Annotated in this window: 13 protein-coding genes (1 of these 13 only partly in view); 3 read left to right on the forward strand and 10 right to left on the reverse strand. The window is 66.5% G+C overall.

Annotated features, from left to right (window positions below; translation table 11 throughout):
• The 6 genes from ACZ60G_RS16670 to ACZ60G_RS16695 all read right to left on the reverse strand — a co-directional run.
• Positions 1-2,654: the beginning of an amino acid adenylation domain-containing protein gene (locus ACZ60G_RS16670; protein WP_465810982.1), read on the reverse strand. 13,147 nt of this gene lie to the left of the window's left edge; the window shows 2,654 of its 15,801 coding nt (coding positions 1-2,654); the start codon lies at positions 2,652-2,654; its stop codon lies beyond the left edge, outside the window.
• Between the two features lie 122 nt (positions 2,655-2,776).
• The gene (locus ACZ60G_RS16675; protein ID WP_465810983.1) at positions 2,777-10,123 is read right to left on the reverse strand and encodes an amino acid adenylation domain-containing protein; all 7,347 of its coding nucleotides are present in this window, start codon (positions 10,121-10,123) and stop codon (positions 2,777-2,779) included.
• 1,388 nt (positions 10,124-11,511) lie between these two features.
• The gene (locus ACZ60G_RS16680; protein WP_465810984.1) at positions 11,512-25,914 is read right to left on the reverse strand and encodes a non-ribosomal peptide synthetase; all 14,403 of its coding nucleotides are present in this window, start codon (positions 25,912-25,914) and stop codon (positions 11,512-11,514) included.
• 126 nt (positions 25,915-26,040) lie between these two features.
• Positions 26,041-33,315 (reverse strand): amino acid adenylation domain-containing protein, encoded by a 7,275-nt coding sequence (locus ACZ60G_RS16685; RefSeq protein ID WP_465810985.1) that lies wholly within the window; start codon positions 33,313-33,315, stop codon positions 26,041-26,043.
• Between the two features lie 217 nt (positions 33,316-33,532).
• Positions 33,533-34,516 (reverse strand): DNA-binding response regulator, encoded by a 984-nt coding sequence (locus tag ACZ60G_RS16690; RefSeq protein WP_465810986.1) that lies wholly within the window; start codon positions 34,514-34,516, stop codon positions 33,533-33,535.
• Positions 34,517-34,583: 67 nt separating this feature from the next.
• On the reverse strand, positions 34,584-35,411 hold the full coding sequence (locus tag ACZ60G_RS16695) for a M23 family metallopeptidase (protein WP_465810987.1): 828 nt from the start codon (positions 35,409-35,411) through the stop codon (positions 34,584-34,586).
• A 250-nt stretch (positions 35,412-35,661) separates the two neighbouring features.
• On the opposite strand from ACZ60G_RS16695, the gene ACZ60G_RS16700 reads away from it, so the two are divergent.
• The 3 genes from ACZ60G_RS16700 (at position 35,662) to ACZ60G_RS16710 (ending at position 37,799) form a co-directional block, all read left to right on the forward strand.
• The gene (locus ACZ60G_RS16700; RefSeq protein ID WP_465810988.1) at positions 35,662-36,726 is read left to right on the forward strand and encodes a nitronate monooxygenase; all 1,065 of its coding nucleotides are present in this window, start codon (positions 35,662-35,664) and stop codon (positions 36,724-36,726) included.
• Between the two features lie 60 nt (positions 36,727-36,786).
• Positions 36,787-37,179 (forward strand): SCO5389 family protein, encoded by a 393-nt coding sequence (locus ACZ60G_RS16705; protein WP_465810989.1) that lies wholly within the window; start codon positions 36,787-36,789, stop codon positions 37,177-37,179.
• Between the two features lie 71 nt (positions 37,180-37,250).
• Complete coding sequence (locus tag ACZ60G_RS16710) at positions 37,251-37,799, forward strand: HD domain-containing protein (protein WP_465810990.1); 549 nt, start codon at positions 37,251-37,253, stop codon at positions 37,797-37,799.
• 16 nt (positions 37,800-37,815) lie between these two features.
• Here ACZ60G_RS16710 and ACZ60G_RS16715 read toward each other — a convergent pair whose 3' ends face one another.
• From ACZ60G_RS16715 to ACZ60G_RS16730, 4 genes are all read right to left on the reverse strand, one after another.
• A complete protein-coding gene (locus ACZ60G_RS16715) occupies positions 37,816-39,453 on the reverse strand; it encodes a long-chain fatty acid--CoA ligase (RefSeq protein ID WP_465810991.1) in 1,638 nt (545 codons plus the stop codon).
• Between the two features lie 222 nt (positions 39,454-39,675).
• The gene (locus tag ACZ60G_RS16720) at positions 39,676-40,794 is read right to left on the reverse strand and encodes a cation diffusion facilitator family transporter (protein ID WP_465810992.1); all 1,119 of its coding nucleotides are present in this window, start codon (positions 40,792-40,794) and stop codon (positions 39,676-39,678) included.
• Entirely contained in the window at positions 40,791-41,186 is a 396-nt protein-coding gene (locus tag ACZ60G_RS16725) for an ArsR/SmtB family transcription factor (protein WP_465810993.1), read from the reverse strand. The genes ACZ60G_RS16720 and ACZ60G_RS16725 overlap by 4 nt, the downstream gene beginning before the upstream one ends.
• 134 nt (positions 41,187-41,320) lie before the next feature.
• The coding region (locus ACZ60G_RS16730) for a C40 family peptidase (RefSeq protein ID WP_465810994.1) at positions 41,321-42,407 on the reverse strand (1,087 nt) is incomplete at its 5' end.

Consider the following 42,407-nt stretch of genomic DNA (forward strand, 5'->3'; position numbering starts at 1 on the left):
TCGAAGCCGACTTCGCCTACGCCCGCGGCGATTTCGCGGGCCGGATCGACCGAAGCCAACGGTGTCGGCTCGGTGATGCCGTCCAGTACCTCGCGCCAAGCCTTGCGCGCGGCACTGTGGTCCTGCGCACCGAGCCAGGCCAGATAGTCACGGTAGGAGCGGGCCTGCGGCAACTGGCTCGCATCACCGCCGAGCACATAGAGCGTCAGCAGATCCTGGGTCAGCAGCGGCATCGACCAGCCGTCGATGAGGATGTGATGACTGGTGACCAGCAGGTGATAGGCGCCTGACATCGTGGCGCTCGCGGGGCCCTCCGTGGTTACGCGGGCTGCCGCCTCCGGGCCCGTCGCTCCCGCCGGGGCCGTCGAACGGATCAGGGTGAACCGCAATAGCGGCGCGGTCCGCATATCGAAATGGTCGGCCAGCTCGGCGGCCATGATCCGCTGCAACTCCGCAGTGGCCTCCGCACAATCGGTGAGATCGACTGCACGCCAAGGTACTTCGACCTCATCCAGCACGACCTGCACCGGATTGCCCGCCGCATCCTCGGCGAACGCCACCCGCAGATTCACATGCCGACCCACCACGGCGACCGCCGCCGCACGTAGTCGCTCGGCATCGACATCGCCGCCGAGATCGACCATGAACTGGGTCATATACGCATCGACCGAAGACTCGGCCAATTGCGCGTGGAACAGCATGCCCGACTGCAGCGGGGTCAGCGGCCACACCTCGGCCAGCTTCGGGTATTCCCTTGCCAGCCGGTCACTATCGGCCTGCGACAGCTCGACCAGCGGCCCCTGCATGCCGGTCTCGACCAGCGCACCCTGGGTGGCGAGCGGCGCTAGGACCGCGACCGTGCGCGATTCGAAAACGTCGCGCGGCGTGAAGATCACCCCGCGCGCCCTGGCCCGCGACACCACCTGGATCGAGGTGATGCTGTCGCCGCCGAGTGCGAAGAAGTCGTCGTCGAGACCGATGCGCTCGATACCCCGCCCCTCGCCGATCCCCAGCACCTCGCCGAGGACCTCGGCGATGATCTGTTCGATTTCGGTCTCCGGCGCCCGGTACTCCTTGGTCTCCAGCACCGGTGCGGGCAGTGCCCGGCGATCCAGCTTGCCGACCGGGGTCAGCGGAATCGTATCGAGCACTGTGATCGTCGTCGGAACCATATGCGCTGGCAGAGAGCGTTCGGCGAAGGCGGTCAGCTCATCGGTGTCGACAACCGCGTCGCCCGCCGGGTGCACGTAGGACGCGAGAATCGTTGCGCCGGTATCGAGCTTGTGCCCGATGGTGACGACGAAGTCGACACTGTCGTGCGCGCCGAGCACCGCATCGATCTCACCGAGTTCGATGCGGAAGCCGCGGAACTTGACCTGGAAGTCGTTGCGGCCCATGTATTCGATCTCACCGGCGGCGGTCCAGCGCACCACGTCACCGGTAGCGTAGAGCCGAGAACCGCTGGGATCGAACGGATTCGCCACGAAACGCGATGCGGTCAGCGCGGGCCGATCGTGATAACCGCGCGCCACCTGCGAACCAGAGATGTACAGTTCGCCGACCACGCCGCTGGGCACCTGAGTCAGCCGGTCGTCGAGCACGTATTCGGTGACGGCACGGATCGGACCGCCGATGGTCACCACCGCACCGGGTGTCATCGGCGAGCTGATATTGGTCATGATCGTGGTCTCGGTCGGCCCATAGCCGTTGAAGAACTCACGTGTCCGGCCATCGGCGATCGGTAATACCCAGCGCCGCACCAGATCCGGCGGGCAGGCCTCGCCACCGGCGACGACGACCCGGAAATCGTCGAGCCCCGTCGGATCGACCGAGGCGAGCGCGGCCGGGGTGATGAACGCGTGCGTCACCCGCTCCCGGCGCAGCAGCATCGCCAACTCGTCGCCGCCGTAGATATTCGGCGCGACCACCACCATGGTCGCCGCACCACCGAGTGCGAGCAGCAGCTCGAGCACCGACGCGTCGAAGGACGGCGACGCGAAATGCAGTGTGCGCGACTGGTTCGTGACGCGATACCGCTCGCGCTGTTCATCGCAGAAGCTGGACAATCCGGCCTGCGTGACGACGACACCCTTCGGCTTGCCGGTGGAGCCGGAGGTGTAGATGACGTAGGCCGGGTGCTCCGCACGCACCGCGCGGACGCGGTCCGCATTGGTGATGGCCTCGCCCGAGTATTCCGCCAGGCGCGGGGCGAATTCGGGCGCATCGATCACCAGCCACTCGACCTGATCCGGGAGCTCCGCCGCCACCTCGGCGACCGCGAGCCCGAGCACCGCACCGGAATCGGTCACCATGTGCGCGACTCGCTCGGCCGGGTAATTGGGGTCGACCGGCACGAATCCGGCACCGGTCTTGGCCACCGCCCACACCGCGATCACCGACTCCAGCGACCGCGGAATACCAACGGCGACAAGATCTTCCGGACCGACACCGCGTTCGATCAGCATCCGGGCCAACCGGGTGGACCGACCGTCGAGTTCGGCGTAGCCGAGCTGCCCCAGGGTCGCGCCGGCATCGGCGAAAACGACGGCGATACCGTCCGGATTCGCCTCGACCGCGGCGCCCATCAGCCGCGGCAGCGTGGTGACCCGCGACTGACGGGTCCGGACCGGACGGCTTCGGGCTGGCCGGGTCACGCGAACGACCCCCCTCCGATACCGCGCGGCCGCGCCCGATCCTGTCCCACCGACCGGTATTCCGGCATAGGAACTTTCCTCCCCTCGCTCATCGTCACTACCCGGATCGCCCGGGCGGAAGATCAGCTCGGGTCCTGGACGCCCATTAGCGCACCGAGGTCGACCACAACCGGGACGGCCCCGAATTCCGGCGCGGGCGCGCCGTCGTCCAGCACCACCGCGTGCAGATCCTCCAGCCCCGTCACCTCGACCGGCCCGAGTCCGGCCCGATCGATGAACAGGTGTGTAACCCATTCGTCGGCCAACAGTGCCGAAAGCGTTACGTTATCCAGGTCACCGGCGGTCACCACTACCGACGCGCCGTTCTCACCGGCCGCGACCACTTCCAATAGCGCCGCCGCCGAATCCGCGCGGCCATGCCGGAACAGCCGGGACTCGAAGGTGAGCTCGGTGCGCGCCCGCAGCCGCTTGGTCGCGACGGAAATATCGTTGTAGGACAACGTAACCGCGGCCACGAAGGCCGGATCCTCACCGCGCAGCGCCTGCGTCCGGTTGGCATAGGTCACCGGTCGCGGCGATTCGGCGGCGATCTCGGCCAGCACGTCCGGATCGTCGAGTGCCAGCCAGTCGACGCTGCTGTCGGCGGGCCATGCGCCGGTGGTAATTCCGACCTTCACCTGCAGGCCGACGGGCAGTGGTCCGTCGAGGGCGGTGACGGGGGTCAATGCGGCACCGGCTTTGAGCACGGCCCAGGTGGCGACCACCGCGTCCACCCCGCGATCCAGCCGGATCGCGACACCGGTGCGCGGACCGCAGCCGCGGCCGATCAGCACCCGAGCCAGTCGCGAGGACCGCGCGTCGAGATCCTGGAAGGACACCGCGTCCTCGCCGAAAACCACCGCGGGCCCGTCCGGATCTTCTTCCACCGCGGCGGCCAGCGCCTGGGTCAGGGCCGCACCGCTGGTGATCGGCACACCGTCGGCGGCAGGCGCCGGCACACTTTCCGGCGCGGCCAGAGTGCGATCGCGTTCGGCGGCATCGAGAATATCGATATCGCCCACGCTGACCTGCGGGTCCGCGACGACCGCAGTGCAGATCCGAGTCAGCCTGCGGCCGAATGCCTGCACCGTCGGCGCATCGAAAAGGTCTGTGGCGTAATTGAATACCGCGACCAGCTCGCCGGGCGCGCCGTCCGCGCCGTGCCGTGGCTCGACGGTCAGCTGCAGATCGAACTTCGCCGCGACCGCACCGGTATCCAGTGCCGCGACCGTCAGCCCCGGCAGTTCCAGCTTCGGCTGCTCGAGATTGTCGAAGGACAGCACCACCTGGAACAGCGGGTTGTGCGAGGTCGCGCGGTTCGGCAGCACCACCTCGACCACCCGCTCGAACGGGATATCGGCATTGCCGAAGGCCGAAAGGTCGGTCTCGCGAACAAGTTCGACCAGCGCGTCGAAGGTGGTCCCCGATTCGGTCCTGGTGCGCAGCGCCAAGGTATTGACGAACATGCCGACCAGATCGTCGAGCGCGCGCTCGCCGCGGCCCGCGATGGGGGTGCCGATCGTGATATCGGAACTGCCCGACAGCCGCGCAAGCAGCACCGCGAGCACCGCGTGCACGACCATGAATAACGACGAATTGTGTTCCCGGGCAATGCGAATCAGTCCGGCGTGCACCTCGGGCGAAAGCGTGAAGGCCGTCGAAGCGCCGCGCATGGACGGCACCGGGGGGCGCGGCCGGTCCAGCGGCAGCTCGATCGCACCGGATAGTCCGGCCAGTTGGTCGCGCCAGTAGGCCAATTGCTGTGCGGCGACGGAGTCCTCGTCGTCATCGGTGCCGATGACCTCGCGCTGCCAGATCGCGAAGTCGGCGTACTGCACTTCGAGCGGCGTCCAGGTCGGGACATCGCCCGCACAGCGCGCGGCGTAGGCGAGCATGAGGTCACGGGCGAGCGGGGCCATCGAGGCACCGTCGGCCGAAATATGGTGGACCACCATGGCGAGCAGATGACGGTCGGGGGTATCACCGCGCAGCAGCACACCGCGCACCGGAACCTCTCGGGTCACATCGAATCCGGTCGACATCAGCTCGGTGATGCGGACGATCGGGTCGGCGTTCGACTCGACCGCGAGCCCGCCCGGCCAGGCCTCGGCGACCGGCAGGATCTCCTGGTACGGCAGCCCGCCCGGACCCGTCGACGGGTAGCGGGTGCGCAGCGCCTCGTGCCGCTCGAGCACATCGGCGACCGCATCGCGCAGCGCCTGCACATCGAGCGCACCAGTCAGGCCGATGCCGAGCGGGATGTTGTAGGCCGCCGAGCGGGTATCGAACTGATTGAGCACCCACATGCGCTGCTGCGCCAGCGACAGCGGCACCCGCTCCGAGCGCACCGCCGCGACCAGCGGAGCGCGAGTTCCGGTCGAGGAACCGGGCACGATCCGTGCGGCCAGCGCCGAAACGGTCGATGCCTCGAAGAGTTCGCGCACCGAGACATTCGCGTCCAACGCCTCGTTGATCCGGCTGACCGCCCTGGTGGCCAGCAACGAGTTACCGCCGAGGCCGAAGAAATCGTCGTCCAAGCCGACATCGCGCACACCGAGTAGTCCGGCGAATACCTCCGCGACGGCCTGCTCGATGGGGGTCTGTGGGGCGCGGTAGGTGGCGCTGCTGACGAATTCCGGTGCGGGCAGCGCCTTTCGGTCCAACTTGCCGTTCGGAGTCAGCGGCAGCGCGTCCAGTACGACGATCGCGTCCGGAACCATATAGCTGGTAAGGAAATCGGCGACCGCAGTGCGCAGCTGCGCACCCACTACCTGCGAATCAGACTCGGCCACAACGTATCCGACCAGGCGGTCACCGGCATGCTCGTCGGAGCGCACCAGTACGACCGCCTGGCTGACCGCGCTCTGGGCAAGCAGCGCCGATTCGATCTCACCGAGTTCGATGCGGAAGCCACGCAGCTGCACCTGCTGGTCACTGCGCCCGGCGTATTCGAGATTCGCGTGGCCCGCGAAACCGGCCCAGCGACCGAGGTCGCCACTGCGGTACATGCGAGATCCCGGGGCCCCGAACGGATTCGCCACGAAACGCGTCGCGGCCAACCCGGGCCGACCGAGGTAGCCGCGGGACAATTGCCCACCGCTGACATAGATTTCGCCCGCCACCCCGACCGGAGCAGGATGCAGCCGGTCGTCGAGCACATAGCTCTCCAGACCGGGCAGCGCACGACCGATCGCGCTGGCCGGATTCTCGGCAAGCTGCTCATCCAATGCCAGGAACGACACGTGCACCGTGGTCTCGGTGATGCCGTACATATTGACCAGCCACGGCGCATCGAACGCGTGCCGCTCGTACCAGCGCCGCAGCTGACGCAGGTCCAGTGCCTCACCGCCGAATACGACATAGCGCAGCGCGAATTTGCCCTGGTCTCCGGCATGTGAGGCGCGATCGGCCTCGGCCAGCTGATGGAACGCCGACGGCGTCTGGTTCAGTACCGTGACCTGTTCGCGAATCAGCAAGTCGCGGAACTGTTCCGGCGAACGCGAGGTCAGGTAGTCGACGACGACCACGGTGCCGCCATTGGCCAGCGCGCACCACAGTTCCCACACCGAGAAGTCGAAGGCGTAGGAGTGGAACAGCGTCCACACATCGGTATCGTCGAATTCGAACATCAACTGGGTGTTGGCGAACAGTTCCACCACATTGCGGTGCGCGACGCCGACGCCCTTCGGGATGCCCGTGGAGCCCGAGGTGTAGATGACGTATGCCAGGTTGTCCGGACGCAACCGGGACGTGCGCTCGATATCGGTGATCGGCGATTCGCCGAAGCCCGCGGTCTCATCCAGCAGTACCAGCGGAGTGTCCGTCGCCGGAATTTCGCCCAGCAGATCGAATGTGGTCAGCACACAGGTCGGCTGCGCGTCGGTGAGCATGAACTCGAGCCGCTGCGCCGGGTAGGTGGTGTCGATCGGCAGATACGCCGCACCCGCGGTGAGCACGCCCAGCAGTGCGACGGGCAACTGCTCGGACCGCCCGATGGCAACGGCGACCAGTGCTTCCGGCCCCGCACCGCGCGCCATCAGCGCCCGTGCCACCTGGTTCGCGCGCCGCTGCAGTTCACCGAAACTCAGTGCGGTATCACCGAATCGGACCGCGATCGCATCCGGACGGCGGCGCGCCTGCGCCTGGATGAGATCGAGCAGCGTCACATCGGGCACCGTCGCCCCGGCCGAATTCCATTCGTGCAATACCAGATCGCGCTCACCGGGGGCGAGTAGATCGATATCGCCCAGCACCGCATGGGAATCGGCGGCCACCGCGGACAGCACCCGCAGGAAGCGGTCGGCGAAGTCCCGCACGGTGGCGGCGTCGAAGAGATCGGTGGCGTAGGTGAACGTCGCCGACATACCCCGCGCGCTGGCGTTTTCCGCCATCTCGAGCTGCAGATCGAACTTGGCCAGCGACACCCCGTGATCCACACCCGCGACCGTCAGGCCCGGTAGCTCCAGTTCGGTGCGCGCCAGATTCTGGAAGACCAGCATCACCTGGAACAGCGGATGCCGCGCGGCCGAACGCACCGGATCGAGCAGCTCGACCAGCCGCTCGAACGGCACGTCGGCGTGTCCGAAGGCCTCGATGTCGACCTTGCGCACCGTACGCAGCAGATCGTCGAAGGTCATGCCGGGATCGATCTCGGTCCGCAACACCAGGGTGTTGACGAACATGCCGATCAGATCGTCCAGCGCCGCCTCACCGCGACCGGCGACCGGGGTGCCGATCGCGATATCGCGGGTGCCCGACAGCCGGGCGAGCAGTACCGCGAGCGCGGCGTGCACGACCATGAACAACGTCGAATTGTGCTCGTGCGCAAGATCATTGAGTCGCGTGTGAATCGCGGCGTCGATGTCGAACGCGACGACGGCGCCGTCGTGGGATGACGTGGCAGGCCGCGGCCGATCCGCGGGCAGATCCAATTGATCCGGCAGCGCGGCCAATTCGTTGCGCCAGAATTCGATCTGCTGCGCGAAGACCGATTCAGGATCGTCCTCGCTGCCGAGGGTTGCGCGCTGCCAGATGGTGTAGTCGGCGTATTGCACGGTCAGCGGCGGCCATTCGGGCCGTCCACCGCGCAGGCGATCGGAGTACGCCGCCACCAGATCGCGGGCCAGCGGACCGAGCGAGAAACCGTCGCCCGCGATGTGGTGCACCACGCACACCAGCACGTACTCGGATTCGCCGAGCTGGAACAGCCGCAGCCGCACCGGCGGCGCGACCGTCACATCGAATCCGGCCAGCACCTCGGCACTGATCAGCTCCGGAAGTTCTTGTGCCGCAATGTCGGTGAGTGGAAGTTCCGGCACCGCGCGCACATCGGTTACGGGCAGGACGACCTGGAATCCCTCACCATCGATGTCCGGATAGATGGTGCGCAGCACCTCGTGCCGCGCGGTCAGATCGTGCGCCGCCGCACGCAGTGCCTCGACATCCAGTCGCCCGGACAGCCGCACCGTCAGCGGAATGTTATTGACCGCGCCGGCCGTATCGAAACGGTTCAGGAACCACATCCGCTGCTGCGCGTACGACAGCGGAATCCGATCGGGACGGGTCTGCGCGGTGAGCGCCCGGCCGTCGGCCGAACCCGCGTGCTGCTCGACACGTTCGGCCAGTACGGATACCGTCGAGGCCTCGAAGATCAGCTGCACCGGCACCCGGATACCGAGTGCGAAACCGATGCGCGCGGCGGCCTGGGTGGCCAGCAGCGAATTGCCGCCGAGTTCGAAGAAGTCGTCGTCGACGCCGACGCGTGCGTCCGTGCTGCCACCGTGCAGCACCGCCGCGAATACATCGGCGATGATCTCCTCGACCGGTGTCGCCGGGGCACGGAACTGACGTGCGGCGAAGACCGGTTCGGGCAGCGCCGCCCGGTCCAGCTTGCCGACCGGGGTCAGCGGGATATCGTCCAACACCATGATCGCGGCCGGAATCATGTAGTCCGGCAACGATTCTCCGATATGCGCCGCCAGCTCTCCGGTATCGAGAGTGGCACCGTCACGCGGCAGCACATACGCGACCAGCGCGGTGGTACCCGAGGGCAGCGTCTTGCCGAGCGTGGCCGCGAAGTCGACATCCGGATGTGCGGTGAGCGCGTTATCGATCTCGCCGAGTTCGATCCGCAGACCGCGGATCTTGACCTGGAAATCGGACCGTCCGAGGTACTCCAGTGCACCGGTTTCGGTGCGCCGCACCAGATCTCCGGTGCGGTAGAGGCGCGACCCCGAGCTATCGACCTCCGCGCCGAACGGGCTGGCCACGAAGCGTTCCGCGGTCAGCTCCGGTCGGCCGAGATAGCCCTGTGCGAGCACCGCACCCGAGACGTAGAGCTCACCGACGACCCCCGCGGGCACCGGCCGCAACCGCGCGTCGAGAATGAAGGCGCCGACGCCCGCGATGGCGGAGCCGATGGTGACGGGCTCACCGGACTGAAGCGCCTCGGTGCTGGTGACCATGACGGTCGCCTCGCTCGGCCCGTACGCATTGAATACCGAGCGGCCGCTATTCGCCCACCGCGCCACCAATTCCGCGGGGAGCCGATCACCACCGGCCACCACGACCTGCAGGTCATCGAGATCAGCGGTATCCAGCGATTCCAGCGCACCCGGGGTGATCAGCAGATGGGTGACCTGCTCGCGGCGCAGCAGATCCGCGAGTTCTATGCCGCCGAATACCGTCGGCGGAGCGATGACCAGCGTCGCGCCCACCGAGAAGGTGAACAGCGTCTCCATGATCGAGAAGTCGAAACTGGGCGAGCTGAGATGTGAGACGCAGGAATCCGCGTCGATCAGATAGTGCTCGCCGATCGCCGCCAACCCGGCCAGACCGGTGTGGGTGACCGCGACGCCCTTCGGCTTACCGGTGGAACCCGAGGTGTAGATGACATAGGCCGGATGGTTTTCGTTGACCGCCCGCACTCGATCGGCATAGGAGACGGGATGATCGGGCCGGGCGGCAATGCGCTCCGACAGCACCGGATCGTCCAATTCGATCCAATAGGCCGAGGTCCCGAGCTTGGCGCGATACGCCGAGGTGGTCAGGCCGTGTGCGGCACCCGAATCGGTCACGATGTGCTCGATCCGATCCGCCGGATAGTTCGGATCGACCGGTACATAGGCCGCACCGGTCTTCGCGATCGCCCACAGCGCGACGATCGATTCGACCGAACGGGTAATGCCCATCGCCACGAAATCGCCCGCGCCGATCCCGCGATTGATCAACTCGCGCGCGACCCGCGAGGAGGCGGCATCCAATTCACGGTAGGTGAGTTCACGCTGGTCAGCAGGGTTTCCGGTCGGGTTGAAGCGGAGTGCGACAGAGGTGGCGGCGGACTCCACCGCGGCAGTGAGCAGCTGGGCCAACAGCGGGCTTCCCGACCTGCGGCGGCGACTACCTCGGGCGGAACGACGAGCAGTTTCCATTCGGGTGTAATCACCTCTCGGGTCGAGCTAAGACCTGCCCCCGACCCCGCAAAAGGGCATCGTTGCGCCGGGGGCCAAACCAGTCCGAGTCATCATATAAGCGTTGAACATGCACTGATACGCCTCTGCCTCAGACGGCGCAGACGCGACAGTTATGTATCGGTCTCAGACGGTAGATGTTGCGACGCCCCCCACCGCAGTGAACTACGTCACATAGCAGATGTGCATCTCCGGCCCGGATTCTCCATCGAAGAACCCCACCCTCACCTCACTCGTCGAGCCACCGCTCGATCTGGTCGAGGTCCTCGGCCCAATAGGTGGTCGCGCCGTCTTCGGCGTCGAGAAGCATCCAGTCGTAGGCACCCCGGAAGCACGTTCGAGGCGATAGCCCGCAGTCCGGCTCGTGCGGAGAGTTGCCGAATCCGCACCGCCGTGGGTTCGGTCGCTATCGGCCGAAGCCGCCTGTCGCCTACTAAACGAACCGCCCTCGTGAATTTCTCCGCGGCGGAGTGAGTACCTCGAAGTCGCTGCCGCACAGTACTGGGGGCCGCTAAGTGCCCCGAAGTCGCCTGGCTCGAAGCCGGTCACGTCGAAGTCCGCGACTCCAAAACCCAACCGACCCCGCACTGATCTTCACCCCCCAACGAATGGGCCACCTTCACCACTGACATGCAGACTGGCAAGTTCAACCAGCCCTCACAGCCGTCACCACTCCCCGAACTCAGCGCCGCGCACAAACCCCGTCCCCCGCGCGGCAACTGAGCCGATCAATCCATCTCCGGATCACGACCGAACTGCCAAACCACCGCAGAACCATTCTGCGCCCCTTCGACATCGGTCAGACAACCCACACTGCAGCACCGGTTCCGACCATATGCCAACCTGGACCACCGCCCACCATGTATCCCTGCAGGCAAACACCGAGACCGCCCCTCCACCAATACATTCTCGACCGCTCGCGTAACGCATCCCCGCCACCAATACATTCTCGAGCCCTCGTCTTCCACAAAGTCGCTCGAGAACGCAACCACAGCCAGTCGACCACGCTGGAAGCCGCCAGGCCTGCCCACCTGACTGCGGAAGGTAAGCCGGGTACGGCACCCGACGCACCCAGCACTGCAACGGCAAAACCACTGAATGCCAAACCATCCAGGTCTAGCAACCCCGGAAAGTCGTTGCAGAACAACAGGGCCCACCGCAGCCCAACCAACCCGAACGCAACCCACCCACCCCTCTCGTTCCAGCCCACGCACCCCTCGCTACAGCCACATGCCCACCTGGACACCCGATCACGTGGAAACTAGGGCGGCATCGGCCGAGAAGCCTCCGCCACCAGTGCCACCTGATCTTGACCGGTGCGCACACCCATTGAGCGTGCGCCCCGAAGATCAATCCGCGCTATGGCTTTCGTGCCAAACCGAGGTCAGCACCTTGCCGATTTCCGCGAGTCCGTCGGCGGCGGTCATGCGCCAGTGGGTGGTCGGCACGGCGCGGTTGTCCACGGCACCGTCGACAACCTCGGCCCAGATCGACGCGCCGATCGAACCGGTGGGATCGTCGAGCGCCGCGGTGAAGTAGATGACGTCCCCGTGGAATCGAACGGGCTCATACGCATTGCGCAATACGACCGAATGTACGGCCGTGTCCAGCACCCGGGTGAACCGGTCGGAACCGAAGGAGGCGAACGGCTCTGGGAGATCGACCAGCCGCTCGGCGAGTTGTCCCCAGTCCACGTCGATGTCGAATCCCAGGTCACCCGCCTGTTCGCCGAGCAGGCCGCCGATGAGCTCGGCCACCGGCACGGGTGAGCCCGCACCTTGTGCGCGTTCGTCGGGCGGATCAGCCATATAGCTGTCCATCACCGCGAGCGTCGCCACTCGCTGTCCGGCCCGCTGCAACTGCACCGCGATCTCGTGGGCGAAGACACCGCCCATCGACCAGCCGATCAGGTGATACGGCCCCTTCGGCTGGACCGAGCGGATCGCATCGACATAGATCGCGGCCCACTCCTCGATCGTGTCCGGCAGCACCGCCGGTGCGGCGAGTGTCGGCGCTTGGATGCCGTAGATCGGCCGGTCGGAATCGAGGTAGGCGGCCAGACCAGCGAACGACCACGCGATACCGGAGACCGGGTGAATGCAGAACAAGGGTTCGGCGGTACCCGTCCCACGCAGCGGCAGCACCACATCGAAGGCCACCTCACCGTCGACCTGCCCACCCGCCCGGCGGGCCAACTCGGCCAGGAAGTCCGACGGTGTCGGCGCGGTGAATACCCGCATCACCGGAATCTTCTCGCCGAGAAGCGAACTCAGCCGCGCGGTCAGCTTCGTGGCGATCAGCGAATTGCCGCCGCGCTCGAAGAAGTTGTCGTCCATACCGAATCGGTCGAGGTCGAGCACCTCCGCGAAGGCGGCGGCGACGGTTTCCTCGATCGGTGTGGCCGGTGCGCGGTACTGCCGTGCCTCGAATGCGGGTTCGGGCAGCGCGCGCCGGTCCAACTTGCCGTTCGGCGTCAGCGGCATGACATCGAGCACCACGATGGCAGCGGGAACCATATAGCCGGTGAGGAATTCGGCCACCTGGACGCGCAATTCATCCGGATCGATGCGGGCACCGGCCGCAGGCACTACATATCCGACGAGCTGATCACCGAGACGTTCGGTCGAGCGGATCAGCACCACCGCCTGGCTCACGCCGGGACAGCGCAGCAGCGCGGATTCGATCTCGCCGAGTTCGATCCGGAAGCCGCGCAACTGAACTTGCTGATCACTGCGCCCGGCGTAGGCAAGCCCGGTCTTACCCCAGTGTCCGAGGTCGCCGGTGCGGTACATGCGAGATCCCGGTGCTCCGAAGGGATTCGCGACGAAACGGACCGCGGCCAGCCCCGGCTTGCCGAGGTATCCCCGGGATAGCTGGGCTCCGGCGATATAGATCTCACCCGGAGTTCCAACCGGCACCGGGTGCAGCCGCTCGTCGAGCACATAGCCGTCCAAGCCGGGCAGCGCGCGCCCGATCAGGCTGTCCGGACTGTCCGCGATCTGCTTGTCCAGCGCCAGGAATGACACGTGCACCGTCGTTTCGGTGATGCCATACATATTGACCAGGCGCGGCGCATCCGCGTCATGACGCTCATACCAGCGCCGCAACTGACGCAGATCCAATGCCTCGCCACCGAATACGACGTGTCGCAGCGCGAAGTCGCTATCGCTCGCCGCCCGATCGGCCTCGATGAGCTGATAGAAGGCCGACGGCGTCTGGTTCAGCACCGTCACCTGCTCGCGAATCAGCAACTCACGGAACAGCTCCGGTGCCCGCGAGGTCGCATAGTCGACCACGACCACCGAGCCGCCGGTGGCCAGCGCGCACCACAGCTCCCACACCGAGAAGTCGAACGCGAAGGAGTGGAACAGCGTCCACACATCGGTCTCGTCGAACCCGAACAGCGGCTGGGTATTCGCGCACAGCTCGACCACATTGCGATGCGCGACACCAACGCCCTTCGGCACACCCGTCGAACCCGAGGTGTAGATGACATAGGCGAGATGATCCGCGAGCAGCGGTGCGATGCGATCGGCATCGCTGACCGGACGATCGTCGAATTCCGCTGTCTCTTCGAGCAATATCACCGGCAGCTCGCCGACCGGAACTTCGGCCCGCTGTTCCGCAGTGGTGAGCACACAGACCGGAACCGCATCCGACAGCACGAAGGCCAGCCGCTGCGCCGGATAGGTGATATCGATCGGCAGATACGCCGCGCCCGCGGTGAGCACACCGAGCAATGCGACCGGCAACTCTTCGGTGCGCGGAACCGCAACGGCCACCAGCGATTCCGGTCCGGCACCGGCGCCAATGAGCGCCCTCGCCACCCGGTTCGCCCGCCGCCGCAGTTCAGCGAAACTCAGTGCCGTATCACCGAAACGGACCGCCACCGCATCGGGCCTGCGCCGAGCCTGATCAGCGATCAGTTCGGGCAGTGTCGCGGCGGGCACCCACGCACCACGCGAATTCCATTCGTGTAGCACCCTGGTGCGTTCGTTCGGCCCGAGCAGCTCGATATCGCCGACGGTCACCGCGGCATCGGCGACGACCACGGTGAGGATGCGAGCAAACCGATCGGCGAAGCCCTGTGCGGTCGCGGCATCGAACAGGTCCGTCGCATAGGCGAATTCCGCAAGCACACCCTGAGTTTCACCGCGTGGGCCGATCCGCTCGTTCAGCGATAGCCGCAGGTCAACGGTGAGCGGATCCGCCGCGGCGGTGTTGCCCATCGCGACTTGGAACAGCGGATGTCTGCCGGTCACCTGGACAGGATCGAGTATCTCGACGAGTTGTGCGAACGGCACATCGGCGTACGCGAATGCGGCGGCGTCGACCGAGCCGACTTCGGCCAGCAGTTCATCGAAGGTCGCGCTCGGGTCGTATTCGGTGCGCAGCACCACAGTGTTGCCGAAGGTTGTCCCCGAGGCTGGAGTACCGGCGGCGGCCGGACCGACCGCGACGACTAGTTCATCGAGGGTCGCACTCGGATTGCTGTCGAAGGTCGTGCCCGCGGCCGGGATACCGGCAGCGTCGGCAGGACCGACCGCGACGCCCAGTTCATCGAAGGTTGTCCCCGATGCCGGTGCACCGATGGCGATATCGCTCGTCCCGGACAACCGCGCCAACAACACCGCGAAAGCCGCATGCGCCACCACGAATACCGAGGTATTCCTGGACTCGGCAAGCCGACGCAATTCGTGGTGCAGGTGCACGCCGATTTGCAGCGCGACCTGCCCACCGATATATGAGGGCACGGTCGAACGCGGACGATCCATCGGCAGCGTCAACTCATCCGGCAGGCCTGCCAGCGTGGTGCGCCAGTATCGAACCTGACTGAGTACATCGGGACCCACACCGTCACGCACGCCTGCAACCGAATCCGCGGTGACGAATTCGCCGAGCACCGCGCGCAACCGCTGGGTCAGCGCCAGCGCCGCCGAATCCGCGACGGCATCGCCGCGATACAGCACCTCCACTCGCAACTCAGCGCCCAGTTCGGCCCGGACGGTAACCGGATAGTGGGTGTAGTCGACCGAACTCACACCGCTGACCACCAGCCCATCGACGGCATTGCCCGCCTGCCGCAGGCCATCGGCGTCGATCGGATACGACTCGTAGGCCACCAGCGTGTCGAACAACTCACTGCCGCCCGCAATCGCTTGAACATCGGCCAGCCCGAGATAGTGATGCTCCAGCAGCGCCGCCTGCTCGCCTTGCAGCTCGGTGAGCAGCTGCGAAACCGTTGTCTGTGAATCGAATCGGACGCGCACCGGGATGGTGTTCACGAACAGTCCGACCATCGCGTCGACGCCGTCGAGCTGCGGCGGACGTCCCGAAACAGTGACGCCGAAGACGACATCGTCACGATCGGTGATACCGGCGACGACCACACCCCACGCCGCCTGCAGCACCGTATTGACGGTGACCTCGTTCGCCGCGGCGAAGGACGTCAGCGCGGCCGTCTCGGTCGCCGACAGTTCGAATGCAGATCTACCGAATCCATTGTCCGGCAACGCTGGTCGTACCAGCGCGGGCGCGAGCAGCGTCGGCGCGACCTTGGTCAGCGCGGACTCCCACGCGCGCAATGTGGCTTCGCGGTCCTGACGCGACAGCCACGCCAGATAGTCGCGGTACGGCCGCAACCCGGGCAGCAGCGCGGTATCGCTCCTGGTCGCGTAGAGGATCAGCAGATCCTTCATCAGCAGCGGCATCGACCACCCGTCGAGCAGGATGTGATGCGCTGTCAGCACGAGGTGGGTGTGCCCGGATACGGTGCGGTACACCGTGAAGCGCAGCAGCGGTGCCAGCGCGGAATCGAATCCGGTGCGCTGGTCGGCGACGAGCAGATCGGGCAGGTCGGCGTCGGGCACCTCGGTGACCACGCGCCACGGCACCCGGACACCGTCGGCAATGAGCTGCACCGGTTTGCCGTTCGCGCTGAATGTGAAGGCGCTGCGAAGATTGGCGTGCCGGTCCAGCACCGCCTGTGCGGCGCGGCGCAGACGCTCGAGTTCGAATTCGCCCGAGAGTTCGACCGCCACCTGAATGACGTAGGGGTCCACCGACTCCGCCAGCATTTCCATCAGGAACAGCAGGCCGGTTTGCAGCGGCGACAGCGGCAGAACGTCGACCAGACCCGGGTAGTTCGCCCGCCAGGTGTCGAGTTCGTGCTGAGTGGTCGATACGAGCGGCACATCCGACGGTGTGAGACCACCGGCGTACGGGTCGGCTACGTGCCTGGCTACTGCCGTGAGCGCGGTCAGCCAGTCATCCGCCAGTTCCTGTACCGCCGCCGCGTCGAGGATTTCACCGGCGTACTTGAACACCACATCCATCCGCGGTCCGGCATCGGTATCGACGACGATCGCATTGATATCGACCACCGCCGACGCGGGCAGCGCCGGATCCTGGCCGTCGTCGAGGTCACCCAGATCGCCGGACGGCAACCATCCCGGATCGGTCAGCCCCGCCGATTCGCCAGTGGACACCCGGCCCAGGTAGTTGAAGCCGATCTGCCCGATATCACCGGCCAGCGCACCGGCGGTACCCGAATTCAGTTGGCGCAGTAGCCCGAAGCCGATGCCGCGATCCGGAACCGCGAGCAATTGCTCCTTCACCGATCGCAGCACCGCCGCGGTCTCCTCGGCAACGTCGCTCAGATCGAGCGCCACCGGGTAGACGCTGGTGAACCAGCCGATCGTCCGGGTCAGATCGGCACCGGGCACGGTCGCTTCCTCACGGCCGTGACCCTCGAGTCGAATCCTGGTGATCGTGGCGTCGATCCCGCGACGCGCCCGCCAGGTCCGCACCGCCATGGCCAGCGCGGCGAGCAGACCGTCGTTGACACCGCCCCGGTACAGCGCTGGCACCGTGGTCAGCACCGCATCGGCGACATCGACCGGCACCTCGACCGTCAACTGCCGCACCGTCGCATGGGTATCGACCGCGGGATCGAGCGCACGCGAACCGAGCAAGGGATCCGGCGTTGCCAGCACAGTGCGCCAGTAGTCGAGTTCGGCCATCCGCGACGGCGAGCCCGCCACCTCCACCAGACCGTGCGCCCAACGCCGGAACGATGTTCCGACCGGCGGCAACGCAACGGCCATCCCGGCGGAACGCTGCGCCCATGCGGTGATGAGGTCCGGGATCAGAATCCGCCACGAAACGCCGTCGATCACATAGTGATGCGCCGCGACGACCAGCAGATCGCGTGCATTCGACCTGCGTAGCCAACTGAACGCGACCATCCGACCCGTAGCCGGATCCAGTGCCGACAGCGCGGAAGCCATGGCGGCGTTGCCGATTCGGTTGAGCTCGGCCTCGTCGGGCACGTCCACTTCGGACAGCAGCGTCGACGCGTCGAGGGTGCCCGGCGCGGCCACCTGCTGCCACCACCGGCCGTCGACCTGCCATACCCGAGCGCGCAACATGTCGTGGTGGTCGAGTACGGCCGTGAGCGTGGCGGCCAGTCCGGTGCGATCGATGCCCTCCGGCAGCGCGAGCACCAGCGTCTGCGCGAATCGGCCGTACGAACCGTTGTCGAGGAAGCCCGCGAGCACCGGCGTGAGCGGGATATCGCCGACACCACCACCGGGCAGCTCCGCCAGCACGACCGGCGCGGAATCCGTGCCGAGCACCGCGACCCTCGCCAATCCGGCGACGGTTTTCTGCTCGAAGACATCGCGCGGGGTGAAGCCGATTCCGACCGCCTTGGCCCGCGAAACCAACTGGATCGAGACGATACTGTCGCCGCCGATGGCGAAGAACGAGTCATCGGCTCCGACCAGCCGCACGCCGAGAACCTGCGCGAACAGTTCGGCGATCCGCGATTCCAGCGGACCGGACGGCGCCCGCGACACCGCGGCGGTGAACTGCGGCTCGGGCAGCGCGTTGCGGTCGAGCTTGCCATTGGTGGTCAGCGGCACCTCGTCGAGAACGACGATGGCCGAGGGCACCATATGCGAAGGCAGTACCCGCGCCGCGAATTCCGTGAGCCGGTCCGCGTCGACAACGCGGTCCGCCACCCGACGCACATATGACACCAGTACTGTTGCGCCAGCAGCGGTTTCGTGGCCGAGGGTGACCGCGAATTCGACATCCTCGTGACCGCCGAGCACCGCATCGATCTCACCCAGTTCGACACGGAAGCCGCGAACCTTCACCTGGAAGTCGCTACGCCCCACATAATCCAGCTCCCATGCGCCTGCCGGAGTCGCATACCAGCGGACCAGGTCGCCGGTGCGGTACATCCGGGCGCCCGGCTCACCCCACGGGTTGGCGATGAAACGTTCCGCGGACAGCCCGGCTCGGTTGCGGTAACCGCGGGCCAGCGCGCCGCCCGCCAGATACAGCTCACCCGTCACCCCCGGCGGTACCGGATTCAGCCGCCCGTCCAGCACCAGTGCGGACATGCCGCGCACGGGCGTGCCGATCGTAATGTGCTGTTCCGCAGTCAATTCCGCATAGGACGAGATAATCGTGGTCTCGGTCGGGCCGTAGCCGTTGTAGTACCTGCGACCGGGCTGCCACTTGGCCAGCAGTTCCGGCGTGGTGACATCGCCACCGACGGAGAGCATCTCGAGGTCGTCGAGGCCGGTTGGGTCCACCGTGCCGAGGACCGCCGGGGTGATGATCGCGTGCGTCACCCGCTCCGCGCGCAGCAGCTCACCGAGTTCGGGCCCGCCCGGCACGGTGGACGGCACGATCACCAGTGTCGCGCCGACCGAGAAGGCGCACAGCCATTCCAGTACCGACGGGTCGAAGCTCGGCGCGCAGATATGCAGGAAGCGACGTGTCGGCTCCAGCCGGTACAGCTCGATCGCGTGCGCGAGCAGGCCGCCGAGTCCGGCGTGGGTCACCGTGACGCCCTTGGGCATACCGGTCGAGCCCGAGGTGTAGATGACGTAGGCCGGGTGGTGCAGACGCAGGGCAACGATCCGGTCGGCATCGGTGATCGGTGCGGCGGATCGGTTGGCGCACAATGCTTCCGTCGTGGACTCGTCGAGCGCGAGCCACTGCACGTCATCGGGGAGGTCGCCGAGGTACTCGGTGGCGGTCAGTCCGACGACCGCGGCCGAGTCGGTCAGCAGATACCGGATCCGTTCCATCGGATGGTTCGGATCGATCGGCACATGTGCGCCACCGGCCTTCGCGACGGCCAGGACCGCCGCGACCATCACGTAGGAGCGCGGCAAGGCCAGCGCGACAAGACTTTCCGGGCCGACACCGCGCTCGATCAGAACCCTGGCCAACCGCGACGAGTACCGGTCGAGTTCGCGGTAGCTGATCGACCGGCCCGCATACCGGACCGCGACACGGTCCGCACCGTGGCGCAGTCCGCGCAACAGCAGATCGGGCAGCAGCCCACCCGCCATCACATGATCCGGCTGCACCCGGGTCAGGAATTCGACCTCGGATTCGGCCAGCAGCGGCAGATCACCCACCGGAGTTTCCGCATTCGTGACGATCGCGGCGAGCAGTCGCACGAATCGATCCGCGAAGACGCGCACCGTCGCATCGTCGAAAAGGTCGCGCGCATAGGTGAACGCGGCGAACATGCCCGAACCGGACTCGCGAATCGCCAGCGACAGATCGAATTTCTCGGTGACGAGATCGAAATCCACCGGGGCGACCTGCAACCCGGGCAGCTCGAACGAGTTGTCCGGCAGGTTCTCGAACGACAGCGCCACCTGGAACAGCGGATGCCGCGCCGTCGACCGTTCCGGTTCGAGCAGATCCACCAAACGCTCGAACGGAATGTCCGCATGTGCGAAGGCCTGTAGGTCCACATCCTTGGCTTGGGCCAGCAGCTCGGCGAAGGTGCTGCCGCCCGATACCTCGGTGCGCAGCACCAGCGTATTGACGAACATCCCGATGACATCGTCGAGTTCGGCCTCACCACGTCCGGCGACCGGCGTTCCGATGGCGATATCGTCGGTGCCCGACAGGCGCGCCAGTAGTACCGCCAGCGCGGCGTGAACCACCATGAACAGGGTCGCATTGTGCTCGCGAGCCAATCGCAGCAACGCGGCGTGCAACTGCGCATCGATCGGGATATCGCACCGGCCGCCGACGAACGACGGGACGGCGGGCCGAATCCGATCCGACGGCAGGTTCAGCTCATCCGGCAGCTCGGCCAGTGCCTGTCGCCAATACGACACCTGCTGTCCGGCAAGCGAATCCGGATCGGATTCCGAGCCTAGTACGGCCCGCTGCCACAGTGCGAAGTCGGCGTACTGCACCGGCAATGGCGTCCACGTGGGCGCGGATCCGCCGGTGCGCGCGACGTAGGCCAGCATCAGGTCACGGGTCAGCGGCCCCATGGACCAGCCATCGGCGCTGATGTGATGGGCCACGAGCACCAGCACGTAGTCGCCGTCGCAACGCAGCAATTCGGCACGCACCGGCACTTCGGCGGTCACGTCGAACCCGGCACCGACCAGCTCGACGATTCGATCCCGCAGCTCATCAACAGTGATATCGACGACCGTCAGATCCGGAATCGCCTGGTCCACAGGCAGAATCACCTGATACGCGATACCGTCGCGAGACGGATACACGGTGCGCAGCACCTCGTGCCTGGCCACCACGTCGGCGACCGCCAAGCGCAGCGCATCGATATCCAGTGCACCGGACAGTCGCACCGCGACCGGCACGTTGTACGCGGCGGAAGCGGTATCGAACTGGTTCAGGAACCACATTCGCTGCTGTGCCAGCGACAATGGCACCCGATCCGGCCGCGTACCCGCCGCCAATGCGAGGCGCCGACCGGAGCCGACCCCATGCTCCACCCGGACCGCCAGTGCCGCGACGGTGGTCGCCTCGAACAACACCCGCACCGGCACCTGCGTATCCAGCGCAGCGCCCAGGCGCGCCGCCACCTGGGTTGCGATCAGCGAATTGCCGCCGAGCGCGAAGAAGTCATCATCGATACCGACCCGATCCACCCCGAGTACATCCGCGAACACCCCGGCGACGATCTCCTCGATCGGCGTCGACGGCGCACGGAAGACCTGGGTCTCGAACTCCGGCGCGGGCAATGCCTTTCGATCCAGCTTGCCGTTGACGTTGCGTGGCAGCGCAGCCAGAACCACGTAAGCGGCAGGCACCATATAGGACGGCAGCACGCGGGACAACGCCGACTTGACCTGTGCCACATCAATATCGACGCCCACCAGATACGCGACGAGCCGATCACCGGTCCGCTGGTCGGCATCCGCGATCACCGCTGCCTGCGCGACCTCCGGCAGCGCGACCAATGCCGCCTCGATCTCCCCCAGCTCGATCCGGAAACCACGGATCTTCACCTGGAAGTCGGTTCGACCGCGATACTCCAACTCACCGTACGCATTCCAGGCCACCAGGTCGCCCGTGCGGTACATGCGCGCACCCGACTCGAATGGATTCGCCACGAACCGCTCCGCGGTCAGATCGACCCGACCGAAGTAGCCACGCGCCAATTGGCCACCGGCCAAATACAACTCACCGGAAACACCCACCGGCACCGGACGCAACCGCGAATCCAGCACGTAGACACGGCTGTTCCACTCCGGCGCACCGATCGACACCGACGCCGCATCCGCATCGGTCACCCGATGGCTGGTGACCGACACCGCCGCCTCGGTCGGGCCGTACAGGTTGAACAGTTCCTTCTGCGGATAGGTGTCCCGGAACCGCTGTGCCAGCTCTGCGGGCAATGCCTCACCGATGACCAGTACCCGCCGCAAGGTGAACGGCAGCCGACCGGTCAACAGCGCGTCCAGCATCGACGGCACCACATGCAGGGTGGTCACCGACTCGCGCGCCATCAGATCGTTCAGATAATCCGGATCGCGATGCCCGTCCGGGTGGGCCAGCACCAATCGCCCGCCGAATACCGCCGCCGACCAGAACTCCCACACCGACAGATCGAAGGTCGCGGCCGTCTTCAACAGCACCGCATCGCCGGGTCCGAGCACGAATTCGCTGGTCTTCCACAGCAATTGGTTGACGATCGCGGCATGCGACATCGCGACCCCCTTCGGCCGCCCCGTCGAACCCGACGTGAAGATCACGTACGCGGTATTCGCCGCGCGCAGCGGCCTTACCCGCTCACCATCGGTGATCGGTGTCTCGGCAAGCCAACCGAGGTCGAGCCGGTCCAGTCGCACGACCGGTGCCAGCTCGGTATCGAAACCCGCTGCGGCATTGGTCAATACGCAGACCGGTGCCGCGGTGCCCAGAATGTAGTCGGTCCGCGCGGCGGCCTGATCCGGATCCACCGGCACATATGCGGCACCGGCCTTGGCCACCGCGTACATCGCGACAACCAGATCCACCGACCGGCGGAAGGCGAGCACCACCCGCGACTCCGGACCCACTCCTCGAGAAATCAGATGCCGTGCAAGACGGTTCACCCGTGCATCCAGCTCGGCATAGGTGACCGGTTCGCCGTCCGCGCCCATCAGCGCCACCCCGCCCGGTGTGGCGGCCACAGTCGCATCCAGGAGCGACACCAGCGTCGCCGACGCATCCACCGCATGGTCGGTCGCATTGCGACCGGACACCAGCTCGGTCCGTTCCGCAGCGTCGAGCAGTTCCAGCTCACCGACTACGGTGCGCGGTGCCGCGGCGATCTCTTCGAGCAAGCGCGCGAACCGAGCTACGAAGCTTTGAACCGTGCGCTCGTCGAACAAATCGCGCGCATAGGTGACGGCACCGCTGATACCCGCGGGCCGGCCCGTCTCGTCGTAGTGATCGCCGATGATCCAGTGCAGATCGAACTGCGACACCGCGGCATCGAAGTCCACCGCGGCGACGGTCAGTCCCGGCAGCTCCAGACTCGTCGCGGCAAGATTCTGGAACGACAACCCCACCTGGAACAGCGGATGCCGCGCGGTCGAGCGGACCGGATTCAGCACCTCGACGAGTCGTTCGAACGGCACATCGGCATTGGCGAAGGCCCCGAGATCCGTCTCGCGCTGCCGCGCGAGCAGTTCGGTGAACGGCGCGGATTCATCGACCCGCGTCCGGAACACCAGGGTATTGACGAACATGCCGATCAGCTCGTCCAGCGCCGCCTCACCGCGACCGGCCATCGGCGTACCGACGGCAATGTCATCGGTACCCGACAACCGGGCCAGCAGTACCGCCAATGCCGCGTGCACGACCATGAACAGCGTCGCGCCCTCGCCGCGCGCCAATTCGACCAGCGCACGATGGGTTTCGGCATCGATATGCACCGGAACTTTGCCACCCGCGAAGGACTGCACCGGAGGCCGCGGCCGATCCGTCGGCAGATCCAGCTGATCGGGCAGTTCCGCGAGCGCGTCCCGCCAGTAGGCAATCTGTCCGGCCGCCAAAGACTCCGGATCGTCCTCACGACCCAGCAGCTCACGCTGCCAGATACTGTAATCCGCGTATTGCACCGGCAGCGGTGTCCAGCCGGGCGTGGAACCGGCCGAGCGTGCGGCATAGGCGGTCATCAGGTCGCTCGTCAGCGGTCCCATCGAGGTGCCGTCACCGGCGATATGGTGCACCACCAGCGCCAATACGAATTCGGCCGGCACGTCCTCGACCTCGAACAAGCCGACCCGCAGCGGCACCTCGGCGGTCACATCGAAGGTCGTCGAAAGCAACTCGCGCACGGCGGATTCGAGCTGCTCGGCGGCAACCGTCTGGACCGTCAGCTCGGGAAGCGATTGGTCCGTGGGCAAAATCAGCTGCACCGGCCCGGCATCGGTGTTCGGATATATCGTCCGCAGGACCTCATGTCGCGCAACCAGATCCGCGACCGCCGCCCGCAGCGCGGTCACATCCAGCGGACCGCTCAATCGCACCGCGATCGGGATGTTGTACGCCGCCGATCCGGAATCGAACCGATTCAGGAACCACATCCGCTGCTGCGCCAGCGACAGCGGAATCGCCTCCGGACGCGGACCGGCAACCAATGCCTTGCGGTCACCCGCCCCGGCGTGTTCCGCCACCGCGGCGGCCAGTCCAACCACGGTCGGCGTCTCGAAAAGCAGACGCACCGGAATCCTGGCGTCCAGCGCGGCACCGAGGCGCGCCATCAGCTGGGTGCCGATCAGCGAGTTGCCACCCAGTTCGAAGAAGTCGTCATCGGCACCGACCGGCACGTCGAGCGCAAGAACGTCGGCGAAGAGTTCGGCGACTACCGGCTCGACCGCACCCGACGGCGCTCGGAAGGTCTTGGTGCGCAACTGCGGTGCGGGCAGCGCCCGGCGATCCAGCTTGCCGACCGGGGTCAGCGGGATCTCATCGAGCTCCATAATGACGCTCGGCACCATATGGGCTGGCAGTTTGCTTGCGGCCAACTCGGTCAGTTCCGTCGTATCGACGGCAACACCATCGACCGCATGCACATACGACACCAGAATCGTCGCGCCGCTGTCCTGTTCGTGACCGATGGTGACCACGAAATCGACGCCGTCGTGCGCGGCGAGCACCGCATCGATCTCACCGAGTTCGATGCGGAAACCACGGATCTTCACCTGGAAATCATTGCGCCCCAGATACTCCAGCTCCCGCTCCGCCGTCCAGCGCACCAGATCACCGGTGCGGTAGAGCCGTGCACCCGGCTCACCGAACGGGTCGGCTACGAACCGAGCGGCGGTCAGTCCCGGTCGTTCGTGATAGCCGCGGGCCACCTGCGCACCAGAAATATAGAGTTCGCCGACGACCCGGCCCGGCACCGGCGCGAGCTCCTCGTCCAGCACATATTCGGTGATCCCGCGGATCGGCCCACCGATGGTCACCGGTTCGCCCGGCACCAGCGGTGCGCTGATATTCGTCATGATCGTGGTCTCGGTCGGGCCGTATCCATTGAAGAATTCCCGGGTGCGGCCGTCCGCGATCGGTACTACCCAGCGCTGCACCAACTCCGGTGGACAGGCCTCACCACCCGCGACCACGACGCGCAATTCGTCCAGTCCCTCGGCGGGCAGCGAGGCGAGCGCGGCAGGGGTGATGAAGGCGTGCGTCACCCGCTCCCGGCGCAGCAGTGCGGCCAGTTCCGCGCCGCCGTATACCGTCGGTGCGGCGACGACCATGGTCGCGCCCCGGCTCAACGCGAGCAGCAACTCCAATACCGATGCGTCGAAGGAGGGCGATGCGAAATGCAGTGTGCGCGAATCGGCGGTCAGCGTATAGCGTTCGCGCTGCTCATCACAGAAATTCGACAGCCCGGCCTGGGTGACGACCACGCCCTTGGGTGTTCCGGTCGATCCGGAGGTGTAGATGACATAGGCCGGATGTTCGGCACGCAATTGCCGGATCCGATCCGTGTAAGTGATCGGTTCCGCAGAATATGCCGCGATGTCCACAGTATCGATGGCGAGCCATTCCGGGCCGTCGGGCAGATCCATCGCAGCGACGGTGAGGCCAACTGCCGCACCGGAATCCGACAGCATGTGTGCGACGCGATCAGCCGGATAGTTCGGGTCGATGGGCACGAATCCGGCTCCGGCTTTGGCGATCGCCCACACCGCGACAATCGATTCCACCGACCGCGGGATACCGATCGCGACCAAATCCTCCGGGCCGATACCGCGCTCGATCAGCAAGCGCGCCAAACGATTCGACCGATCATCGAGTTCGGCATAACTCAACTGCGCCAACGTCGCCGTGGCATCGGCGAAGACGACCGCGGCTCCGCCCGGATTGGCTTCGACGGCGGTGGTGAGCAATTGCGGCAGGGTCTTGATCCGCGGGCGTCGAGTCCGGTTGGGCCGCTCGCGATTCGGCCGCGTCATGCGCCGAACCCCTGTCGCGCACCGCGCGCGAATGCCAACACACCTTCGAACAAGCCGAGCATTTCCGGGACTACTTCCTAGCGTTTGTCGTTACATCTCAACCTCCCCCCATGCACCGTCATCTACTCAGCTCGACACCACCGGCAGCAGCTCATCCAACGGCACGATCTCGGCCGATTCGGGCACCACGACCTCGGCGGATGTGCCCTGCTCGAGCACCACCGCCCGCAGATCCGCCAGCTGGGCGGTATCGATGGCGGCCAGCGCGGCCCGATCGGCGATCAGATGCGTCACCCACTCCTCGGCGAGCGAGGCACCCAGGTCTTCGTCACCCGGCACCACGATCAGACCGGCCCCGGTCGCACCGGCGCTCACCACCTCGAGCAGCGTCGCCGCCGAATCGGACCGGCCGTGCTGGAAGGTGCGCGATTCGAAGGTCAGATCGGTGCGGACACGCAGGCGATCGGCCGCGGTGGCCAGCTCGTCGTAGCTCATCCGCACCCCGGTCGCGGCAATGACGAGGGCCGGATCGGACCCGCTCAGCACCCCGGTCCGATTCGCGTGGTTCACCGGTCGCAGTGATTGCGCGGAGATTTCGGCGCTGGTCGCGGCATCGTCGAGGCGCAGCCATTCGATGCCGGCGCCGATCGGACTCGCATCGGTGGTCAACCCGATCCGAACGGAGGGCTCATCGGGTACCGAAGACTCGTCCGCGGGCAGCAGTACCAGCGCCGCACCCGCCTTGAGCACCGCCCACGCGGCCACCGCCCAGTCGGGACCGCGCTCCAGCCGGATCGCCACACCCGTCCCCGGACCGCAACCACGCCCGATCAGCACCCTGGCCAGCTGAGACGACTTCGCATCGAGTTTCCGGTAGGGCATTTCCTCCTCGCCCCACACCAGTGCGGGCGCGTCCGGATCGTCCTCCACCGCGGCGGTCAGTAGGTGGGTCAGCTCGGTGCCGTCGGTGGTTGTCGTGCCATCGGTCGTGGTGCGAACCGGATCCTGCTCGTCGACAATATCGATGCCGCCGATGCGCATGCCCGGATCGGCGACCACCGCGGTCAGAATGCGCTCCAGCATGCGCCCCAGCATGCGCACCGTCGATTCCTCGAAAAGGTCTGTGGCATAGGTGAATACCGTTACCAGATCATCCGGCGTCCCATCCGCCCGCAGGCGCGGTTCGACGACGACCTGCAGATCGAACTTCGCGACGACATCGCCCGCGTCCAATGCCGCGACCGTGAGATCCGGCAGCTCCAGACTCGGCTGTTCGAGATTCTGGAAGACGAGCATCACCTGGAATAACGGACGCCCCGGGGAGACCACCTCGACCACCCGCTCGAACGGCAGATCCGCATGCGCGAATGCGGCGAGATCCGTCGCACGCGTCTGCTCGACCAACTCGTCGAATGCCATGCCGCGCTCGACCGATGTGCGCAGCGTCAGCGTATTGACGAACATGCCGACCAGCTCGTCCAACGCCCGCTGACCGCGCCCGGCGATCGGCGTGCCGATGGCGATATCCGAACCACCGGATAGCCGGGCGAGCAGGACCGCCAGCGCCGCGTGCACCACCATGAACACCGAGGATCGATGCTCACGTGCGATCCGGACGAGACCCTCGTGCACCTCGGCGGGCACGGTCCAGCCGACCGATGCGCCACGCCCCGACGCCGCCACCGGACGTCGACGATCCAGCGGTAGCACCGGTGCGCTCGACAGTCCGGCGAGCTGCTCGCGCCAGTACGCCAATTGCCCTGCGGCCACGGAGTTCTCGTCGTCATCGGTGCCGATGACCTGGCGCTGCCAGAGCGCGAAATCCGCGTACTGAACCGGAAGCGGCGACCAGCCGGGGGCCGCACCGCCCACGCGGGCGAGATACGCGGTCACCAGATCCCGAGCCAATGGGGCGAGCGAAGCACCGTCGGCCGAAATGTGGTGCACCACGACAACGAGCACATACTCGTCCCCGTCCGCCAATAGTCGAGCCCGCACCGGAACCGCTTCGGTCACATCGAATCCGGCCGACGCCAGCTCGACGACCCGGCCGAGCACATCGGTGGTGGTCTCGACCTCGAGTCCGTCGGGCAGCACCTCGGCGGCAGGCAGAATCTCCTGATATGCCTGCCCACCGGTACCTGCCGTGGGGAACCGGGTGCGCAGGGCCTCGTGCCGCACCAGCACATCCTCGACGGCTTGGCGCAACGCCGCGACATCGAGCGCGCCGGTCAGCCGGATCGCGAACGGCAGGTTGTACGCCGGAGATTCCGGATCGATCCGATTGAGCACCCACATCCGTTGCTGGGCAAGGGAAAGCGGCACCCGCTCCGGACGCTCGACGCTGGTCAGCGGTACGCGCGCGGCGGCGGCACGGCCCGCACCGGGGATGATTCCGGCGGCGAGTGCGGCGACGGTCGAAGTCTCGAAAAGATCGCGCACGGCGACATTCGTATCAAGCGCATCGTTGATTCGCGCCACGACCCTGGTAGCCAGCAGCGAATTACCGCCGAGTGCGAAGTAGTCGTCATCGAGGCCGACCCGCTCGATGCCCAGCACCTCGGCGAAGACGGCGGCGACGATCTCCTGCGTCGGGGTGATCGGTGCGCGGAACTCGCGTGCGGTGAAGGTCGGCGCGGGCAGTGCCTTGCGATCCAGCTTGCCGCTGGTATTCAGCGGGAAAGCATCCAGCACCACGATGGCGGCCGGAATCATATATGCCGGAAGCACTTCGGCCACCGCGGTCCGCAATTCCTGCGGCTCGACCTGCTGTCCCGGCCGCGGCACCACATATCCGACCAGCTGATCACCCGACTGCGCAACCGTTGCCGCAGCTTGGCTGACCGAAGGCTGGGCGAGTAGCGCGGTCTCGATCTCGCCGAGCTCGATGCGCTGACCACGGAACTTCACCTGGAAGTCACTGCGGCCCAAGTACTCCAACCGGCGCGGGTCCTCGCGCCACACGACGAGGTCACCGGTGCGGTACATCCGCGCCCCGGCGGTGAACGGGTCGGCGACGAAACGATCCGCCGTGAGATCCGGTCGCGTGACGTACCCGCGCGCCAGCTGCGCCCCGGCCAAATACAGCTCGCCGACCACCCCGGCGGGCACCGGCCGCAATCGCGAATCCAGCACGTAGACCTGCGAATTCCACTGCGGCAGGCCGATCGGCACGGTGGTCTGCTCGATCGCGTCCGCACGCCATGCGGTAATCGACACCGCGGCCTCGGTCGGCCCGTACAGGTTGTGCACAGCCGCATCCGACACCGCACGCAGCGCGGTCACCGTCTCCGGCGGCAATGCCTCGCCGATCACGAAGATATCGCGCAGTGTCGAACAGGAGCCGGGCGTCAGATGTGCGGCGAATACCGTCAACATCGAGGGCACGAAGTCGGTGACGGTAACCCGTTGCGTGGCAATCGTTTCCGCGAGATATACCGGATCACGATGACCGTCGGGCGTGGCGACCACCAGCTTCGCACCCGCACGCAACGGCATGAAGTACCCCCACAGGGATACGTCGAATGTGGTGGCGGTCTTCTGCAGATACACATCATCGGGACCGAGCGGGTAGTGCGCGAGCATCCACTCGATCTGGTTGTCGATGGCCGCGTGGGTGACCGCAACCCCTTTCGGGCGACCGGTGGAACCCGAGGTGAAGATGACGTAGGCGGGATTGTCCGGCGAAACCGGCCGCAGTAGTTCCGTCGGCAGCACCGGATCTCCCGAGAATTCCGACAGCTCAACGGAATCCAGGTACACCACCGGCGTATCGCCCGTTGAAACGGCATCGGCCGTCGTGGTCAGCACACAGACGGGTGCGGCGGTATCGAGGATATGCGCGATCCGCTCCCCCGGATGATCCGGATCCAACGGCACATACGCACCACCGGCCGTCACGATCGCATACATGCCGACGACCAAGTCGATCGAACGCCGAACCGCCAGTCCCACCAGTGCTTCCGCACCCACGCCCCGCTGGATCAACAGCCGCGCGAGCCGATTGACCCGCTCGTCGAATTCGCGATAGGCGACTTCGGTCCCCTCAAAGGCCACCGCGACCGCATCCGGATGTGCCGCCACGGCACGGCGATATCCTTCGAGCAGCAGTTCCGGCACGACCGGATGCGCGGTGTCGTTCCAGTCCCGCAGCATCCGCTCCCGTTCGGCGGGCGCGAGCAGCTCCAGCTCCCCGACCACCAGGTGCGGATCCGCGGCCACCGCGCCCAGCACCCGATTCAGGCGCTGCGCGAAACCGGCCACCGTCGCCTCGTCGAAAAGGTCGGTGGCATAGGTGAACGATGCCGCCAGACCGTTCGCCGCACCATGGTCCTCGCGCGGCACGACGGTCAGCTCGAGATCGAACTTGGCCTGCACGACTCCCAGATCGATGCCGGAAACGGTGAGGCCGGGCAGTTCCAGTTCGGGCCGTTCCATGTTCTGGAAGGTCAGCATCACCTGGAACAGCGGATGCCGCGCCATCGAACGCACCGGATCGAGCAGCTCGACCAGTCGCTCGAACGGCACATCCGCATGTCCGAAGGCCGCCACATCGGCCCGCCGGAAGTTGCGCAGCAAATCGTCGAACGATAGTTCGGGGTCGACCTCGCCACGCAGCACCAGCGTATTGACGAACATTCCGATCACATTGTCGAGTGCGGCATCCCCACGACCGGCAACAGGGGTGCCGACGGCGACATCGGTGGTCCCGGCCAGCCGGGACAGCAGCACCGCCAGCGCCGCGTGCACCACCATGAACAACGTCGAATGATGATCGCGGGCAATCCGTTCGAGTGCCGTATGCACCTCGGCATCGATCTCGAAGGCGAAGACGCCGCCGCGGCTGGACAGCACCGCCGGACGCGGCCGATCGGTGGGCAGCGCCAATTGCTCGGGCAGTCCGGCCAATTCGGTGCGCCAGAATGCGATCTGCTGAGCCAGCAGCGAATCCGCGTCGTCCTCCGCGCCGAGCACCGTCCGCTGCCAGATCGCGTAATCGGCGTACTGCACGTCGAGCGGCTGCAGTTGTGTACCCGCACCGACCGACCGAATCGAATAGGCGGACATCAGATCCCGCGCCAGCGGCCCCATGGAGAAGCCGTCGGCCGCGATGTGGTGCACCACGCACACCAGCACCTGCTCGGATTCGCCGAGCCGCACCAGACGTAGTCGAATCGGCGGCGCTACGGCGACATCGAAACCGGCGACGGCCGCGGCGATGACCAGCTCGGGCAACTCGGCCGCACTCGCGGACACGATCTCGAGCTCCGGCACCGCACGGGCATCATCGATCGGCAATACGACCTGGATGCCCTCGCCATCGATCTCCGGATACACCGTCCGCAGTACCTCGTGCCGCGTCACCAGATCGCGCGCCGCCGCACGCAGCGCCTCGATGTCGAGCACTCCGGACAACCGCACCGCCAGCGGAATGTTGTTGACGCCGCTGGTCGGATCGAAGCGGTTCAGGAACCACATGCGCTGCTGCGCGTAGGAGAGCGGAATCCGATCCGTGCGTGGCTGCGCGCTCAACGCATGTCCGGCCGCCGCAAGTACTGTCAACCGTTGAGCGAGTTCCGCGACTCCAGGGGCCTCGAATACCAACTGCACCGGCACCCGTGTGCCCAGCGCGGTACCGATGCGCGCGGCGGCCTGCGCGGCCAGCAGCGAGTTGCCGCCGAGTTCGAAGAAGTCGTCATCGACACCGACATCCACACCGTCGGCGAGCAATAGCGCCGCGTACACCTCGGCGACGACCTGCTCTTCCCGCGTGGACGGCGCACGGAACTCCCGAGCCTCGAAAACCGGATCGGGCAGAGCGGCGCGATCCAGCTTGCCGACCGGCGTCAGCGGCAGTTCGTCGAGCACCACAATGGCCGTGGGCACCATGTACTTGGGCAGCGAACGCTCCAGTGTGGCAACGAGTTCGGCGGTATCCACGACGGCATCGGTGCGTGGCAGCACATACGAGACGAGCGCGGTCGTACCCGATGGCAATGTCTTGCCGAGCGTGGCCGCGAAATCCACATCCGGATGCGCGGTGAGCGCGTTATCGATCTCGCCGAGTTCGATGCGCAGACCGCGAATCTTCACCTGGAAATCGGATCGCCCCAGGTATTCCAGTACGCCGGTTTCGTTGCGCCGCACCAGATCTCCGGTCCGGTACAGCCGCGCACCGGGCGCACCGGCTTCCGCGCCGAACGGGCTGGCCACGAACCTTTCCGCGGTCAGTCCGGGCCGTCCGAGATAGCCCTGCGCCAGCGCGGGTCCGCCCAGATACAACTCGCCGACAACACCCGAAGGTACCGGCCGCAAGCGCGAATCGAGCACAAAAGCCCCGACCCCGGCGACGGTGCCGCCGAGGGTGACCGGTGCGCCGGGTTCCATCTGCCCGGTCGTGACCATGACCGTGACCTCGGTCGGGCCATAGGCATTGAAAACGGCCCGACCGTCCCGCGCCCAGCGCTCGACGAGTTCGGCACCGAGCTTGTCGCCACCGGCCACCACGGCCCGCAGTTCGTCCAGCCCGGCCGGATCGACCGATTCCAGCGCACCCGGGGTGATCAGCAGATGGGTAACCCGTTCCCGGCGCACCAGATCCGCGAGCTCGACACCACCGAATACCGTCGGCGGCGCGATCACCAGCGTCGCACCCGCCGAGAAGGTGAAAAGCAGCTCCATCAGCGAGAAGTCGAAGCTCGGTGAACTCAGATGCGTCACTCGCGAATCACCCGTCAGCGCATACCGCTGACCGATCGCGGCCAAACCGGCCAACCCGGCGTGCGTGACCACGACACCCTTCGGCCGTCCGGTGGAACCGGAGGTGTAGATGACATAGGCCGGATGCCGCTCGTCGAGCCGCCGCACCCGATCGGCATAGGAGACCGGCCGCTCCGGCTGCGCGGCGATCCGCGCGGCCACCACTGGATCATCGAGTTCGATCCAATCGACCGATGTGCCGAGCACCGCGCGATGCGCCGCAGTGGTCAGGCCGAGCGCAGCACCGGAGTCCGACACCATATGCGCGATCCGCTCCGCGGGATAGGCCGGATCCACCGGGACATAGGCCGCACCCGTCTTCGCGATCGCCCACACCGCGAGAACGGACTCGACCGATCGGGCCAGCGCGGTAGCGACAATGTCACCGGGGCCGATGCCGCGTGCTATGAGTTCCCAGGCCAGCCGCGAGGACGCCTCGTCGAATTCGCGATAGGTCAACTCGCGCTGGTCGGCCGGATCACCGGTCGGGTTGAAGCGCACCGCAACCGCATCGGCGGCGGATTCGACGGCAGCGGTGAGCAGTTGACCGAAGAGTGGGGTGCTTGCTCGGCGCCGACGGTTGGTCCGAACAGATCGACTCGCCCTATCCATTCCCAACCATTCGCCTTTCACATCGAGCACATGACAGGGTCGAACAACCGCACACGGAATTCCGCCGCCGCATTCGCTCCTGCGCAACGCAATCGGGTAATCGTCTTGGTGAGAGCTAACTATCCGCGAATACGGAGTGCGTGGTGCTATCTCCGAATCCGTTGTGACACAAGCCCTCAAACATCCCGGGACACTGATCGTTCAGCATTCGTCCCATGTTGTCCACTCGAGCGTTCACTTGCTCGAGCTATAGCCATCCTCGCCTCGTCGCCTGCACGCCTGCCTGGAACCGGGTGCTCGCACCGAGCCGCTCCAGCAGCCGCGCCGTGCGCCGGACCACGGTTCGACGGGACATGCCTAGTCGGCGAGCGATGGTGTCATCGGTCGCACCCAGGCCCATCAGGGTCAGAATCGCCTTATCCCGCTCGTCGAGTTCGTCGGCGGCCTGGTTCACCGAAATCGGCGCCGCCAGCGACCACAGCACATCGAAAGTCTTGACCAGCAACCGCAATCCGGGCGATCCGGTAATGCGCAGACCCATCGGATCCGGGCGGCGCTCGTCCGCGTGCAGGACCAAGCTCGCGCGCTCGTCATCACTGATGATCAGCTTGAACGGCGGCTCCGGCAGGGTGCGCGCCTGTGCCCCACTGGCATTGGTGGACAGCGCGTGCCGCAACCTTTCCGCATCCTGGTAAATAGTGTCCTGATATAGCGTCTGGTAGCGGATGCCGTCACCGATCCGAGAGCGCTTGAGCAGGAACAGCTGTCGCTCGCGTTCCGGATCGCTGAGATAGGGACCGCGTTCGATCACCTTGACCGTGTTGCGGGCCGAGGTCTGCACCTCCTCGAAATCCGCGAGCATCTCCAGGCGTTCGAAGACCGGCACGATCGCGCCGTTGGTACGCGGTGAGCGGCGCACCGATCGGAACGTCTCGCTGAGTCGCGCGGCCGCGGCGTGCATCTGGTTGATCTCGTGCTGCCTGCGCCGCGCCTCGGCTTCGGACAGCGATTCGGGGGCGTGCGCATCCCAGATGGCCTCACCGTCGGCGGAGAGCTGACTGACCGCGGCCTGCAGGTCGGTCAATACCTCCAGCGATGCGGCGGCGGTTTCCTTCGAGACGCCCAGGTATTCGGCGACCTCGCCCAGGCTGGATCGCGGATGATGCACCAGCGCGGCGTAGGTCCGCCCATGCGGTGATCCAGGCTCGAAGATATCGCCCAGCGCAGTCATCGCCTGAGCCTAACGACCGTACGGTCCCCACGGGGCCCCCGTCGGAATATCAAGCCGGGCAAGAAAATCAGTGCGCCGACGGGCCCCATTGCAGCGGGACACCCTTGGCTGCCAAGTACGGCATCGGGTCGACCTTGTTGCCGCCCTGATCCCAGATCTCCAGGTGCAGATGCGGTCCGGTCGAATTGCCGCGGTTGCCGACGGTGGCGATGACATCGCCCGCGTTCACATGCTGCCCGGCGTGCACGAACATCTCGTTGACGTGGCCGTAGACCGCAATGGTGCCGTCGTCCTGCTGGATCCGCACCCACAGGCCGAAGCCGGAGGCCGGGCCGGCCTCGATGACGGTGCCGCTGCTCACCGAGTGGATCGGCGCGCCGAGCTGATCGGCGAAGTCGAGGCCGTAGTGGAATTCGCCCCAGCGGGAACCGAATCCGGAGCTGATCTCACCGGCGACCGGACGCACCGCGGGAGCCGGGGCGAACTGCTGCTGCGCGCCCTTGAGGATCTGTTCGACCTGAGCCAGCGGGCCCGCGATCTCCGGCGGCAGATTGCTGATGCCGAACGGATTGGCGACCGCGTCCGCGATCGGCGCGGCCACCGGAGTGGCTGTGACGGCCTGCGCGGCTTCGGCGACCGGGGCCGCGGCCTTGGCCTCTTCGACAGGTAATTCCGCCGTGCCCTTGAACGTGATGGGCGCGGCGGCTTCCTCGTCCCCGTCGTGCGCACCCGGCAGGAGCGGGGCGGCAATGGCAGGCGCGACCTGGGCTGCGGTGCCGATGAGGGCACCGGCGGCTACCGCGGCACCGGCCGCGACCTTCACCCGGTCGGTGGTCGACGGCTCGGCGCGATGCCGCGTCGGCCGACCCGCAATGCCGTCGCCGATGAGGCTCATGACGGTTATGGAACTGGGGCCTACCCGATGCTGCGACAAAGCTGGTCCTTGCGCTCGACCTACAGTGACTCGATGGCTTCCGAAGTTTTGTAACGTTTCGGCATCCGTTGTGACGGGAACTCTACCTCGTCGTGACCATTCCGCAACCTTCTCGACCAAAATCCCGGTTTAGGGCCAGGTCAGACGTGCGGGTCGGCATCACGAAGCTGCCCCTTTCGAGCGACCTGCAAGCAGTCGCCAGCGGCGACCTATGCGCCACACTGGACCCGTGATCCTCAACGAGTTGAGCGTTCCGATCGTGCTTGCGCCGATGGCGGGCGGGCCATCCACGCCGGAGTTGACGGCGGCGGTCTCCGCGGCGGGCGGCCTCGGCCTGCTGGCCGCCGGATATCTGACCGCGACCGATACCGCGGCGCGACTCGCGGCCACCCGCGAACTGACCACCGCGCCGTTCGGCGTCAACCTCTTCACCCCGGGCCCTGCCGCCGCGCCCGAGAATTTCGCCGACTATCTCGCCGAGTTGGGGCGCACCCACGAGGTCGGGGTGCCGAAGTACGACACAGATGAATGGGACGCCAAGCTCGAGTTGCTCATCGATGCGCCGGTCGCGGTGGTCACCTTCACCTTCGGCTGCCCGAGCGCCGCCGAGGTCGCCCGGTTGCACGAGGCCGGTTCGGAGGTCTGGGTGACGGTCACCTCGGCCGCCGAGGGTCGGATCGCGGCCGAGGCGGGTGCCGATGTGTTGATAGCCCAGGGCGCGGAGGCGGGCGGACATCGCGCCACCTTCATCGATCGCGTCGCCGATGACATCACCGATCCACTCACGTTGCTCGCACTGCTGCAGATCCTCGACGCGACCGCCGACCGGCCGATCGTGGCCACCGGCGGCATCACCACGGGGGCCGGCATCGCGGCAGCACTCGCGGCCGGCGCGGCGGCCGTGCAACTCGGGACCGTTTTCCTGCGCTCGCCGGAGGCGGGCACCAATCCGGTACACCGCGCCGCGCTGGGCGCCGATACCCCGACCATGCTGACCCGCGCCTTCACCGGCCGCCGGGCGCGCGGCCTGCGCAATCGGTTCATGGACGAACATTCCGCGACAGCACCGGCCGCCTATCCGGAAATCCATTACGCCACAGCGCCGTTGCGGGCCGCGGCCCGAGCGGCGGGCAATCCGGACGATGTGAACATGTGGGCTGGCCAGACCCACACGCTGGCGCCCGAGCTACCGGCTGGTGAACTGGTCCGCACCCTGGCCGCTGATGCGAAAACCGCGCTGACCACAGCACTTTCGGGACGAATCCAGTCTTGTTGACAACAGTTTCCGTTTAGAATCGAGGGGCATCGCAACAGCCATCCAGGTCAGGAGAGCGCTATGTCCCTCGATGTTCCCACCGCCCTACTCGAACGCGCCGAACGCGGCGAGGTCGACGACGCCGACTTCGTCGAGGTCGTGCGGGTCTCGCTCCCGTATGCCTGGGAGGTCGTCAGCCGGGTGGCCGGTGAGCTGAATTCCGGCACAGCCGAATTCGCCGATAATGTCGTCGCGCCGCCCGACGAGGTGGCCCGTGGACAACTGCTGCGCGCCATGGCCTCCGACGCCATCCGCGGCGGCCTGGAACGCCATTTCAACGTGAAGCTCGCCTTCCAGAACTGCCACCGCGTCGCGGCCTTCCCGATCGCCGCCGTCGGCGGCGAAACCTACTCCACCTTCATCGGGACTCGTGCCCAACTGCTGAACCAGAGCCCCGAACTGCGCAACTGCTGATCGGCAGCGCAAAACCCCGGCGCGGCAGGGATTTTCCGGCCGCGCCGGGGTCGCGCGTAGTGTGAGCAGGCATGAGCGGCAACGATCTTCGCGACGAGATCGATCGGCGGCTGCATCCCTGGCTGCCGCAACTCGGCTCGGATCGCGGTGCGTACACCAACCATGTGCTACGCGTGCTGGAGCTGTGCGATCTGCTCGACAGTGGCTCGGGCAGCCTGCCGAGCACCCGCGAGGAGTTCCGCACCGCCGCGGCCTTTCACGATCTGGGGATCTGGACCGCGGGCACCTTCGACTACCTGGCGCCCTCCGCCGACCTCGCACTGCAATGGCTCGACCAGATCGACCGCGCCGACTTGGCCGACCTCGTCGTCGCGATGATCGACGAGCACCACAAAATCCGATCTGCGGGTCCGGCCACCGACCCCATCGAGATCTTCCGTCGAGCCGATGCGATCGATGTCGAATACGGCCTGCTCGGACGCTTCGGGATACCTCGCTCCACCTACCGCGAACTGGCGAAGCGGTACCCCGACAAAGGCTTCCATCGCCGGTTGGTCCAACTGGCCGCCAAGCGAATCCGGACGAACCCCACGTCACCACTGCCGATGCTGAAGTGGTGACGCGGGGTTTGTCGTTCTAGGACAGCGTGGTGACCGTGAGGTCGCCGTCGGCGTACTGAGCGCGCAGGCGCTTCTTGTCGAATTTGCCGACGCTGGTCTTGGGGACCTCCGCGATGAAGGTCCACCGTTCCGGCAGCTGCCATTTGGCGAATTTGTCGGCGAGGAAGTCCCGCAGCTCTTCGGGTTTGGCCTCGGTACCCTCGGCGAGCACGATCGCGACCAACGGGCGCTCATCCCACTTCTCGTCCGGCACACCGATGACCGCGGCCTCGGCGACGGCCGGGTGGCCCATGACCGCGTTCTCCAGATCGACCGAGGAAATCCACTCGCCGCCGGACTTGATGACGTCCTTGGAGCGGTCGACCAGGGTGAGGTAGCCGTCCGGGCTGATCTTGCCCACATCGCCGGTACGCAGCCAGCCATTGTCGAACTTGTCGGGGTCGATCACCGCGCCGTCCGGGGCGTAATACGACCCGGTGATCCAGGGACCGCGAACTTCCAGCTCGCCCAGCGACTCTCCGTCATTGGGGACCACGCTGCCGTTATCGCCGACCAGGCGGGCCTGCACACTCGCCGGGAAACGGCCCTGGGTGAAGCGGTACTCCCATTCGTCCTCACCCTCTACCCCGGCGGGCGGATGCGCGACGCTGCCGAGCGGGGAGGTCTCGGTCATACCCCAGGCGTGCAGGATGCGGACGCCGTGCTTTTCCTGGAAGGCACGCATCATCGACGGCGGCACCGCCGAACCACCGACGACCACCGAACGCAGATGCGAGATGTCCTGCGGCTTCGCCGCCAGCCCGGCGAGTACACCACCCCAGATGGTCGGGACGGCCGCGGCGAAGGTCGGCTGCTCGGTGGCCATCATTTCCAGCAGCGGACCGGGCTGCAGGAAGCGGTCGGGCATCAGGACATTCGCGCCCGACATCAGCGCCGCATACGGCAGGCCCCAGGCATTTGCATGGAAGAGCGGGACGATGGCGAGCGCATAGTCGCGGTTGGAGAAGCCCATGCTGGTCGGCTGGCACACCTGCATGGCGTGCAACCAGTTGGAGCGGTGCGAATACACCACGCCCTTGGGGTCACCGGTGGTGCCGGAGGTGTAACACATTGCGGCGGCGGATCGTTCGTCGATCACCGGGTAGTCGAAGGTATCCGGCTGCGCGGCGAGCAGTTCGGCGTAGGAGTGCACCTGGACGCCCTCGGGAGCCTGCAGCGCCGCGGCATCTCCATTGGCCACGATGACGTGGCGGACGGTCTTCAGCTTGGGCAGGTACTGGGCGAACATCGGCACCAGCGTGCCGTCGACGATCACCACCTGGTCCTCGGCGTGATTGGCCACGAAGACGAGTTGCTCCGGGAAGAGCCGGATATTGAGCGCGTGCAGCACCGCACCCATCGCGGGTACCGCGATGTAGGCGACCATATGCTCGTTGTTGTTCCACATGAAGGTGCCGACCCGATCGCCGTCACCAATTCCCAAGCCGCGCAACGCATTTGCGAGGCGTGCCGATTCGGTGCCGAGCTCACGGTATGTCATGGTGCGTACGCCGGTGCCGGTCCAGGTCGATACGGTGGAATCGCCCATGAACGTCGATGCGTAGCGCAGCAACGTCGCCAGCGACAACGGCTCGTCCTGCATGGTGCTCAACATCGGTACTCCTTTTTCTACGGTGGCTACGGCGGCCTGCCGACCATGAGCCACATCACACCGGGGATGCTACCCAAGAGTAGGGCGCACAGAAGGCCCCGTAGCCGATCCCATCAGCAGGCGGGTGCCATCAGTTTGGCCAGCTGGGCCGCGATTTGCGAGGGGAGTCGAATGGCGGCCCCAGGTGTGCCCGAGAACCGCCATCCGACGACGCTCGACGGCAAGTCAGACCGCGGAGTGAGCGGGGTAGGCGTGGACGAGGGCGCTGTCGAGTTTGGGGACGGCATGGGTGAGGGTGTGCTCGGCGCCATGGGCCAGGCGGTGGGCATCGGCCAGGGTGATGCTCGGGGCGACATCCAGTTCGACATCCGCATGCAGGCGGTGGCCGATCCAGCGCATTCGAAGGCTGCGCACGCCGAGCACACCGGGTTCGGCGACCAACGCCTGCTCGGCGGTGCTCACCAGGGCGGGCTCGACGCCATCCATCAAGCGGCGGAACACATCTCGCGCGGCCGTGCGCAGTACGGCGAGAATCGCGATCGTAATCAGCAGACCGACAATGGGATCGGCGAGCGGGAACCCGAGCGCGACACCACCCGCACCGATCAGCACCGCCAATGAGGTGAATCCGTCCGTCCGCGCATGCAATCCGTCGGCCACCAGTGCCGCCGAGCCGATCCGCCGCCCGACCCTGATCCGATACAGCGCGACGGTCTCATTGCCCACAAACCCGATGAGTCCCGCTGCCGCAACCCAACTCAGATGCTGGATCTGCACCGGATCGATCAGCCTGCGCACCGCCTCGTACCCGGCGACGATCGCGGACAACGCGATCATCCCGACCACGAACAGCCCGGCCAGATCCTCGGCCCGCCCGAACCCATAGGTATAGCGTCGCGTCGCCGCCCGCCGACCGAGCGCGAAGGCGATCCACAGCGGCACCGCGGTCAGCGCATCGGAGAAGTTGTGAATGGTATCCGCCGCCAACGCGACCGAACCGGAAGCCAGCACGATCAATACCTGGAGCACGGCGGTCAGCCCGAGCACCGCCAAGCTGATCTTCACCGCGCGGATCCCGACGGCGCTGGACTCCAGCGCACCGTCGATGCTGTCGGCGGCATCGTGACTGTGCGGTACGAAGATCTCGCGCAGCGCACCGCGCAGTCCACCCGGATGGTCGTGGTCATGGTGCACACCGTGGTCGCGCCCATGATCGTGGTCGTGCTCGCGGTCCGGACCGCGCGAATGTCCGTGCTCATGATCGTGGTCAGCACCATGCGAATGCCCGTGGTGGTGACCACGCGAAATGTTCTGCCGGCGTTCAGAATTGCGCTCGTGACTCATTCCGCCACCGCCTGATCGCGAGCAGGCAGTTCGCGTACGGAACCTTCGCCGCGGTGATGCGGAGGTACGCCGGGGCCCGAATGTTCGGCGTTGTACACCGCATCCACGACCAACTGGCGGACGTGTTCGTTCTCCAGGCTGTAGAAGATGGTGGTTCCGGCGCGGCGGGTCCGAACCAGACGAGCCATGCGCAATTTGGACAGGTGTTGCGATACCGAGGGGCCGGGCTTGCCGATGTGACCGGCCAGATCATTGACCGAGAGCTCCCGGTCGACCAGCGCCCACAGGATCTGTACGCGGGTCGAGTCGGCCAGCATGCGGAAGACCTCGACGACCAGCCCGACCTGGTCCTCCGCAATCGGCAACCGCAGTGGCTCGTTATCTGCATTCATACGCAGATAATAGAACTATGGTGCGTCAGATGGAACAGTCCCTTCGGACCGGCCCGACGGCGACACCTCTGCACGGCCGCCGATAGACCGGTCCGCTCCAGCTCATCGGTTCAGTCGGTGTGACTCGTTCGCGGTCAGTACCGACGGGCGCCCGCGTAGGGCATCGAGGAAATCGGCGACATGATCACGCCGGTCCCATAGGTCGAAGCGTGGATGACCTTGCCGTCACCGGCATAGAGCGCCGAGTGGCCGCCGTTGTAGAAGGACACCACGTCACCGGGCTCGAGCTCGTCCCGGGCGACCGGGGTGCCCGCGGACAGCTGCTCATAGCTGGTCCGCGGCACCTTCACCCCGGCCTGCTTATACGACCACTGCACCAGCCCGGAGCAGTCGAAGGCATCCGGACCCGTCGCGCCCATGCTGTATCCGGTGCCGACCTTGCCGCGTGCCGCGTCGACCGCGATCGCACCGTGCGTGCGTTCCGGCGTCACCGCGGGCGCGGGTGGCGAGAATGGCGGCTTGATGCCGAGAACACCGCTGAGGTACGCGATTTCGCCGCGGAACATGTCTGCGGGCACCGTAATTCCGGTTCCCGGAATCGTCGCGAGTGCCGGCGGCTCGGCACCGGGGGCTCCGGCGGGCGCCGATCGCCCGGCCTCTGGAGCCGAACGTTCACCCCACGGAATCACCACGGGCAGTGAGCGCCCCGCCTGCGGCGCGGACCGTTCCACGCCGGGTATCGCGAGCGGAGCCGACCGCTCCAACCCGAACACCCCGACGGGTATCGAGATTTGCGCACCCGGAATCGCCAGCGGAATCGAAAGTTCCTTCCCGCGGACCTCGACCGGCGCGATCTCCGGGACAGCGACCGGATGCTCGACCGCGGGAACCAGCGGGAGTTCCGAACGCTCGATACCCAAAGCCCGCAAGGGCACCGCGAGCGCGGAACCCGGCGCAGTCAACGGCGCCGACAGCTCCTCGCCCCGCGCCGCGACAGGCACGGCACCCAAAGGAGCGATGTAGTTCTCAACCGCAGGAATCAACGGAAGCGCAGAACGCTCGACACCCAAACCCCGCAGGGGCACCGCGAGCGCGGAACCCGGCGCAGTCAACGGCGCCGACAGCTCCTCGCCCCGCGCCGCGACAGGCACGGCACCCAAAGGAGCGATGTAGTTCTCAACCGCAGGAATCAACGGAAGCGCAGAACGCTCGACACCCAAA

It is taken from the genome of Nocardia sp. NPDC102475, assembly GCF_055584605.1.

What these genes read in the sequence shown, in the direction of transcription:
- ACZ60G_RS16720 (WP_465810992.1), bottom strand. Translation starts at nt 40,794, where the DNA reads ATGAGTCACGAGCGCAATTCTGAACGCCGGCAGAACATTTCGCGTGGT.
- ACZ60G_RS16675 (WP_465810983.1), bottom strand. Translation starts at nt 10,123, where the DNA reads ATGGAAACTGCTCGTCGTTCCGCCCGAGGTAGTCGCCGCCGCAGGTCG.
- ACZ60G_RS16700 (WP_465810988.1), top strand. Translation starts at nt 35,662, where the DNA reads ATGCGCCACACTGGACCCGTGATCCTCAACGAGTTGAGCGTTCCGATC.
- ACZ60G_RS16680 (WP_465810984.1), bottom strand. Translation starts at nt 25,914, where the DNA reads ATGACGCGGCCGAATCGCGAGCGGCCCAACCGGACTCGACGCCCGCGG.
- ACZ60G_RS16705 (WP_465810989.1), top strand. Translation starts at nt 36,787, where the DNA reads ATGTCCCTCGATGTTCCCACCGCCCTACTCGAACGCGCCGAACGCGGC.
- ACZ60G_RS16690 (WP_465810986.1), bottom strand. Translation starts at nt 34,516, where the DNA reads ATGACTGCGCTGGGCGATATCTTCGAGCCTGGATCACCGCATGGGCGG.
- ACZ60G_RS16695 (WP_465810987.1), bottom strand. Translation starts at nt 35,411, where the DNA reads ATGAGCCTCATCGGCGACGGCATTGCGGGTCGGCCGACGCGGCATCGC.
- ACZ60G_RS16715 (WP_465810991.1), bottom strand. Translation starts at nt 39,453, where the DNA reads ATGTTGAGCACCATGCAGGACGAGCCGTTGTCGCTGGCGACGTTGCTG.
- ACZ60G_RS16725 (WP_465810993.1), bottom strand. Translation starts at nt 41,186, where the DNA reads ATGAATGCAGATAACGAGCCACTGCGGTTGCCGATTGCGGAGGACCAG.
- ACZ60G_RS16710 (WP_465810990.1), top strand. Translation starts at nt 37,251, where the DNA reads ATGAGCGGCAACGATCTTCGCGACGAGATCGATCGGCGGCTGCATCCC.